Annotated in this window: 51 protein-coding genes and 2 pseudogenes (1 of these 53 only partly in view); 19 read left to right on the top strand and 34 right to left on the bottom strand. The window is 36.3% G+C overall.

The annotated features are described in order from the left end of the window. From A5844_RS04720 to A5844_RS04685, 8 genes are all read right to left on the bottom strand, one after another. Window positions 1-289, bottom strand: partial view of a potassium channel family protein gene (locus tag A5844_RS04720; protein WP_209437449.1) — the start only. 386 nt of this gene lie to the left of the window's left edge; 289 of the gene's 675 nt are visible here — the first part of the coding sequence; the start codon lies at window positions 287-289; its stop codon lies beyond the left edge, outside the window. Then, window positions 286-741 carry a potassium channel family protein gene (locus A5844_RS04715; protein WP_086284139.1) on the bottom strand — a complete coding sequence of 152 codons (456 nt, stop codon included), beginning with the start codon at window positions 739-741 and terminating at the stop codon, window positions 286-288. Before A5844_RS04715 ends, A5844_RS04720 begins: the two co-directional genes overlap by 4 nt. A 1-nt stretch (window position 742) precedes the next feature. After that, a complete protein-coding gene (locus tag A5844_RS04710; protein ID WP_086284138.1) occupies window positions 743-1,156 on the bottom strand; it encodes a hypothetical protein in 414 nt (137 codons plus the stop codon). A gap of 257 nt (window positions 1,157-1,413) precedes the next feature. Continuing rightward, a complete protein-coding gene (locus A5844_RS04705) occupies window positions 1,414-2,112 on the bottom strand; it encodes a response regulator (RefSeq protein WP_086284137.1) in 699 nt (232 codons plus the stop codon). Next, window positions 2,096-3,625 carry an ATP-binding protein gene (locus A5844_RS04700; RefSeq protein ID WP_086284136.1) on the bottom strand — a complete coding sequence of 510 codons (1,530 nt, stop codon included), beginning with the start codon at window positions 3,623-3,625 and terminating at the stop codon, window positions 2,096-2,098. The genes A5844_RS04705 and A5844_RS04700 overlap by 17 nt, the downstream gene beginning before the upstream one ends. A gap of 239 nt (window positions 3,626-3,864) precedes the next feature. Further along, the gene (locus A5844_RS04695) at window positions 3,865-4,122 is read right to left on the bottom strand and encodes a hypothetical protein (RefSeq protein ID WP_086284135.1); all 258 of its coding nucleotides are present in this window, start codon (window positions 4,120-4,122) and stop codon (window positions 3,865-3,867) included. Further along, window positions 4,119-5,342, bottom strand: a complete 1,224-nt coding sequence (locus A5844_RS04690) for a radical SAM/SPASM domain-containing protein (protein ID WP_256924524.1) — start codon at window positions 5,340-5,342, stop codon at window positions 4,119-4,121. The genes A5844_RS04695 and A5844_RS04690 overlap by 4 nt, the downstream gene beginning before the upstream one ends. 808 nt (window positions 5,343-6,150) lie before the next feature. Further along, window positions 6,151-6,990, bottom strand: coding sequence for a class I SAM-dependent methyltransferase (locus A5844_RS04685; protein ID WP_209437441.1), 840 nt, complete (start codon window positions 6,988-6,990; stop codon window positions 6,151-6,153). Window positions 6,991-7,752: 762 nt separating this feature from the next. On the opposite strand from A5844_RS04685, the gene A5844_RS04680 reads away from it, so the two are divergent. After that, window positions 7,753-8,202, top strand: a complete 450-nt coding sequence (locus A5844_RS04680; RefSeq protein ID WP_086284133.1) for a hypothetical protein — start codon at window positions 7,753-7,755, stop codon at window positions 8,200-8,202. A gap of 352 nt (window positions 8,203-8,554) precedes the next feature. Here the strand turns inward: A5844_RS04680 and A5844_RS14180 are convergent, their stop codons facing one another. Both A5844_RS14180 and A5844_RS04675 read right to left on the bottom strand, forming a co-directional pair. Continuing rightward, on the bottom strand, window positions 8,555-8,695 hold the full coding sequence (locus A5844_RS14180) for a hypothetical protein (protein WP_164498426.1): 141 nt from the start codon (window positions 8,693-8,695) through the stop codon (window positions 8,555-8,557). A gap of 85 nt (window positions 8,696-8,780) precedes the next feature. After that, the gene (locus tag A5844_RS04675) at window positions 8,781-9,359 is read right to left on the bottom strand and encodes a TMEM175 family protein (RefSeq protein WP_086284132.1); all 579 of its coding nucleotides are present in this window, start codon (window positions 9,357-9,359) and stop codon (window positions 8,781-8,783) included. A gap of 195 nt (window positions 9,360-9,554) precedes the next feature. Here A5844_RS04675 and A5844_RS04670 point away from each other — a divergent pair, with 195 nt between their 5' ends. Next, entirely contained in the window at window positions 9,555-9,752 is a 198-nt protein-coding gene (locus A5844_RS04670; RefSeq protein WP_086284131.1) for a hypothetical protein, read from the top strand. A 150-nt stretch (window positions 9,753-9,902) separates the two neighbouring features. Here the strand turns inward: A5844_RS04670 and A5844_RS04665 are convergent, their stop codons facing one another. After that, entirely contained in the window at window positions 9,903-10,721 is an 819-nt protein-coding gene (locus tag A5844_RS04665) for a ZIP family metal transporter (RefSeq protein WP_086284130.1), read from the bottom strand. A 155-nt stretch (window positions 10,722-10,876) separates the two neighbouring features. On the opposite strand from A5844_RS04665, the gene spxB reads away from it, so the two are divergent. Next, window positions 10,877-12,613 carry a pyruvate oxidase gene (gene spxB, locus A5844_RS04660; RefSeq protein WP_086284129.1) on the top strand — a complete coding sequence of 579 codons (1,737 nt, stop codon included), beginning with the start codon at window positions 10,877-10,879 and terminating at the stop codon, window positions 12,611-12,613. A gap of 127 nt (window positions 12,614-12,740) precedes the next feature. On the opposite strand, the gene A5844_RS04655 is transcribed toward spxB, so the two are convergent. Continuing rightward, a complete protein-coding gene (locus tag A5844_RS04655; protein ID WP_086284128.1) occupies window positions 12,741-13,262 on the bottom strand; it encodes an HdeD family acid-resistance protein in 522 nt (173 codons plus the stop codon). Window positions 13,263-13,497: 235 nt separating this feature from the next. Here A5844_RS04655 and A5844_RS04650 point away from each other — a divergent pair, with 235 nt between their 5' ends. Continuing rightward, window positions 13,498-15,120 carry an ABC-F family ATP-binding cassette domain-containing protein gene (locus tag A5844_RS04650; RefSeq protein ID WP_086284127.1) on the top strand — a complete coding sequence of 541 codons (1,623 nt, stop codon included), beginning with the start codon at window positions 13,498-13,500 and terminating at the stop codon, window positions 15,118-15,120. A 279-nt stretch (window positions 15,121-15,399) separates the two neighbouring features. Here A5844_RS04650 and A5844_RS04645 read toward each other — a convergent pair whose 3' ends face one another. Further along, complete coding sequence (locus A5844_RS04645) at window positions 15,400-16,263, bottom strand: DegV family protein (RefSeq protein WP_086284126.1); 864 nt, start codon at window positions 16,261-16,263, stop codon at window positions 15,400-15,402. A gap of 921 nt (window positions 16,264-17,184) precedes the next feature. Continuing rightward, window positions 17,185-17,541: a DUF7006 family protein gene (locus A5844_RS04640; RefSeq protein ID WP_086284125.1), complete on the bottom strand. Its 357-nt coding sequence runs from the start codon at window positions 17,539-17,541 to the stop codon at window positions 17,185-17,187. A 531-nt stretch (window positions 17,542-18,072) separates the two neighbouring features. Here A5844_RS04640 and A5844_RS04635 point away from each other — a divergent pair. Further along, entirely contained in the window at window positions 18,073-19,614 is a 1,542-nt protein-coding gene (locus A5844_RS04635) for a helix-turn-helix domain containing protein (protein ID WP_086284124.1), read from the top strand. A gap of 486 nt (window positions 19,615-20,100) precedes the next feature. Here the strand turns inward: A5844_RS04635 and A5844_RS04630 are convergent, their stop codons facing one another. From A5844_RS04630 to A5844_RS04610, 5 genes are all read right to left on the bottom strand, one after another. After that, complete coding sequence (locus A5844_RS04630) at window positions 20,101-20,685, bottom strand: hypothetical protein (RefSeq protein ID WP_086284123.1); 585 nt, start codon at window positions 20,683-20,685, stop codon at window positions 20,101-20,103. A gap of 45 nt (window positions 20,686-20,730) precedes the next feature. Continuing rightward, window positions 20,731-22,950 carry an L-type lectin family protein gene (locus A5844_RS04625; RefSeq protein WP_086284122.1) on the bottom strand — a complete coding sequence of 740 codons (2,220 nt, stop codon included), beginning with the start codon at window positions 22,948-22,950 and terminating at the stop codon, window positions 20,731-20,733. A 29-nt stretch (window positions 22,951-22,979) separates the two neighbouring features. Further along, the gene (locus A5844_RS04620; RefSeq protein WP_086284121.1) at window positions 22,980-23,999 is read right to left on the bottom strand and encodes a DUF916 domain-containing protein; all 1,020 of its coding nucleotides are present in this window, start codon (window positions 23,997-23,999) and stop codon (window positions 22,980-22,982) included. Further along, window positions 23,996-24,328: an LPXTG cell wall anchor domain-containing protein gene (locus A5844_RS04615; protein WP_086284120.1), complete on the bottom strand. Its 333-nt coding sequence runs from the start codon at window positions 24,326-24,328 to the stop codon at window positions 23,996-23,998. The genes A5844_RS04620 and A5844_RS04615 overlap by 4 nt, the downstream gene beginning before the upstream one ends. Window positions 24,329-25,169: 841 nt before the next feature. Continuing rightward, window positions 25,170-26,462 carry an adenylosuccinate synthase gene (locus A5844_RS04610; protein WP_086284119.1) on the bottom strand — a complete coding sequence of 431 codons (1,293 nt, stop codon included), beginning with the start codon at window positions 26,460-26,462 and terminating at the stop codon, window positions 25,170-25,172. Window positions 26,463-26,875: 413 nt separating this feature from the next. Here A5844_RS04610 and A5844_RS04605 point away from each other — a divergent pair, with 413 nt between their 5' ends. Together A5844_RS04605 and A5844_RS04600 are read left to right on the top strand one after the other, a co-directional pair. Beyond that, the gene (locus tag A5844_RS04605; protein ID WP_256924523.1) at window positions 26,876-28,060 is read left to right on the top strand and encodes an IS110 family RNA-guided transposase; all 1,185 of its coding nucleotides are present in this window, start codon (window positions 26,876-26,878) and stop codon (window positions 28,058-28,060) included. A gap of 67 nt (window positions 28,061-28,127) precedes the next feature. After that, window positions 28,128-29,459: pseudogene (locus A5844_RS04600) on the top strand (ISL3 family transposase). A gap of 585 nt (window positions 29,460-30,044) precedes the next feature. Here the strand turns inward: A5844_RS04600 and dnaB are convergent. The 12 genes from dnaB to dnaA form a co-directional block, all read right to left on the bottom strand. Beyond that, window positions 30,045-31,412: a replicative DNA helicase gene (gene dnaB / locus A5844_RS04595; RefSeq protein WP_086284118.1), complete on the bottom strand. Its 1,368-nt coding sequence runs from the start codon at window positions 31,410-31,412 to the stop codon at window positions 30,045-30,047. A 195-nt stretch (window positions 31,413-31,607) separates the two neighbouring features. Further along, window positions 31,608-32,060, bottom strand: a complete 453-nt coding sequence (gene rplI, locus A5844_RS04590; protein WP_086284117.1) for a 50S ribosomal protein L9 — start codon at window positions 32,058-32,060, stop codon at window positions 31,608-31,610. Between the two features lie 5 nt (window positions 32,061-32,065). Further along, window positions 32,066-34,039 (bottom strand): DHH family phosphoesterase, encoded by a 1,974-nt coding sequence (locus tag A5844_RS04585; protein WP_086284116.1) that lies wholly within the window; start codon window positions 34,037-34,039, stop codon window positions 32,066-32,068. A gap of 181 nt (window positions 34,040-34,220) precedes the next feature. Then, a complete protein-coding gene (gene rpsR, locus A5844_RS04580) occupies window positions 34,221-34,457 on the bottom strand; it encodes a 30S ribosomal protein S18 (protein WP_086284115.1) in 237 nt (78 codons plus the stop codon). A gap of 25 nt (window positions 34,458-34,482) precedes the next feature. Beyond that, on the bottom strand, window positions 34,483-34,995 hold the full coding sequence (gene ssb, locus A5844_RS04575; RefSeq protein ID WP_086284114.1) for a single-stranded DNA-binding protein: 513 nt from the start codon (window positions 34,993-34,995) through the stop codon (window positions 34,483-34,485). A 50-nt stretch (window positions 34,996-35,045) separates the two neighbouring features. Continuing rightward, window positions 35,046-35,345, bottom strand: a complete 300-nt coding sequence (gene rpsF, locus A5844_RS04570) for a 30S ribosomal protein S6 (RefSeq protein ID WP_086284113.1) — start codon at window positions 35,343-35,345, stop codon at window positions 35,046-35,048. A 267-nt stretch (window positions 35,346-35,612) separates the two neighbouring features. Beyond that, window positions 35,613-38,102, bottom strand: coding sequence for a DNA gyrase subunit A (gene gyrA / locus A5844_RS04565; RefSeq protein WP_086284112.1), 2,490 nt, complete (start codon window positions 38,100-38,102; stop codon window positions 35,613-35,615). A 19-nt stretch (window positions 38,103-38,121) separates the two neighbouring features. After that, the gene (gene gyrB / locus A5844_RS04560; RefSeq protein WP_086284111.1) at window positions 38,122-40,068 is read right to left on the bottom strand and encodes a DNA topoisomerase (ATP-hydrolyzing) subunit B; all 1,947 of its coding nucleotides are present in this window, start codon (window positions 40,066-40,068) and stop codon (window positions 38,122-38,124) included. Between the two features lie 6 nt (window positions 40,069-40,074). Further along, window positions 40,075-41,190: a DNA replication/repair protein RecF gene (gene recF, locus A5844_RS04555; protein ID WP_086284110.1), complete on the bottom strand. Its 1,116-nt coding sequence runs from the start codon at window positions 41,188-41,190 to the stop codon at window positions 40,075-40,077. Then, window positions 41,177-41,419 carry a S4 domain-containing protein YaaA gene (gene yaaA, locus A5844_RS04550; RefSeq protein WP_086284109.1) on the bottom strand — a complete coding sequence of 81 codons (243 nt, stop codon included), beginning with the start codon at window positions 41,417-41,419 and terminating at the stop codon, window positions 41,177-41,179. The genes recF and yaaA overlap by 14 nt, the downstream gene beginning before the upstream one ends. Window positions 41,420-41,626: 207 nt before the next feature. Then, window positions 41,627-42,757: a DNA polymerase III subunit beta gene (gene dnaN, locus A5844_RS04545; RefSeq protein WP_086284108.1), complete on the bottom strand. Its 1,131-nt coding sequence runs from the start codon at window positions 42,755-42,757 to the stop codon at window positions 41,627-41,629. A 194-nt stretch (window positions 42,758-42,951) separates the two neighbouring features. Continuing rightward, a complete protein-coding gene (dnaA, locus tag A5844_RS04540; protein WP_086284107.1) occupies window positions 42,952-44,286 on the bottom strand; it encodes a chromosomal replication initiator protein DnaA in 1,335 nt (444 codons plus the stop codon). A gap of 539 nt (window positions 44,287-44,825) precedes the next feature. Between dnaA and rpmH the strand changes: the two genes are divergently transcribed. The 4 genes from rpmH to jag all read left to right on the top strand — a co-directional run bounded on the left by rpmH (window position 44,826) and on the right by jag (window position 47,010). Further along, window positions 44,826-44,960 carry a 50S ribosomal protein L34 gene (rpmH, locus tag A5844_RS04535; protein WP_002293121.1) on the top strand — a complete coding sequence of 45 codons (135 nt, stop codon included), beginning with the start codon at window positions 44,826-44,828 and terminating at the stop codon, window positions 44,958-44,960. Between the two features lie 117 nt (window positions 44,961-45,077). Beyond that, window positions 45,078-45,434 carry a ribonuclease P protein component gene (gene rnpA, locus A5844_RS04530; RefSeq protein ID WP_086284106.1) on the top strand — a complete coding sequence of 119 codons (357 nt, stop codon included), beginning with the start codon at window positions 45,078-45,080 and terminating at the stop codon, window positions 45,432-45,434. Continuing rightward, entirely contained in the window at window positions 45,431-46,252 is an 822-nt protein-coding gene (locus A5844_RS04525; RefSeq protein WP_086284105.1) for a YidC/Oxa1 family membrane protein insertase, read from the top strand. Before rnpA ends, A5844_RS04525 begins: the two co-directional genes overlap by 4 nt. A 14-nt stretch (window positions 46,253-46,266) precedes the next feature. Beyond that, window positions 46,267-47,010 carry an RNA-binding cell elongation regulator Jag/EloR gene (jag, locus tag A5844_RS04520; protein WP_086284104.1) on the top strand — a complete coding sequence of 248 codons (744 nt, stop codon included), beginning with the start codon at window positions 46,267-46,269 and terminating at the stop codon, window positions 47,008-47,010. Window positions 47,011-47,178: 168 nt separating this feature from the next. Here jag and A5844_RS04515 read toward each other — a convergent pair whose 3' ends face one another. Further along, a complete protein-coding gene (locus A5844_RS04515) occupies window positions 47,179-47,517 on the bottom strand; it encodes a heavy metal-binding domain-containing protein (RefSeq protein WP_086284103.1) in 339 nt (112 codons plus the stop codon). Between the two features lie 346 nt (window positions 47,518-47,863). On the opposite strand from A5844_RS04515, the gene mnmE reads away from it, so the two are divergent. Both mnmE and mnmG read left to right on the top strand, forming a co-directional pair. After that, window positions 47,864-49,261 carry a tRNA uridine-5-carboxymethylaminomethyl(34) synthesis GTPase MnmE gene (gene mnmE, locus A5844_RS04510; RefSeq protein ID WP_086284102.1) on the top strand — a complete coding sequence of 466 codons (1,398 nt, stop codon included), beginning with the start codon at window positions 47,864-47,866 and terminating at the stop codon, window positions 49,259-49,261. A gap of 15 nt (window positions 49,262-49,276) precedes the next feature. Then, on the top strand, window positions 49,277-51,172 hold the full coding sequence (gene mnmG / locus A5844_RS04505; protein WP_086284101.1) for a tRNA uridine-5-carboxymethylaminomethyl(34) synthesis enzyme MnmG: 1,896 nt from the start codon (window positions 49,277-49,279) through the stop codon (window positions 51,170-51,172). A 76-nt stretch (window positions 51,173-51,248) separates the two neighbouring features. Here mnmG and A5844_RS04500 read toward each other — a convergent pair whose 3' ends face one another. After that, window positions 51,249-52,412: a site-specific integrase gene (locus tag A5844_RS04500; RefSeq protein WP_086284100.1), complete on the bottom strand. Its 1,164-nt coding sequence runs from the start codon at window positions 52,410-52,412 to the stop codon at window positions 51,249-51,251. A gap of 421 nt (window positions 52,413-52,833) precedes the next feature. On the opposite strand from A5844_RS04500, the gene A5844_RS04495 reads away from it, so the two are divergent. Beyond that, the gene (locus tag A5844_RS04495) at window positions 52,834-53,097 is read left to right on the top strand and encodes a helix-turn-helix domain-containing protein (RefSeq protein ID WP_226078770.1); all 264 of its coding nucleotides are present in this window, start codon (window positions 52,834-52,836) and stop codon (window positions 53,095-53,097) included. 85 nt (window positions 53,098-53,182) lie between these two features. Then, window positions 53,183-54,601, top strand: a complete 1,419-nt coding sequence (locus A5844_RS04490) for a TOTE conflict system archaeo-eukaryotic primase domain-containing protein (RefSeq protein ID WP_086284099.1) — start codon at window positions 53,183-53,185, stop codon at window positions 54,599-54,601. 161 nt (window positions 54,602-54,762) lie between these two features. Here the strand turns inward: A5844_RS04490 and A5844_RS04485 are convergent, their stop codons facing one another. Beyond that, entirely contained in the window at window positions 54,763-55,098 is a 336-nt protein-coding gene (locus A5844_RS04485; RefSeq protein ID WP_002376335.1) for a helix-turn-helix domain-containing protein, read from the bottom strand. A 130-nt stretch (window positions 55,099-55,228) separates the two neighbouring features. Here A5844_RS04485 and A5844_RS04480 point away from each other — a divergent pair, with 130 nt between their 5' ends. The 4 genes and pseudogenes from A5844_RS04480 (at window position 55,229) to A5844_RS04465 (ending at window position 57,176) form a co-directional block, all read left to right on the top strand. Further along, window positions 55,229-55,441 carry a helix-turn-helix transcriptional regulator gene (locus A5844_RS04480; RefSeq protein ID WP_086284098.1) on the top strand — a complete coding sequence of 71 codons (213 nt, stop codon included), beginning with the start codon at window positions 55,229-55,231 and terminating at the stop codon, window positions 55,439-55,441. A 40-nt stretch (window positions 55,442-55,481) separates the two neighbouring features. Then, a pseudogene (locus A5844_RS04475) lies at window positions 55,482-55,841 on the top strand (zinc-ribbon domain-containing protein). A 36-nt stretch (window positions 55,842-55,877) separates the two neighbouring features. Further along, a complete protein-coding gene (locus A5844_RS04470) occupies window positions 55,878-56,204 on the top strand; it encodes a hypothetical protein (RefSeq protein WP_029682094.1) in 327 nt (108 codons plus the stop codon). Between the two features lie 258 nt (window positions 56,205-56,462). Next, the gene (locus tag A5844_RS04465) at window positions 56,463-57,176 is read left to right on the top strand and encodes a hypothetical protein (protein WP_002376328.1); all 714 of its coding nucleotides are present in this window, start codon (window positions 56,463-56,465) and stop codon (window positions 57,174-57,176) included. Window positions 57,177-57,671: the final 495 nt, after the last annotated feature.

The raw sequence follows: 57,671 nt of genomic DNA, 5'->3' as shown, positions 1-57,671 counted from the left end.
CGTGGAATCTTTTCTTGCACAGTTCACTTATCACTAGATTATCTTCATCTCGGCGAGTGAGTGCAATGGCAAGGTCAGCATCTTGTATATTTGCATCATCTAAAATATACGGTCTTGACCCGTCACCACAGATCACATTCACTCCGACCAACTCTGTCAATTCGAGACAGGAAGCATAATCTTCATTGATGATTGTAATTTGAAATCCCTTTTTCGTAAGTGATTCTGCCAATGCCTGTGCTTTTTGATGGCCGCCTATTAAAAATGCTCGTTTCTTTGTTTTCATCATAGGTTGCCCTCCTTAGATCTCTTACCTAAAAGCAAATGATTGATTGCTTCAATAGCCAACACGGAAGGACAAATCGTTTCGATCCCTTGATCCTCATAAATACACGACTTTTCTGGATCGTGCAATCTAGTGATCACACGTTGTGCCGAAAATAGTTCTTTTACGAGTTGTGCTGTCATAATATTTGTATTCCCATCATCTGTCACACACGCAACTGTCGTATATTTATTGATTTGGGCTTCTCTTAGTACATCTAAACTTGTCGCATTCCCAATCACTGTCAACCCGCTAAAAGAAGGAGAAAGTTTTCGGAAGGAATCTTTGCTGATGTCAATGACTAACACATCCTCTCCAGTTTCCGATAACGAGGAGGCTAAGGTTGCGCCTAAGCGCCCACAACCAATCACGACTGTACGCCCCTGTTCTTTTTTTATTGTATTGAAAAAATTCATTTCATTTCCTCCCGAATATCAATTGTTCCTTTACGATACGGCCTATGCCATTCGTATCATAATGAATTTCATAATTCTCTTCCTCTTGCTCATCGGGACAATCGGATTCATCGTAAGCCCATTTCCCCCATGAATAAAAAGTCCCAAAATGTTTTAAGTTATATTGTGTCGGTACATAAGTCGCATCAAGCGCACAGGCTGCCCGAAAATGTTTCATTGCCGTTCGATGATCCCCTTGTGCTTCAAACAGTAATCCATATAAGTTATGGGGATGTGGCGCATGGGGATGTTTTTGCATCGCCATACATAATAACTTTTCGCATTTTTCATACTCATTTTTAGGTATTAATTCGCGAATTTGAGTGCATAGTTCCATTAATTCTCTTTGATCTTCTAGTTGGTTTCTATTCCTCATAATACTCACACCTCCTTGAAATAACGTTTCTCGTTACAGTTTCATGATAGAAGATTTCTTGTAAGGATAGTGTGAGAATCAGCTGAACAGTGTGAGAATCTTGTGAGAATTGAGTTTAATCGAAAATAAAAAGAGCATGAAACAAAAGTATGATTTACTCTTGTTTCACGCTCTAAATACGTATAAACGGCAGAATCAGAAGCAACTCCTTCTTATTTCTTGGAGTTAACCACTTCTGCTCTAACCTCTTTTTTTGATCATTCATCAGTTAGTCTATAACCGACACCAATCTCCGTTAAAAGATAACGTGGATTTGCAGGATTTTCTTCGATTTTACGACGAAGTCCCGCCATAAGGGAACGCAATGCTCGTGTATCATTGCCATAGTTTATTCCATAAATCTCTTTAAGAATCGTACCTGTAGTTAGTACTCTACCAATATTTTTGAAAAATAAAGAAAGTAAACTATATTCAAGAGGGGTCAAATGAATGACCTCGTCTCCCAGATAGCATAAACGTTTTTCAAAATCCATTTTCAACAAGCCGACAGAAGCGACTGGTCTACCGATACTACCCCTAAGTTTATTGGCATGGCGCAAAGCAACACGGATACGAGCCAACAATTCAGTCGCAGAAAACGGCTTCGTTAAGTAATCGTCTGCACCTGCATCTAACGCTGCTGCCTTTTCCTTATCTTGATCACGGGCAGATACTACGATAATCGGGATTTCTGACCATTCTCGGACTTTTTTTATCACTTCCATCCCGTCAAAATCGGGCAAACCCAAATCAAGTAGTACGACACTGAACTGATTGACAACAAGTTGTGACAACGCATCTTGTGCATTTACCACACTAACATAACCATAGCCCTCTGTTTCCAAGGAATAGGAAATAAATTTACGTATTTGTTTATCATCCTCAACTACAAGGATCGTTTCATTGTTTCTGTTCATTTTGATCCTCCATAGGTAATGTAAATATAAATTCCGCACCAGATCCATCTTTCTTATTTCGTGCGCTTATTTCGCCACCATGTGCTTTTACAATTGCTTCACAGATAGCAAGCCCAAGACCCACACCACTTTGTGCATCTGAAAGTTTTGTCCCTGTAGTGTAAAACATTCCGAAGATGTTCGGCAAATCTTCTTCACGGATGCCTGTTCCATTATCTGAAATGACAAAACGTACGCATTCATTCTCTTCAACGACAGTAACAAAAATACCTTTCTTATCTTCCGTATGTTTGACCGCATTGTCTAAGAGATTGATCAGTACCTGTGAAATCAAGCGTGCATCCATAGGAATGACTAGTAATTCATCAGGTACACTCACGTTCACTTGAAGCCCATTATAGCGTCGTCTCATATTCTCAACCGCAAAACCAATCACTTCCTCTACAGCTTCCAATTCTTTATGAGGAAGTAAATGCCCCTCTTGTAAACGTGTTAAATTCAAGATGTTTTCTACAAGAGCATGCAACCACTCTGCCTCTCTATAAATACCACCCACGAGATCATGGACTTCTTCATTTCCTGTCGTCATGTCCATCACGATTTCACTTGTACCTAAGATTCCAGCCAGAGGGGTCCGTAAATCGTGGGAGATAGATCGTAGAAGATTTCCACGATAGTGTTCTCTTTCTGTTTCCTCACGAAATTTCATGCGTTCCTGCACGCTGTAAAAGCGATCCATAGCAAGTGCTGTATTTTCAATCATAGACTGTAAAATTTGGATTTGCTTTTCATTAAACTTTTGAGCATATTCTATAGGGATCCTGATCGCTCCATGTATTCTCTCATGACCATAGATAGGAAAATCATAGAATTCATTATTTATGGCATAAGCCGTAGATAGATCCTCTAATTTCTTCTTTATCTCTGCACTGTCTTTGATTTTTCGACGTGTCAGCTTTCCTTGCATCGATTTTTGAAAAAATGTACTTTCCAGTATTCCTGTTTCGTCAAAATACAAGCAAGCTGCATGACAATCCATTACTTCACTGACAGTAAAAACGACAGTCTCTATGATATCTTCTATATTGTAGGCGCCTGTTAAACGATTAGTAAGCTTATAAAGTGCCCTGACTTCCGCTTCTTTTTCCTTTGCATCCAAAGCATTTTTCTTCGCTTTTGAGGTAAGCGTGCTTGTAATCATAGCCGTCACTGTCATAATGACAAAAGTAATGAGGTAACTAGGATCATTTACGGAAAAAGTGAAATAAGGCTCCGTAAAAAAATAATTAAAAGTAAAAGTAGCAGCTAGTGATGAAAGAACATCCAACATAAATAATGGCGTATAAACCGAATTAATGATCACGCTTAAGATGTAAACAATAACAATATTGGTCTCGGGGAAACCATAGTATCTGAATAAATAGCCTATCCCGGTTGCTACACTCAGGACTAAGATTAAAACGATAAGTGAACGTATAGTAGATTTGTAGGCTGTCGGTTGAACTCTTATCATTTTTTCACCACACTTTTTATATTCCTTATCCTCAGTTTTGAGACAACTCACTTTTGGCCCTATTTATCGAACTCTCAGTACTATAGAAACGGATCATTCTAATGACCATCCGACTATTTTTTCTGAAGAGTTTTAATTAAAAATCACATCAGCGTTTAAGCTTATGTCCCATTTAGTATGCTTCTTTTATAAGAAATAGGCAAGAAAAAAAAGAGGCTAATCCTTTGAATAAACAAGCGCTAATGGATGATATGGTTTTTCTGAAGAACAAATAGAAATTCATCAATGTATTCCTCTTTTTCTTCATCTGTGAATTCTTCAGTTGAAGGAAATTTTTCTCGGACTAATTGTTTTATCCCCTCAGGCGTCTGTTCAACTTTCAATAAATCGAATATGTAAATCGATACCTCGTTATCCAAAACAAAACTGTCGTCTTCGATGTTTAAGTACACTTCGTTTCCCATTTTTTCGTATATAACCTGTTCATTGATCTTCATTGTACTCCCCCTATTCCGTTCAAACAGCTTCGATACATTTGAAACTTCAGTGTTTCCTTTATCAACACACATTCTGAATCATCAACACCTTGCAGATCATTCGTTGCATAGTAATGATGTGCTCTACAGCCACCCCCACACAAGTATCTAAAAGAACAACGCTGACACTTGTTTAGATGCTTGACCGTTTGTGTGTTGATTCGTTTACGGTTCTCTCTGCCAAAAATATCTTTAAGAGACTGTTGCCGAATATTGCCTAGTTTATAATCATCCGTTTCCAAAAGCTTACAGGCAAACACATCTCCTACTGGATTGATCGCAAATTCCCCTACTCCAAGACCACAAGACTCTCTCACTGAAAAAGGTTTTAACAATGGAGATCGTTGTTCATTTTTTTCTTTTAATTCGATGATTTTTCTCTCTTCTTGTGTTAAAGAAATCTCTGCCATCTTTGCTCTACCTAACTCACTAAAGCCTCCTAATTTGTAATTGATATGGTTGGTTTTAAAGAACTGGATCGTCTCATCTACCTGGTCAAAATTATTGTTCGTGATAGTTGCATTTACTGAAATATTCTTATACTTCAAATCTAGAAGATGTTGAATAGCTCTCATAGCTAGTTTGTAGCAACCATTCCCTCTATTTTTATCATTTGCTACTGGATCAATGGAGTCCAAACTGATTGTGAGAGAATCACACCTTTCAGCTAAAAATTCAGCATCCTTTTTATTTCTCAATAATGTCCCATTGGTGATCAATCCGACTGTTAAGTCAAGTTGTTTGGCATAATCGATTAGGGTCAATGTATCTCTGCTTAAACCAATTTCTCCACCAGTAAAAACGATTTTTTCTACCCCTTCATCTTTCAATTGATTCAGGATAGTTAACCATTCTTTCAAATTCAAACGATCCTCGTAGTCTTTCTCAGGACTAGCTTCAGCGTAACAATAAACACATTTTAAATTACATTTATGGGTGATTACCAAATAAGCCGTTTTAGGGATCGTAAGTGTATCACGTTGGATTTCCAAAGGAGTATCTATAAGGATTTGAAAAATCTTCAATTTATTTTTTGTGCTTGTAGATAACCTGCTGAAGTTTTCTTTCTTGATATGTTCTAACTCTTCTTCATCAACCATGATCCATGTACTTCGTAAAACATTATGTAAAATAAATTGCTTATCAAATGGATAAGCATACAGATTTTCTTTTATTTTCAATGAACTATCCTCCTATTTATTTTCAATATATGAACCGATTACTAATAACTTCTTATCTAATTACGCTAAAGCATTATGATAAACATTTTTCCTACGAGAAAATAAGCGGAGAAATCTCGAAAATAGGAAAAACTATTTTCGGATTCTTCCGCTTATTTCTTGGAGCTAAACACACCGTTATAATCTCCTATTTTATGGCTGTAGTTTTTTACGATCCTTGACCAGTAAATAGGCCACATGAACATGGTGCAAGATAAGCACCCACTATTTTTTTCAATTCAGGTTTTTTAAACATGACCGTTCCTCCTTAATAATAAAATCATTCAACTAACTGACAAAATGATAAAAAAGATAAATCCACTCTCTATGTAAATATTTTTTATAGCAGATCTCCCCTCTCTACCTGCTAGGAAAAAATTTATTTTTCCTACGCGAAGTATAATACGGCCTGTAAATAGCTGTCAATATGCCCCAATTAACAGATAGATTAAACCTAAGAATAACATAATAAAAGCGATGGAATAAACGTTATCTCACTGTCATCAACTTTTAATATGGATTAGATTTTTTTACTAAGTTAATCTATTTTTACCTTCATTCATTTTATGCCTTCTTAATTATTTCAGTTATTTTCCTAAACAAGAAAATAGCAAAGAACAGGTTTTTATTTTTATAGAAATAAATACCTATCCTTCAAAATATGAATTAAATCACTTTTTTATAAACGCTAATTGATGCTCTATAAGAAACCGCCCTTCAATCATCCATCAGAAAAGCACTTTTTATACAGAAATAAATACTACATAAATTAACCATTAGATTCACTTTGCTTTTCTAATACTATCGCCAACGTAGGAGAGTCTTTCTTATACAAGCTTCCTTTTACATCACCAAAAACATCCACAACACTAAACCCAGCTTCACACACTTCTTTCATCAATGTTTCTTGAGTGAAATAGGTTGTCCATAGATAATAATCGATCAATTTATTTTCGGTTAAAATAGAAGTTTGTTCTAAAGTAACATTGTTGTTGTACTTGAGGTAGTTATTTAAAGCAATATGTGGTTCCGCTGTCCAAAAACCACCTTTCGGGTTACTCTCCCATGTTTGTTTTTCTTCAAAATCCATGAATTTTGTTAGTGAAAACACATCAAATAATACTTTCCCCTTGGGTTTTAAATGATGAAAAATTTTATCGAGGAGGATTTTTCTATTTTCTTCTGATAAGGCACCATAATCACAATAAATCATAGTGATCAAATCAAATTTTTTCTGAAGATCCATCACTAGATAATTTTCATAACGATAATCGATTTCTAGCTGTTTCTTCTTAGCCGAATCTTGTCCATAGTTAATGGAACGCTTTGAAAAATCAAGCCCTGTCACTTTATATCCTGATTGAGTAAATTTCTCACTATAGATTCCCGGACCACAGCCAAGATCTAGTAAGGTGGGATATTTTGATGATGGGAAAAGCGTACTGATCCATTGAGCTGATTGATCAATGAAATCAGCTTTTCTACTCGCACCTTCAAACTCTGGGTCAAGATGTGCGTTTAACATTTGTTTGGAAATGTGTGGGTCATCCCAAAAAGCACCTTCTGTTTGCTTATAAATTGTCGGTGTTTCTAAAAGTGTTGTAATCATTTGTTTCATCTCCTATTCTTTTTTTAAAATCAAGCAAAAGAAAAAGCCGTAGATTTTACTCTACGGCCTTCCATAAAGAGAAGTTACGTAAAGAGTAAAATAAAACCAAAAATAGGTATACTAAATAAAGCCATCAAACAGCTAATTTTTTTACCTATTGAATTGATTTTATTCACTCTTTTCCAGTCCTACCCATGTTATTGATTGACAAACATCTGATAGGCCGGATACTTCACCTTTTTCCTCAATTTTATAAACTTGATTGTAACCCGAACCGATTATTTTTGTCAACGATGCAAATATACTATTTTACTTCAATTGAACGTATAGATGAAATGAGGTAAAACGCTCCTACTAAAGTAAGGACCCAACGTAAAAATAAGTATATAATACAAGAGGACTAATAATAACAAATATTTATTTTAATATGTAATAGGACCTGTCTCTTATACACATCTAGATGTGTATAAGAGACAGACTATGTATAGTTCTTTATATAACACGTAGAATTTATTCCATAATTAAAATAACGATAGATATTTATAGAAAACAAAGAGATTTTCACCTCAAATATTAGAAGGTTTTCATTTGAATAAAAGTATTTTCAAAATGGTCTTTATTTTTTTTTACAAAGAATTTATACTGGGGGAGAAATTACTTTTTAATAACAAAAATAAAGTTTTGCTTATTATTACATAGCATTGTTTACACATCATATATTACATTAGAATTGATATTAAATTAATAGAAAGGAATAAAAACATGAAAAAAATCATTCTTTTTATCAGTAGTTGTTTGTTCTTAAGTTGTTTGTTGGCATTCGGTAGTTTTTTTCTTTTTCCAGTTAAGGATGTTACATCAAAAGCTATAATGGATCAACCTGCTGAAACAAAGATGGAGTATGTACCAACAAAAAAGGAACTATTAAAATCTATGGATGAACAACTTCTCTTTTTAGGTATTTACCAAGTGACTGAGATCAACTTCAACAAGGATCCTTATATCATCTTAACAAAAGATGAAAAAAATGAGTTATCCTTTGAAATTGACATTTTAGATATCAAAGAACAACGCTTTTCAATCCCTGGACTTAAATTTTCACCACAAAATCTACATATCGCTGATACTTTTGGTATCGCAAGAAAAGATAATCAATATTTTGCTTATAAAAGTAATAGCTATTCAGAATTTACGCCTAATCCAACAAGTTAATCCAAATATTTAGTCGACCTCCGTATACCTCCGCAGGGTATGTGGAGGTCTTCTTATTTACCAGTCTTTTTCTTTATTTAACTAGTGTATTTTTCGATTCTTTATGATTCTTTCATTCCAAAGCGGAGTGACTCTTTTTTCTACTGAAAAACACTCCTTCTTCATTGTTATTTAAAATAACGGCGCATACAAGTTTAATTCTTTATTTTATGAAACTTCGTTGTAGATGCTCAAAGAGAATAACAGTTATCCACAGTGGACAACTTATACTTCCCGCTCCTCACTTTTCCACAAAAAAAAGTTTTGATGCCTTTTGCTTTGTACTAAGTACGCATCAGTGCATCAAAACTATTTAGCCTTTAATCATTGTGACCAACGTACACAAAATAGATATTCCCACAACAAGACCGCTACATTTCGTTTGATCGATGTATATAAGTATGGTGATCACGCTGGCAATTAAACCGATATAGAAATTTTTTCGATTCCTCATAAACATCCCTCTTTAAGCAACATTATCCCTTAAATAATCGATTTTTTTCTTATATTTTATTTACAATTTTCTTAAATACAACGATCTAATGAAAATACGCCTCGATTTTTCGACTTGGAATCAGCCATGCTACTAAAATAAAAAGATTAACGATCAATACTGCTATAGGTGCCAGCCAAAACCCTAATAGAATCCCTAACACATTTAAACCCATGGATAAATACGATTTTTTGTAGTTACCTAATAACGTTTTGATAAAATTTTTATTGTCCTTATCTGTTTCTACCAAGGTTCTCATCAATAAATAATAGGCTACGTTTGCACCTAATGTGACGAACCCATAAGTGACTTCAGGGGCCAAACTATTAACATACTCACTGATCCACGAAGTAGCGAATGGAAAAAGTGATAACGCAAAAAGAAAAAAGCTATTCGCCCATAGCGTACGCCCATTGATTTTGTGTATGGCCTGAAATAAATGATGGTGATTGTTCCAATAAATCCCTAAAGTAAAGAAGCTGACAATATAAATCACTATTCGAAATCCTAACGCAGTTAATGCTTGAAACGTATCTGATTGCGGCACGTGCAACTCTAACACAAGAATCGTCATAATAATAGCAATTACCGCATCAGTAAAAGCTTCTAATCGGTTTTTTGGCATACTCATTTCATCCCCTTTCCTCATTTTAATAGGATCAAGAGAATTAAAGCAACTGATTCACACCAAAGTTGCAAAGATAAATCAGCCTACAGATGGATGTTTTATCATAGTATCCTTGATATAGTTTCTTCATAGGGAACAGGAAGAAAAAATGTAAAGTTGTAATGAACATTCAACTAGAAAGAGGCGATTGTTATGCGTCAAAGAAACACATTTGTTACGATAGGTTTATTGATTGTAGGATTGATCGTAGCCAGTTTCATCCTTAGCCTTTTTGTAGGGATTATCTCTAGCCTATTATGGTTAGGTATCAAACTATTAATCCCAGCAGCTATTGCTATCTGGTTAGTCCGTTGGATCACTCATGCATCACAACGTAGAAAGTACTACTAAAATGGGGAAATAAATAAAAAAAGAGAGATGAAATTTACGATTTTCACCCCTCTTTTTTATTTTCCACAAATTTTAAAAAAAGATATATAGTTGTTATATCATTTTCCTGTTTATTTAGAAATCCGCAAACGGATAAATGATATATCTTTTTCACCCTAATGCTACGTCTAAAATCATCATGATGATAAATCCAAGCATGACGCCAAAAACTGCAAAGTGACGTTTACTTGATAATGTCTGTTGTGCTTCAGGAATCAATTCTTCCACCACGACATAAATCATTGCACCAGCAGCAAAGGCTAAAGCATATGGTAACAAAACAGATACTTTAGTCACTAAAACAGCACCGATAACTCCTGCTATTGGTTCTACGATACCAGAGGCTTGACCATAGACAAATGCTTTTGTACGGCTTAGTCCTTCTTGGCGTAATGGGATCGATACTGCAGCCCCTTCTGGGAAATTTTGGATCCCAATCCCTAATGCTACCGACACCGCAGCTAAGACAGCCGCAGTAGGGTTATCTGAAGCTGAAGCTGCACCGAAAGCAACTCCGACAGCTAACCCTTCTGGAATATTATGCAGTGTAATCGAAAAGACAAGTAAGATCGTTCGTTTTAAATGAGTTGGTAGTCCTTCTTTTTCATGTTGTGGTCCAAAATGCATATGCGGTAATGTTTTATCTGCAATATAGAGAAACAAACCACCTAAACCAAAACCAATACTAACGACTAGCCAAGCAATATCACCATTTTCTTCAGCTTTAGTGATTGCTGGATCTAATAAGGACCAAAAACTTGCCGCAATCATCACACCTGAAGCAAACCCTAACATCAGATTTAAAACTTCTTTCTTAATTTCTTTAAAGAAAAATACTAACCCTGCTCCAAGTGCCGTCATAAAATAAGTAAAGGCGGTCCCAGCTAGTGCTTGTTGCCATGGTTCTAGCCCTAACAGCCATTCAATCATACAAATCCCCTTTCAATCATTTATTTACTACTCTAGCATATTGCAAAAAATGTGACTACTATTTTTATGAAAAGCGATTTAGTTGGGCTTTTATCCAGTAAGCTTTATACTTTAACTAAATTCAACATCATCTTTTTTTAGAGGAGTGTGCGACTATGTCAACGATTAATGCTGGTATTGCCATGGTGAAAGTACTTGAAAGTTGGGAGATCGATCATATTTATGGTATTCCCGGCGGATCATTCAATTCCATTATGGATGCGTTATATCATGAAAGAGAGAACATTCACTACATTCAAGTTCGTCATGAAGAAGTCGGTGCATTAGCTGCGGCAGCTGATGCGAAGTTAACTGGTAAAGTTGGTGCAGTATTCGGTTCAGCTGGACCTGGCGCGACTCATTTGATCAATGGCCTTTACGATGCTCAAATGGATCATGTACCTGTAGTTGCTCTTTTAGGGCAAGTCCCTTCCACTTCCATGAATTACAATGCCTTTCAAGAATTAAATGAAAATCCAATTTTTGCAGATGTCAGCGTATATAATCGAACCGTCATGACCCCAGAAAGTTTGCCACATGTCGTTGATGAAGCAATCAAAGCTGCATATGCCTACAAAGGGGTAGCCATCGTGACGATTCCTGTTGATTTTGGCTTTGAAGAAATTGATATTCAAGAATTTTCAACTGCTAAAAACTATAAAACAGGAGTTGTCTTGCCTGAGAAAAAGGATATTTTAACGGCTTTGCCTCTTATCGAACAAGCGAAGAAACCAGTATTGTTTATTGGCCAAGGAATACGCCATGGTTTTGCACAAATTGAACACTTTACGAAACACTTTTCGATGCCAGTCGTGGCTTCTGTGTTAGCAAAAGGAATTATTCCTGATACTTACGAAAATTTCCTTGGCTTTGCCGGACGTGTGGCTACTAAACCAGCAAACGAAGCTTTAGCACAAGCGGATTTGATTTTATTCGTAGGGAGTGATTTTCCTTTTGGACGGGCTTTCTTCAATCCAGAAGCCGCATTTATTCAAGTCGATATTGATGCTTCAAAATTTGGTCGCCGACACCCAACAGATGTGTCGATTTTAGGGGATGCCGCAGTGACATTGCAACAACTGGTAGAATTAGGCTCTTCACGTAAGGCAGATGCTTGGTATTCCGCAAATCAGGAAAATGTTCGCAAGTGGCATAAGTGGCTACATTCCTTTGCAGACCGTAAAGACCAACCACTACGTCCAGAAGCAGTCTATAAAGAAATCAATCGTGTTGCAAAAGAAGATGCAATCTTTGTTACTGATGTTGGAAATACAACCATTCATTCGATTCGCCTACTTGAGATGAACGGTCAGCAACAGCATACGACCTCTGGTTGGTTTGCTACTATGGGGAATGGCGTTCCTGGTGGAATTGCTGCACAATTAAGTTTTCCAGAAAGGCAAGTATTTACTTTGAGTGGTGATGGTGGCTTTGCCATGGTCATGCAAGATATCTTGACCCAAGTTGCTTATCAATTACCAATTATCAACGTTGTTTTCTCCAACAATTCTTTTGGATTTATTGAAGCCGAACAAGAAGATACCGAACAAAAGAAATTTGGCGTTTTTATTGAAGAAGCCGATTTTGGAAAAGCGTGCGAGGCTTTAGGTGCCGATGGTTTCACAATTACTAGATACGAACAGTTACGCCCAGCATTTGATGCTGCTGTCACTGCAAAGCGTCCTGTTGTCATTGATGTAAAAATTGAAAACAAACGTCCTTTACCGGTTGAGGATCTTCATCTAGATCCAATGTATTATTCAGCTGAAGAAATTGCACATTTTAAAGAAAAGTATGAAGTTCATGATCTACCTGTCTTAAATGAATTATACGAAAAGGAACGAGCAAAATAGATTCTTTCTTTTATTGATCATAGAAACCTAAAAAAAGCCGTTGGATTCGAGTAACTTGCTCGAACCAGCGGCTTTTTAACTATGGTGTTTTTTCATTTTCTAGAAGCGTACTATTTTAATTTGTTGATTATCTAAACGCGTAAACGATATGGGTGATTCCAAAAAGCATGAAGTAGAAACCAACCAAAAAGCTTAGTGTCAATGCTGAAGATAATGGATTGAATAATAGAATAATACCAAGTAAGATTCCTAAAATATTGACAATGATCGTAAACCAGTAGTAGCCTTCGCTTAGTCCTTTTGCAAGATCAGCAGTAAATAATGCTAAGACTGAATCCATAATAAACCAGATTGCGAATACATAAGGTAAAGCAACTACCCCAGCGCCAATGTTGAATAGAAAGAAGATTCCGATCAAAATATCAATAATCCCTATCAATAATGGCATTTTTCCTTTGTAACCAGTCAATTCCTTCACACGATTACGGACGAACAATTCAAAAATCCCTTTTAGAAAAGCAAAAACTGCAAATACAATAACGATAGCCACAAGATTACCAACTGGATCTTGGAATGATAATAGAGATACAATTACAAAGAGTATTCCTAAAATCAATGAGCCCCAGTCCACTTTTCTTCTTTTTCCCATTTTTTATCCTTCCTTTCATTTGATTTGTATTTATCTTACGCCCCTCGTTAAATAACGTCAAAAAATTTGCTGTTTTGAAAATGCTTTTATTTTAAAAAAAAATTAAAAAATTTTTTCCTTCTTGTGTTTCACGTGAAACATAAAGAATTTCTGATTTCCTTGAAACTTTCAACATTCCCCTATATAATTCTAGAAGGCTTGTCAAAATATTATAAAGATAAAGTGAGGAAAAAAATTGATTACTGTAAATGATGTAAGTTTGCACTTTTCAGATCGCAAACTATTTGATGATGTTAATATAAAATTCACACCCGGCAATTGCTACGGCTTAATAGGTGCAAATGGTGCAGGTAAATCAACATTCCTTAAAGTATTATCTGGTGATTTACAACCATCGACTGGCACAGTTTCATTAGGTCCAGATGAACGTATGGCTGTTTTGAAACAAAATCATTATGATTACGAAGAATATACAGTGTTAGAAACTGTTATTATGGGGCATAAACGTTTATACGAAGTAATGAAAGAAAAAGATGCCATTTATATGAAAGAAGAATTCACAGACGAAGACGGTATTCGTGCGGCTGAACTAGAAGGCGAATTTGCTGAATTAAACGGTTGGGAAGCGGAACCTGAAGCAGCTGTTTTACTTCAAGGCTTGAATATCCCTGAAGAATTACATCATCAGTTGATGAGCGAGTTAACTGGTGGTCAAAAAGTTAAAGTCTTACTAGCGCAAACATTATTTGGTAAACCTGATGTATTGCTTCTTGATGAACCCACAAACGGTTTAGACATTCAATCAATCAATTGGTTGGAAGAATTTTTGATCAACTTTGAAAATACAGTCATCGTCGTTTCCCATGACCGTCATTTCTTAAACAAAGTATGTACACATATGGCCGATTTAGATTTTGGTAAAATCAAGCTATATGTTGGAAACTATGATTTTTGGTTAGAATCCAGTCAACTAGCAACAAAATTACAAGCAAACGCAAATGCAAAAAAAGAAGAACAAATCAAAGAATTACAAGAATTTATTGCTCGTTTCAGTGCGAATGCTTCTAAATCAAAACAAGCAACTTCTCGTAAAAAAATGTTAGAAAAAATTACGCTAGATGATATTCAACCTTCTTCTAGACGTTATCCTTTCGTTGGCTTCAAACCAGAACGAGAAATCGGGAATGACTTGCTACAAGTCGAAAATGTAAGTGTAACGATCGATGGTAAGAAGATTTTAGATGATATATCATTTACTTTGAACAAAGAAGATAAAGTTGCTTTTGTAGCTGAAAATGATATTACAACGACCACTTTGTTTAAAGTTATCATGGGCGAACTTACTCCAGATACTGGTACTGTCCGTTGGGGTGTGACTACAAGCCATTCTTATCTACCAAAAGATACGACAAAAGAATTCGATACAGATTTAACGATTCTTGATTGGTTGCGCCAATATGCAAGTAAAGAAGAAGATGACAATACATTTTTACGAAGCTTCTTAGGACGTATGTTATTTTCAGGTGAAGAAGTTCTAAAACCTGTCAATGTTCTTTCTGGTGGAGAAAAAGTTCGCTGTATGCTTTCTAAATTGATGCTTTCTAAGGCAAATGTTTTAGTCTTAGATGATCCGACAAACCATTTAGACTTGGAGTCAATTACTGCTTTAAACGATGGCTTAATGGCTTTCACCGGTTCGATTTTATTTGCTTCTCATGACCATCAATTTATCCAAACATTAGCAAACCGAATTATCGCTGTGTCCGATAAAGGCGTCATCGATCGTGCAGATACCACTTATGATGAATTCTTGGAAAATAAAGATATTCAAAAACAATTAGAACAACTGTGGGCATAGAATACAGTCATAACAAGTGACTACAACTTCTAGATAAATTTATATAAACCTACAGATTCTAGAGCAACTCTGCGCCTGATCGCTTAAAGCCCAAGAATCCGAAAATATGAAAAACTATTTTCGGATTCTTGGGCTTATTTATTATAATTAAATACAGATTACATCTCTTTTATAAAGGTTGAATTTAGCTGTCATCAACTTGAATTATTCATTGATTTATAAGACGTACCTCTATCTAGTTAAACTACCCATAAATGCTGAGTAGTTTACTTGACTGTCCTAACGAGTAGTTCCCATTGAAAATATCGCAATACATCCATAACCAGTATGACTTGCGACTGTTGGGCCTAATGGATAGAGTTTTACTTCTTTCATCTTGATATTTTCTTCCAATAATTTTTTGGCTTTTTCTGCACTTTCCAAATCACCAGCATAGGCGATATAGACCGTTTGTTCTAATGGAGCAACAATGGTTCTGATTGTTTCATCGACAACTTTTTGAATCGATTTATTCCTACCACGTACCTTATCTACATTGATTAAATGACCGCCAGGATCCACTGTGATGATGGGTTTCACACTTAAAATACTTCCTATTGTTGCACTGGCTTTTGAAATACGACCACCACGTTCTAAATATTTCAAATCATCGACAGTTACCCAAGAATGAACTTTTAAATAGTTGTTTTCTAACCATTGGATTGTTTCTTCAAGGGAATAACCTTCTTTTTTCCGTCTAGCTGCTGCTAATACTAAAATTCCTTCACCAATACTGGCAGCTTTCGTATCAAATACATAGATTTGAGGATCTTCATAGGATTCTTTGAGTAACTCTATCGCCTGTAAAGCACTATTGTAAGAACCGCTTAATCCGCTGGAAAATGCTACATACAATACTGGTATTTGTTTTTCGACATATCCCCGGAAAAACTCGAGATAACGACCTACATTGATTTGTGAGGTCGTTGGCATTGCGCCATCCCGTAATTGATTAATAAAACTCTCATAATTAAACGTTTTACCAAGATCATCCACTAGTACTTGCTCACCTAACTGGATCTCCATGGATAAAAAATCAACATTTGCTTCTGCTAAAACTTGGTATGGCAAGTCACAGCATGAATCTGTTACTATTTGGTACACTTGTTCCAACTCCTTCATTGTACACTTTACCCTCATTATCTATTATAGCAAACTACGCCTAATTAAAATATATTCAGCCCTTCAACTAGTTATAAAAATTCACATTTATAAGTATCTGTATTTATTGGCTGATGGCCCAAAGCTTGCAGTGATAGAAGATTTCATCACAGTCAAACTAAATAGTCGTATATTGTTCATTTCGTAGTTTGTAAGGAATATTGAGATGCTACAAGAAAAAGAAAATCCTATTTTGGCGGAGCACTATGTCAATTGAAATCCTTGTATGAACTGCTATTCAGAAAATCACTTAGGTTACATTGCATAAAAAAAAATGGTGCAATTTTTTATGGGTACTACTTTACTGAAACGGATGTTATAAATCAATAACTATCGATTTAAACTGAAAACCACTTAACTCTATAAACAAAAAGTGCTGGTTACTTATCATGAGAAAATCTAGGATAACTTTTTTCTGCTGTTCCTGAAATACCTTAAAAAGACCTTCTTCGAATATGAAAAAGGAATTCGACTGGCTTCTTTAAAAAGCTTTTTTATTAAGACGAGCGTGGGATAAAAGTATTATTTACTCTTCGCTCTAAATACGTATAAACGGCGGAATCAGAAGCAACTCCTTCGATAATAGGCTGAGATTCACAAAAATTTGAAAAGCAATTTTCGTGAATCCCTTCTTATTTCTCGAAGTTAACCACTTCTGTTCCAGCCTCTTATCTGCGCTACTTTATGTTTTTACTATGTATACTATTATCAACAGTCTGTTTTTTCTCATCTTATAAAAATCAATACACATACCAATTATCAGATCATCACTATATGATCTAGCTGAAATCTATTGAGCTTCCATCTTGATTAATCATGCGATCAAAGTTAGTTTCTAGACTTCATAGGTTCTTCAAAAGATATTCAGGCAATTACTAATAAAGAAAATGGCGTTCGATGATTCGATTCAATATCCCAATTCAATGATTCAATATAAAATTTTTTATACTCCGTTTCAATTAAATCAATAATCTCTTTTTCTGACATTTGGAGTTTTAGGTCTTTCATATAAGAACAGTAGCAATCAAGCAATTGCAATTTAGCATCTAAAGCTACTATTTCAGTAAAAGCTAACATAGTATTTTGATGGTGACAATTCGTATATGATAATAAATTTTTTATCAAATTCTCTCCATACTGAACTAATAACTTAAACTCATTATTAACCTCTAATAAACTTTGATAGTAAAAAATATATCTTTCAAAAGTCAACTTATCCATTTATCAATCTATACCCTCCATATTTTCACTTTCATCAACCATATTTTTCATAATTAAGAAATAGCCTCTTTCCATATATATGCACCTGTATTTTTTCTATTCCTTTCAATACATCCCCTCTCAGCATTAGCATTCATTATAGCGAGTGGCAAAATGAGCATCTATTAAAATGATCTATGACTCATTCTTAGCCACTTCAGTACCTTTTCCATCATCATGACTGATTTAATGATGGGACTTTGTTCATAATTAAGTATAGTACTAATTAATACTATATCAGATGACCACTCGTATAATTTCTAATTTTTTATTCTTTTCTAAATTATAGATTTTTATTAGTTACTAGCTCAAAGATATTAAAATAACATATATATTTTTAAAAAACTAAATTTAATAACCAAATTAATATTAAAAAATAAATATAAATTTATTTTGATTTTGCCATTTTAATCTTATTCCTTTATAATTGTTCTTATAATGAAAAAAATTTAATTCAGTCGATAAGTTGATTTTTTAAAGGGGGAGATTACGATGTTAAACAATCTAGCGATCAATTTACACCGTGATAAGATGTTCTCACGACAAGTTAAGATACTCGAGATTTTAAATGCATCACAAAGAAATCTTAGCGTACAGGAACTTGCAAAATCACTTGGCGTTTCTTCGCCTACTCTTACAAAAGAATTAGCTTTATTAAAAATAACATTACCAAGTGATTTATTTGAAATCCAAATCAAAGCAAACTTAATTTCAATAACTTATGCGCCAAACGTGTCTATCAATTCAGCAATTCAGCACTTAGCAATGTCTACTTTAGAATTTCGAATCATGTGGAGTATTATTGAGAACAAAAAATATTCCATTCAACGCGCATGTTTGGAATTCCATTGTTCTCGAAGTCATCTCTTCCGTACGATCAAACATATGAATATTTCTCTTAAAACATATTCCGTATCAATTTCAACAAACACAATTGAACTAACTGGACGTGAAGTGGATATACGTTTTAGCCTTTTTGTTTTCTTCTCTGCTTTTGGAGACAGTCTGATTTTAGATTCAGATAGTAGCCAAGATGCTAGTCTCTTATTAGAATGGGCTGCAAGTCTAGAGACTTCAAAACTTCATTATAGCCACTTCAGGTTGACCTTATGGTTAAGTATCGTCAAGAAAAGATGGCGTTACTCATACTTTGTTGATTTACCAGAGATACTTGAAACACAAATCATAGCAAAAAACAGATACCTTTCTTTCTCAAAGGTGCTACACGATTTATATTTCTTTAAACATCGGATCGTACATCTGCCAGAAAAAGAAATTTTATGGGCCTTTATTGTCTCACTTCATTGCGTTTCTTATGAAAATAATAGTTCTTACTTTGGAAACGATAAAGAAAAGTTTTCTACTCTTCGAAGAGATGAAAACCCTACAATTGTAGAAGAAGCACAGAGCTTTATACGAAATTTTTATCCCCCTTCTACTTTTACAGATTCCTCCGTAGAAAAGTTAGTCAGCTATTTAATCAATGTTCGGCTATTATCTATGATCACTCCTTGCTTTGAATTAGTTGATCCTCAAATCAAGACATTCGTAGAGACTACATTTAAGTCAGACTATCTTTTATGGAATGAGCGCTTAGAAAATTTTAATTCGAAAAGTAGGCATTTTTCATTTATGCATATTGATCATTTATCAGTCACGTTAACTTTATTAAGTCACACTGTACAAGCCAATCATTTGAAAAAAAAGCTAAAAATTGCTTGTGTTTTCCAAGGTGGAGCTGGCTTAGATGCTTTTTTAGTATCTTCAACAGAACTATTTCGAGGAACAAATGTCGAAATACTTTATTATTTTGAATTTCCCCCTACTCAGAAATATATTATTAATAATAATATTGATTTAGTAGTAAGTAATTATGATATAAATGTAAAAGATGATCCAAATTTTTCATTAATCCGTTTATCTAATATCCCCACTCTTTCTGACTGGACTGTCCTTAAAGAAACGATTGATAGGCTTAGACAAACGGATTATTCGACTAAATACACTCAAGATAAAGAGATAATGAATCAGTAAGAGCCCCCTCATAAAAAGACCTGTGCTTCCTAGTTTAGACCAAAAAATCGATCTTCATAATGATCCTACAGTAATTAATATGGGTGGAAAATTTATGGATCAATTGCTTAATATTTTGAAAAAGTTACACTTAGCAATTTTAAAGTCTAATCATAAAAGAAGAACTAAAGGAAATGAGATCTCCATGAATATGAACGCTCTTATTTTGAACAGGTAAAAGTTATCTTTTCATATGTAAAATTTTTTGACAAATCAGTCGTATGTTGAATCATTTATGTGTCAAAACGATGAAGACAAAAAATAGCTAAAACGCCTTTAAACCAGCTAGGTAGCTTACCTAACTGGTTTGACTAGATTTTCAATTGTTTCTACCTCTACCAAAACTAAATGTTAAAACTCCCAAAATTTTTCAATTTATTATATTGGGAGTTTTTTGATACCTAAAAAGGCAGAAAACATACTTATTATTTCAGTTTATCTTAATAATTATTGTGCATCAGGTGTGTTGAATAGCTGATAATGAACCGTGCCAGTCAATACATCACCGGCTTTCAAATCCATATTGGCATTATTGAATTCAATTTGTAATCCTGCATCAGACACTGGTTTTGAAATTTGACCTGTATTATTTATTACATCTGGTGCGACATTTGATCGATGTACAATACCTGTTGCAGATGCACCCATTAAATCAACGCCATCAATTTGGAAAGCTGTAACTGTTGCTGCTTTGCTATTTCCTAAAAGTTGATCATTCACAATTGAAGCTTTTACAGACCATTCTTGCGTAGATTTATCGTTAAAAACAGTAATATTTCGGTCATTTTCTACAATTCCTCCAGTGATTGAATACGTCCCTGAAGCATCTAATTTCGTTTCAAATTTGTATACATCTGGTACATGGATCAATTTCAACACTGCATCTGGATCAGTGCTGTCAGTGAATGACACTTCAGTATTCGAATCTTTTTCTTCATTTGGTACAGTTGCTGCGTTTGCAGCAACCCCAATTAAACTAGTTCCCACTACACTTACAGCCATTAATACGATACTTGATTTTAAAAATTTCATTTTTTTTCCTCCTGAATATTGAATTAATATTATTTATAATCCGTTTTAGTTTGGTGTCGGAACGCTTTGTAGACTCCAAGTTATGGTGCCGTTATAGCTTCCGATTTTTTGTTCTGAGGATGGGATTTCAAGAAAAAGTCCCTTATCCGCATTTTTCCATTCATCGGAAATAATCTCTTCTGTTGGTTTTTCTGGTCTATTGCGTTCAATGATGTTAAATTGATCATTAACCTCGATTACATCACCTCCTCTATTAACGTAACTAAGAGTGATACCATTATTGATAAGTGATTGATTTTGTTTTGCGCTTAATACCCAACCATTGTTCTGGCTCCCTTGGCGAGTATCAGTCACTATAAAAGCAGTATCATGGACTGCTTTTACTCGTAAATCCGATAATGACAACTTGTGTGATCCAAAGTTCAATTGATTTGGCACAGAAGAAAATGTCAAGAATTCTTTAAATTTCAACTTGATCAAAAAATCATTTCCTGTAGCTAAAAAATAAGGGTTATTCGCTGCTACATCTTCAATAGTAGGATAGCTTACTCCATCAGGTGCTGTGATCGATAATATTTCATAATTTTTTGGTAAAGCAACAATTATTTGATCTTTAGGATATTCTAGTACGCCACCAGTAACCCCTGTAACAGTGAGTAATTGAGGCAGAGGTGGAGCAGATGGATCACTTGGTTCATAGACAAAATTAAAATTTGCGATTTGAGGAGCCGCTTCGACGAGTACAACAATATTATTCAATCCCGAAACGAAAGTGGCATTGATATTTTGTAACTGTTCGATAGCATCTGTCCCAACAAATTCTTGTACATTTGTTTGGTTTCCTGAAAAGAAACGCACTTTGCTTACTTGATAACCGATTGGAACATCATTCGACTGAGTAGGTATAGTGATAACATCACCTGAAAATCCTCTAAACGTTCTTTTTAGCGGTAGACTCGTATCTGCGTTTCCTTGTACAAAGGTTCCATTACTCTGATCCCCTGGAATAGCTACTTCTGTTTGTTCCTCAGCTGTTTGGATCGTTGATGTTCCAGGTGTACCTGGCAGATAGTGATAACTAAGTAAGGCCGTTTCCTCTTGTGGCTGATAATAGATGTTCAATTGATTGGGATTCGCTGTGCCCACTTTGAAGTTTTCAACTGTCAACGGACCATCCGCATGATCAAATGCATAGCCACTCGGTGCTGCTGGAGCTTCAAAAATATAATCTGCGTTAGAATTCCCTGCTTGATTAATACCTATCGTATCAGAGATATTTGCAGTGATTGTTGTTTTATCCATTCCAACTATTTTTTGATTGGTGCGGCTATTTATATAATTTACCTCTACTGTTGAAGTTCCTTTAGTACCAGATACAATCGTGTCTCTTACATCCCCATACATCTCACTCGCACCTCCAGCAGTGGCAGAAACGATCCCAAAACTCATATTACTTTGAAGTTCTAACTCTTGCTCATACTTTAAAACCGTATTTCTGAAAAAAGCAGTTAAAGAACCTTTGATTGTTTGGTTGTTGGTGTTGGTTTGACCACTTGGTTCCCATAGAATAGTAATCATATCCCCTGAACCAGAGGTGACTATACTTTCTGACCCAATTGGACGAATACCGGTGGTTGCCGTACCGGACAACAATATCTCCCCATTTTCATTTGTTTCAGCAATTCGTACCTGATTTGGATAATACCTATTTATATCTCCGTAACTGGCCCCATTATAATAAAAGTCTCTGCCGACAAACACCGAATACGGCAACCCTCTAATCCCTAACCCTGCGCCTGCACCACCATTTTTGATATTCGACACTGAAACTGGTGAAAAGATAAATCCTAGTGAGTCACCTGGGTTGCTAGATTTTAGTGTTCTTAAATACATATTGATCTTAAATTCTTTGGTAAAGTCTATTCCCCCATCATAAATACCCCAAGAAGCACTCCCGTTCGTTGCATCGGTTCTCCCATTTTGCAGTCTGAAATAGGTAGTTCCTGAAATCCATCCAGCATCGCTGGCCCCGACCCCTCTGCCACTAAAAATCCATCTATTTGGATCTTTAAAGTCTTCTGTCACTAAATCATGTTCCCCAGTATCATGATTTTGCCCTGGGACCAAAACTTCAATAGCAGCTGGAGTAATTTCTGTTGCATGAGCGTGAATTGCTTTTGCAATCAAATGATTCCACACAGTTATTGAAAATAATCCTAATAGGATCGTGACGAAAATTTTTTGATAAGTAAACTTTCTTCTCATAGTCTCTCCCCATATGTTTTCAAATCCACCTATTCTTCTATCTGCTTTTTATTTCTCCTTTTCATCATTATGATATAAATCAACAAAAGAAGAATAATGACAATAAAAATGATTATCAAGACCCATAGCAAGTAACTGGAATCTTCTTGCGGTTGGATCGCTGCTTCAGAAACTGCCTTTACTTCTTTTTCAGATAGTTCAAATGCCTCATTGAATTCCCAGCGATTCCCTTGCACATCGCTAATGACTACATTTAGCTCATATTTTCCCGGCACATAATCTTTTTTATCTACCTTTAAGCTATATGGATAGACCGAGTCAGGTGCAATTTCACGATCTGTATACGTCTCTTTTGCAACTTCTTTTCCCTCTCTTTTTAATACAGAATCAACCTGTAATTTCCCCATAGATACAGATCGATCGTTCGTGATTGGCCACTCAATACCAGTACCTCCAAAAACAACAGTCGGTGATATATCTCCTGCAACAAGATTTCGTTCTGGATTTTCCTCTCGTTCTCTCATTCTCAAGCCGATCACATAGGAAAATTGATTGGTGATTTGACTTGCCTTCTTTTCTGGTAAATCTTTCGTCACATTAATGCCACCTAATACTTCCCCAGTAAAAGAATTTTTCGGTATGTTGATCTTAATCGGAACTGTTTTAGATTCTCCAGCAGGCACTTTCACACTGACTTCAAAAGAGGCTTGTTCGCTGATTATGAAAGGAACTGTTTTAGCTAATGTGCCCTTCATGTTGGAATAATCGATCACACCATTTTTATTGGTGCTTGCTTGCGCAATTTGAATCTCATAACTGCTTTCTTCAGTACTTTGATTTGTGATTATCACTCCGATCTCTTGAACACTGTCTGGGACTACCGTTAAATCAAAAAAATTACTCTCTTTATTTTGTGCTTCATTGAAAATAGGTGAAACAGAAAAACCAACAGAATCATTTTCTTCTGCTTCTACCTCTTTTCCAATAATTAAGCTAGGTAAGACTAAAAAAAGTGCAATACCTGTCAAACAAATAGTTTTTAAATTCATTTATGATCCCTTTCTTTTTTTCCTTGCCATAGACGACAGACAATACCTATCAAAACGAATACAATTAAAAGGCTACCTACAATTGACAAAACTACTGATGATTGAGTGCTACCCGTCTTAGGTAATCCGCCAGTATCGGGTTGCTTTTCATTAATTTCAAAACTAGGTGGCATGGTTTCTGCCGGAGATACTATTTCTAAACTTTCCAATATGGTGACTTGAATCCCTGTATTATCATTTGAAATATTTTCAGATGCGGAAACTAAAATAGTTGTCAAACTTGAAAGTAAGAAAATAGAGGTAATAAATGTAACAATATTTTTTTTCATTTTTTCTTTTTATATTCACACTGATTTTGAATATATATTCTCCTTTACAAATTTAAACACCAGTAAAATAAACTTTACATAAATTAACAATAGATCCCCCTTTATCTTTGGTTTCAAAAAGGTTTTCATGATTCAACGTTTATAATTGCTTTTCTTCTCACTTTGAATCTATTACTCCTTTGTTAATTTTGAGTGCTTCCTCGTAATTCCAATTACTCCAAAAATATATATAAATCATTAATTAAGAATATATGGGCATCCCATTTTCTGCATGTCTGTTTTTTTACCTCCAGAAAAATATTAGAACTATCCTTTTTGAAATAACCTGCTATATGCACATAACATCACACTGTATTAAAAATATATTGATTAAAAAAAACACCTTAAAATTCTTATGAATTAATCAACCAATCCATAAGAATTTTAAGATGTCTAGATTCAGCATATCAAGATTACCCCAAGCTAACTCTCGGATACTACCTCCATCAACCTTTACTCTATGTAAATCAAAAAACGTAAAATTTAAATGTAAAAAAAATTTGAACTAAGAAAAAACGATGCTTCCTAAGGTTTACGAACTGACCCTAAGAACATTCAAAAAGTCTCTTCCACAAAATGATAATACTTTTCACAATTCCCCCTTATAGCACAGAAAAATGATTTATCCAGTCTTCCTCTCTAAAGACAGAAGAAACGATATTTACTTTTTTTAATCACAAAGATAGAGGGTAAAACGATTCATTCACCGTTTTACCCTCTATCCAATTTATGACGTGTTCCAGCTTCTTCGCTCATCCATAAGAAACAGGATGTTCCTGTTAGCAAAAGTTCACTGAAAGGCCTAGATTTGCGCCCACACGCTTTCTAGGATATTTGTTTGGTTTCGGTCAGGTCCAACTGAAAAAGTGGAAATACGGACGCCTACGAGCTCAGAGATGCGTCTTACATAATTACGTGCATTTTCGGGTAACTCTGCCAATGTATGGCAGTTTGTGATGTCTTCTGACCACCCTGGTAGCTCTTCATAAATAGGTTTGCAACGCTTTAACTCTTTTAAACTCGCTGGATAGTGATAAATCAATTCACCATCTAGCTCATAGGCTGTACAGATTTTCACTGTTTCTAACCCACTTAATACGTCAATCGAGTTCAAGGATAGATTCGTGATACCGGAAACACGTTTTGAGTGTCGCATGACTACACTATCAAACCATCCAACACGTCGTGGACGACCTGTTGTAGTTCCATATTCGCGTCCTACTTCACGTATTTTTTGTCCTGTTTCATCAAATAATTCAGTTGGGAATGGGCCATCTCCAACTCGTGATGTATAAGCTTTACATACACCTACCACTTTATTGATTTTAGACGGTCCAACTCCGCTACCGATTGTCACGCCACCAGCTACTGGATTAGAAGAAGTCACGAATGGATATGTTCCTTGATCAATGTCTAGCATCACACCTTGTGCCCCTTCAAACAACACACGTTTTCCTGCATCCAAAGCGTCATTTAAAATGACTGAAGTATCAGTTACGTATTGCTTGATTTGTTGTCCGTATTCATAATACTCTTCAAAAATATCTTCGAAATCAATTGGTTCAGAATCAAACATCTTTACAAATTGGCGATTTTTATCTTCTAAATTCATACGCAAACGTTCTTCAAAGATCTCTTTATCTAATAAATCTGCGATACGAATACCGACACGAGCTGCTTTATCCATGTAAGCAGGTCCGATTCCTTTAATTGTTGTCCCGATTTTATTTTCCCCTTTTGAATCTTCTTGTAGCTGATCCAATTGGATATGGTAAGGTAAAATCACGTGTGCACGATCAGAGATCCGCAGATTATCGGTGGTCACTCCTTTTTCATGAAGATAGGCCAATTCTTTGACTAAGGATTTAGGATTGACTACTACTCCATTACCAATCACGCTAATTTTATCTTTATAAAAAATCCCAGAAGGAATTAAATGCAGTTTATACGTAACACCGTCGAATTTAATTGTGTGCCCTGCATTGTCGCCACCTTGGTACCGTGCAATCACTTCAGCGTTTTCACTAAGAAAGTCAGTAATTTTTCCTTTCCCTTCGTCGCCCCATTGTGTACCTACTACTACTACGGATGACATTTGAACACCTCATTTAATATTATTTAATCCTGAATTATTGTATCAATACTCAGACGTTTATTCAACTAAAATCGAATAATATTTAAAATAAATTTATAAAAACGCTTAAAAAACGAACGATCTAACAAATTAGAATAACATAAAAAAATGAGGTACTAAAACATCACAAAAGCGACTAGGAAAAAATACTGAAGATAAGAAAAAATTTATATAAAACATACTAAGAATAGTGGGAGTGAAAGGAAGCTCGCACATACGCTCATGGACCTTGAGTCCGAATCAAAAAACGAGCTCCCTCACTGTCATTCTAGAATCTGTTTTAAGTATGTTGGGACTTCGAGTCCGTGTAAAGGAAAGTCGAATCGGAATGAATCAGTGAAGGACTTTCAATCAAATAATCAAGGAGAAGTCGCATGTCATTTATTTTTGCTTTTGACGTATCTAAAGGTGAAAGTTACAAAGTACTTTACCATAATCAACACTGTCTATCAGAAGGGAAAGTCTCTCACAATCAAGAAGGGTTCCGCCAGTTACTTGAAGAAATCACCGCATTTCCAGAAACACCTGAAATTGTTTTTGAAGCAACCGGTGTCTACTCTCGTCCATTAGAAAAATTCTGCCAAGATAACCGATTAGCCTACTGTCTTTTAAACCCTTTGGAGGCAAAAAAACAACTGGAAGAGGGGACACTGCGTAGTTGGAAAACAGATAAAATCGACGCACATAGATTGGCGCAAACTCATTGGAAAAATACCCGTTTGCCAAAAATACATCAGGCAGAAGTATTTCAGGAACTACGGGATCTTGCGCGTTTTTATCAAGAACTCGAAGATAAAATTTCTCGCGTGCGCATGGATCTTCATCAGGCACTTCAATTAACCTTTCCTGAGTTAGAAAACTTCTTTTCCAGTCGTGTTACTCCTTACGCATTGTCGTTAATCGAGGCATTCCCTCACCCCATGTTCGTGCTTGCCTCTACTCGAACAAAAATCAAAAATCGCTTGGTAAAAAGCACCCGAAAACATATTTCTGATAACAGAGCGTGGCAGAAGGCGGATCAACTTTTCGCTTATGCACAAACTTCTTATCCTGTGGTAGATTCCTCCAGTATTCATTGTCAGAAAACGTGTTACTATGCGCGTCTCCTTCAAGATTTACTCGAACAAAAAGAACGCTTGATGGCGCAAATGATTCAATCTGCTCAAGCACTTGAAGAATTTGAAATCTATCAGTCCATACCTGGCATTGGTGCGCCCACTGCGGCTCTTTTAATTGGTGAATTGGGCGATATCAGACGGTTTCCTACCGCAAATCAGCTCAATGCATTCGTCGGTATTGATATTCGTCGTTTTCAATCTGGGAACTATGTTGGAAAAGATCACATCAATAAACGAGGCAATCCAAAAGGAAGAAAAATTCTCTATTTCGCGATTCGCAATATGATCCGACAACAACACGCTGCACCGAATCATCTCGTTGATTACTATTACAAACTAAAAAAGCAACCCGTCCCTAAAAAGGAAGGTTCTATAATATCTAGTGTTGGTGGAAAACAATTTTGTTTTCTACTAACACTATTTTTTTGTAAAAAAAGATAGAAAAAGAGATATCCAAATTGATAGAATTAAGTCGCCTAAAACAAACTCATCAAGAAAGGATATCTCCATGGACTATCATACTAAAAAATTACTCGGTTTAACAGATGAAAATATCATTTTCCCTACAAATTGGCTTTCTGAAAAGAAAGAAGGAGGCATTACCTCCTACGTGATTCATGGACGCTTAGATTACACTCCCACTTGTTGTACAAAATGTGGGGTTAAAAACGAAGGACAAGTGATTAAATATGGGACCCACCAAACCACCATTCAATTACTACCGATCCATTCACGTAAAACAATCTTAAAACTCAAAAAAACTCGATTCCTATGTAAAGAGTGTGGCGCAACTTTCTCGGCTGAAACTTCTTTAGTCGATAGAAATTGTTCGATTTCTGTCGACTTGAAACGAAAAATCATGGCAGAATTAGCGACCAACTCCAGTAGAAAAGACATTGCCTTTCGTTATTTCGTATCGGATGTCACGATTTTACGAATCATGAAAGCGGCTGTGAAGAACGTTAAAGTACGTTTGGACTACTTGCCCTCCGTTCTTTGCTTTGATGAATTTAAAGCAATGAAATCCTGTGTGGGTAAAATGAGTTTTATTTTCATGGATGGTCAAACGAATCAAATTCTTGGTCTTCTTGAAAGTCGTAAACTAGCTTATTTACGTACCTATTTCTCTCGCTATACCCGTCAAGCTAGAGAGAATGTCCAATATATCGTCATGGATATGAACGCTCCTTATTTTGAATTAGCAAAAAGTATTTTTCCCCAGGCACAAATTGTCACGGATCGTTTTCATATTATCCAACATATTCACCGGGCGTTGAACCATTTACGGATTCAAATCATGAACACTTATCGTAAGAACGATCGTCTGAAGTATAAACGATTCAAACGTTACTGGAAGTTATTCCTAAAGGATTCTTATCTATTAGATAGCTCACGCTATCGCTATGATTATTCCTTTAAGCGTCCGATGACTGAAAAAGCGATCGTCGATGAATGACTCAGCTATGATTCCACATTGAAGTTGGCTTATGATACTTGTCAACTCCTTCTCTATCACTATAAACAAAAAGAGACGAATGACTTTTTCGAAGTGGTGAATACCTTAGATACCCAGCTTCCTGAGTGGTTTCGCAAGAAACTCACTTTCTTCAATAAATACAGAAAAGGAATCAAGAATGCCTTCCTAACACCCTACAGTAACGGGGCCTTGGAAGGGACAAACAATAAAATCAAGGTCATCAAACGAGTCGCTTATGGTTACCGTAATTTCCTCCATTTTCGTGACCGTATTTACTTGATTCAGGGCTTGGTTTTCCAAGATCAATCCAAAACAAAAAAGAATCAATCGAAGCGTATTTCTGCTTCGATTGATTCTCGATGAAATTCTTTCAATTTGAACTCACCAACACTACTTGTCGAAGAGCCAAAAGGAAAAGGTTGCCACAGTCGCCTGTATGAACAAGCTTCTGAAGTGTATGCATTCCATGGTCAGGAATCATACAATGTACGCTTATGCGTATACGGCCTCTAACGACCAATAAGGGATTAACCTTATAGACTCATTATAGCACAGACCAAGTAAAAAAATTTTCTTATTCCTTGGTTTATTTCGTATACCTTCATTTTCTTCTTCTGATTCTAGATCAAAAATAAATCATTTGATTTATAAATTTCTCTTGACTAATCGTAGGAAAGAGCGTGAAACAAAAGTATGATTTACTCTTGTTTCACGCTCTAAATACATATAAACGGTGGAATCAGAAGCAACTCCTTCCAATTTCTCGGAATTAACCACTTCTGTCACAGCTTCTATCTTCATGTAAAATTTTTTCTATTTATCATTAACTCTTATTTCTAAAATGAAAGAATCAAAATACCACTAACTATACTTTAGTCCTCTGTCATAAAGCATCCATTTGCATGTGTCTATTCTCTTAAATCAACATGCTATATATACAGCTTCTTCTTAGTATTCTTCTCTTGGCGATAAAGAGGAAAATTTGTTGTATTCTTTGATGAACAATAACTCAACGGTTCCCCTTGCTCCACTTCGGTTTTTTTCGATAATTACTTCAATGACATTGTCGTTTTTAGGCTCTTGGTTATCATTATCCTCGCCGCCTTCTCTTTCGTAATAATCATCACGATATAAGAAAGCAACGATATCTGCATCTTGCTCGATCGATCCAGATTCTCGGATATCACTCAATACAGGACGTTTATCTTGTCGTTGTTCAACACCCCGAGACAGCTGAGAAAGGGCAATAACAGGGACTTTTAACTCTTTGGCTAGTTTCTTCAGCTGACGGGAAATATCTGATACTTCTTGTTGGCGGTTTTCTTTTCCATTTCCTTCAATCAACTGTAAGTAGTCGATCAATATCAAGCCTAAATTTCCTTTTTCTTGGGCAAGCTTACGGCATTTTGCACGAATTTCAGAGATCTTGATCCCTGGGGTATCATCAATGAAAATGTTGGCACGAGACAAACTCCCCATTGCCACAATCAAATTTGACCATTCTTCTTCTGAAAGTTGTCCTGTACGTAAGTGACTTGCTTCTATGGAACCTTCTGCACACAACATCCGATTGACCAAAGATTCTGCCCCCATCTCTAAGCTGAAAATCGCTACAGAACGATCTGTTTTGGTTCCAACATTTTGGGCAATATTCAATGCAAAAGCTGTCTTACCTACCGCAGGCCGAGCAGCGAGAATGATCAGCTCTTCTGGTTGAAAACCAGCAGTCATCTTATCTAATCCCTGATACCCTGTTGGTAATCCGGTAATTTCCTCATTGTTTTGTGCTAACTGGTCAATATTTTCAATCGTAGAATTCAATACTTCTGCAATTGATAAAAAGCCACTGCGATTTCGTTTTTCTGAGACTTCTAAGATGCTTCTTTCTGCATCATCTAGAATGGACTGAACCTCTTCACCTTGCTCAAATCCTCGTGTCACAATACTAGTTGCTGTTTGGATCAAATTTCGAAGCAATGATTTTTCTTCAACGATCTTTGCATAATACACAATATTTGCTGCTGTGGGTACTGCTAAAGCTAAGTCAGAAAGATAACTAACGCCACCCGCATCTTCTAACAAATTTGCTTGTTCTAAACGATCTTTCACTGTTACAACATCGATCGCTTCATTACGGTCATTTAATTCGATCATGATTTCAAAAATTATTTGATGTCCCCGACGATAAAAATCTTTCGGTTCTATGTATTCCATGGCATCAATGATCGTTTCAGCGTCTAGAAAAACAGAGCCTAGAACCGCTTGTTCAGCTTCAATATTTTGCGGTGGAATTCGATCCTGCCACACTTCACTCATACGTATCGCTCCTTGTCTTCAATTGCTCCATTTTACAAGAAAATGGCAGAAAAGTCACCCTTAGTTTTATGAGATACACTATTGCAATTTGTTTGAAATCAAGAAATAATGTCAAAAAAACTTTGATCACAACCTTTTTGAGTATGAAGGACTGAGGCGCTGTCTGTTCAACGAATGCCTCAGTCCTTTCTCCGCTTATTCTGATACTACATGTACTTTGATTGTCGCTGTTACTTCATGGTGTAATTTGACTGGCACGTTTGTATAGCCTAATGTTCGAATTGGATTGTTTAATTCAATTTTACGTTTGTCCAATTTGATTTTGTATTGTTTGTTCAAGCCTTCAGCAATCTGTTTTGAAGGGATTGAACCAAATAGACGACTATCTTCGCCAGCTTTTGCTTTAAGTTCTACCACTGTTTCTTCTTTTTCTAAAAATTCCTTGAGTTTTTTTGCTTCTTCAAGGATTTCTGCTTCTTGTTTTTCCTGAGCCTTTTTCTGTCCTTCTAATTGACTGATCGTACTTTTATTGGCTTCTTTCGCCAAATTATTTTTAATCAAGTAATTTTGCGCATAGCCTGTCGGTACTTCTTTTACATCGCCTTTTTTTCCTTTACCTTTTACATCTTGTAAGAAAATGACTTTCATATCGACTACTCCTTATCATATAATTCTTTCATATTTTCTTTGATGGCAACGAGTAATTGCTGTTTTGCCTCTTCAACGGAAATATCTTCCATTTGAGTCGCAGCATTGGTGAAATGACCGCCGCCACCTAATGATTCCATAATTAATTGAACATTGATTGTTCCACTACTTCGCGCACTGATCCCTACTAATCCATCCGTTCGCTTAGTGATTACGAATGCTCCATTGATATTGACCATAGATAATAACGTATCCGCTGTTTTCGCTGCGATAACACTATTATACGCTTTTTCGTCCGTTCCTGCTGCCACTACGATATCATCTGTCACATATTCACTTTGGGAAATCAAATGACTGATATCCAAATATGTTGCTAAATCCGAACTCAATAAATATTGTACTAAGGATGCGTCCGCACTACAAGTCTTTAAATAGCTCGCTACATCAAAAGTGCGGGCAGTCGTTCGAACATTAAAATTATTTGTATCCACTGTCATCCCAGACAACAATAAAGTTGCTTCAAATCGACTAATACGATTCGTTCGACTACTTTGATACTGGATCAATTCTGTTACTAATTCAGAAGCAGAGGAAGCTGAAGATTCAATATAGGTCAATAATGGCTTACTTGGAAACTCTTCTCCTCGCCGATGGTGATCGATAATGACGATCTTATCAAATTGCTCATAGACCCCCTGAGAGATCGATAGCGACGGTTTATGGTAATCGACCATCACGAGCAAGTCGTTTTCTTTTTTTAACTCTATCGCACGTTCTGGTGTAATTAATTGAGATTCTATATCAGGGTGTTTATGGATTTCTTCCAAACAGCGTTCTACATCTGGAATGATCTCATTTTCATCAATAACGATAAAGGCTTTTTTTTGATTGAAACGTGCTAAGCAACTGACCCCAATTGCTGAACCAATAGCATCCATATCAGGAAAACGATGACCCATGATGAACACATCACCTGTCTCGTCAAAAATTTTTCGTAGTGCTGTACTCATTGCACGAGAACGTACCCGTGTACGTTTGATGGTGGTGGCTGATTTTCCACCGTAATACGCAGGTTTAGCCCCTTCGCGCATTTCTTTTACCACTACTTGGTCACCACCACGGACTAGTGCAATATCTAAGTTATTTTGTGCTTCACTACCAATTTCATCTAATGAATGCGAGCCATAGGCAATACCCATACTAATGGTCAATGGATGGTTTTGTTTTTCGGCTTCTGCTCGCAAACGATCCAATAAATCAAATTTTTTATCCATCATTTTCTTCAAATCAATCATTTGTGCAAAAAAGAAAAATCGCTCTGAATTGATTCTTTTGAAAAAGACGTGATATTCATTCATCCAATCTGAAATCAATGTAGTGATGAATGAATTCAAATAAGAGACCTCTTTATCATCTAATTTGTCTACAGCTTCTGTATAATTATCGATAGATAAAATTCCAATTACAGGCTGGCTGTTCACTTGATGGAGCTTTAGCAATTGATTTTGTGTTACATCACTAAAATATACAACACCTTTTACTGTATCTAATTCAAATTGAAACGTTTTATCTGCTAAATAGAGTTGATTTTTCTTTTTTTCTTTTGCTATAAAAAAAGCATCCAAAAAATCTTCTTCTGATAAAGCGCTTTTGTCTTTGATTCCTAAAGCAAATGGATTCAACCACTCAATTTTTTGTGTGGTTGGTTGATAAGAAATAATACCTACAGGCATGATTTCTGAAACATAGGATAAATTTGATTCGGCTACCGTAGAAGCTTTTTGAATTTTCTCGCGGTTTTGTAACGTTAGCCATCGTTTCATTTTTAGCCCATATTGAATACAAAAAATATTTATTCCAAGTATGATCAATGCACTAATCAATCGAAATGGGTTCACTAAGACAACGAACACTTCAATAATGATCAACAGAAGAATGAAGAGAGGCCTAGGTCGTAAGTTCATTTTTTCTTTATCCATGATTTTCCTCCCATAAATGATTAGTCTAATTTTACCATAACTTATGTCATTCAAGCGATTAATCAAAAAAATTCATTTTCACGACAAAAAAGAAGTTATGACATGTCATAACTTCTTTTTTGTTAATAATATGAAAAGGAGTGGCTTACTCAAAAGTTTCCACTATTTCCTTTACAGGTTACTATTCTTCACCAACGAATGGTAGTAATCCCATGATACGTGCGCGTTTGATTGCAACAGTAATTTTACGTTGGTTTTTAGCGCCAGTACCTGTTACACGACGTGGCAAGATTTTACCACGTTCTGAGATAAATCTTTTTAGTAATTCGACATCTTTATAATCGATATATTCAATATGGTTAGCAGCAATATAGTCTACTTTACGACGTTTACGTCCGCCTCTTCTTTGTTGTGCCATTCTATTTCCCTCCTATCAAATTCGTTTAGAATGGTAAATCATCGTCTGAAATGTCAATCGTTGAACTTGATCCAAATGGATCAGAAGAATCACGATCAAAATCAGGCATACCGTTGGATGATTGAGATGTTTGATTATAGTTATTGTTTCCGCCAAAATTATTTGTCGATTGTTCAGTGCTTTGGTATCCACCGCTTTGTTGACGGTTTTCAGATGCCGCACGGCTTTCCAATAATTGGAAGTTTTCAGCAACTACTTCTGTCACGTATACACGCTGTCCTTGTTGATTATCGTAAGAACGAGTTTGAATACGGCCTGTCACACCTAAAAGGGTACCTTTATGGGCATAGTTTGCTAATGTTTCTGCTGATTTTCGCCAAATCACACAATTAATAAAATCCGCCTCCCGGTTGCCGTTTTGGCTCGTGAAGTTACGATTAACAGCTAAAGTGAACGTTGCTACTGCAGTGCCACTTGATGTATATCGTAAATCTGGATCTTTAGTCAGACGTCCAACTAGTACAACGTTATTAATCAAAATGGTCATCTCCTCTCATCGTTGTGTTACTGTTTCACGTGAAACAATAATTAAGCTTCTTCTTTAACAATCATGTGACGAATGATGTCGTCGTTGATTTTAGCAAGACGATCAAATTCATTGATTGCCTCTGCTGATGATGGAGAAGATACTTTAACGATGTGATAGATACCTTCACGGTAACCGTTCATTTCATACGCTAAACGGCGTTTTTCCCAATCTTTTGATTCGATAACTTCAGCTCCGTTATCTTTTAAGATTGCATTGAAACGTTCGATTAAAGCAGTTTTTGCTTCTTCATCAATGTTAGGACGAATAATGTACATGATTTCATATTTCGTGTTTTCCATTGATTTTCACCTCCCTATGGACTTTCGGCTCTCAGCTTTCCAAGAGCAAGGAGAGTTTTCTAATAAATTAGACTACTCACAATCTTTAATTATACACGTGTTTCAATAGAAAAGCAAGCTTCTGTAACATCAATTTCTAGAAAATAAAAAAGGTGTGACACACAGAGCATGATCCGAGGTAGAAGGTAAAAAATCACAAAGTTTGAGAAACTTTTTTGCATTTTTTATCTTACTCCTCAGATCAAGACACTGTTGCCACAACCATTCTTATTCTTCTGAGTTTTTTTCTCCTGTTGTATCTTGTTCAACAGTTGGTTCTTCCGTTGGTTCTGGATCCACTGTAGCCATCGTGACTACTTTGGTTTCAGCTTCCATTTTGATTAAACGTACACCAAGCGTTGCCCGTCCAGTTTGAGAAACAGAAGATACGTTAAAACGGATGATCACACCTTTGTCAGTAATCAACATGATATCTTCGTCACCTGCAACCGTGGCTAATCCAGCTAGAGAGCCGTTCTTCTCTGTGATATTGGCTGTCTTGATCCCTTTACCTCCACGGCCTTTGACTGGGTACTCAGAAACTTTTGTTCGTTTTCCATAGCCTTTTTCTGTGATGACTAACACTTCATAGTCTTTATTCATCAAAGCAGCACCGACAACATAGTCATCTTCTCGTAGACGAATTCCTCTAACCCCAGAAGCGGTACGTCCCATATCTCGAACAGCTTCTTCTGCAAAAGTGACAGAATAACCGTCATGGGTCCCAATGATGATATTTGATTTTCCGTCTGTTAATAAGACATTGACTAATTCATCATCTTCTTTTAAGCCAATAGCAATCAAACCATTACTGCGGATATTCGAGAATGCTGTGACAGTCGTGCGTTTGACTGTTCCTCGACGAGTCGTAAAGAACAAGTAATGCCCTTCTGCCGCTTCTCCTGTTACCGCAATGATTGCTTGGATTTTCTCACTGGAATCAATACCCAATAAGTTAATGATCGGGATACCCTTCGCAGTCCGTCCATATTCTGGGATTTCGTATCCTTTTGCGCGATAGACTTTCCCGTTGTTTGTAAAGAACAGTAATGTATCATGGGTTGAACAAGACACGAGATTCTTCACAAAGTCATCATTGTGAACACCCATTCCCTGAACACCACGTCCGCCACGGCGTTGTGCACGGAATTCATTATTTGCTAATCGTTTGATATAGCCATTATTGGTCAAAGTGATGACGATTTCTTCTTCTTCGATTAAATCTTCATCTTCTAGACTTAATACTTCACCGACCAATAATTCTGTACGGCGTTTATCACCAAAACGTTGGTTTAGTTCTGTAAGTTCTGTTTGGATGATTTCTGTCACACGTTCAGGTCTAGCCAGAATATCTTTCAAATCTTCAATCAGTTTCAATAACTCTTGATATTCATTTTCAATTTTTTCGCGTTCCAAACCTGTTAAACGGCGTAAACGCATATCTAAGATAGCTTGTGATTGACGATCGGACAAATCAAAACGTTCCATCATGGTACTTTTTGCTTCGTCATCCGATTTTGATCCTCGAATTATGGCGATGATTTCATCAATATGATCAAGCGCAATTCTTAATCCTTCTAAGATGTGGGCACGTGCTTCTGCTTTTTCTTTTTCGAAAATCGTACGACGTGTGATAACTTCACGTTGATGCTCCACATAGTTTTCAAGGATCTGTTTTAAACTTAATACTTTAGGCACACCTTTTTCAATTGCCAACATATTAAAGCCAAATGAATTTTGTAAAGAAGTCAATTTGTATAGATTGTTCAAAATAACTGAAGCACTTGCATCTCGACGGACGTCAATGACGATACGCATACCTTCACGAGAAGATTCATCACGCAAGTCAGTGATTCCTTCGATCCGTTTGTCACGATGTAATTCTGAAATCCGTTCGATCAATTTGGCTTTGTTTACCATGTAAGGAAGTTCAGTAACGAGGATGCGTTCTTTTCCATTTGGCATTTCCGTAATTTCCACTTTGGCACGAACGGTAATTGAACCTTTTCCTGTTTCATAAGCACGGCGGATGCCGGATTTGCCCATGACCAATCCCCCAGTAGGGAAATCTGGTCCTGGTAGTACTTCCATCAACTCGCTAGTCGTAACATCTGGATTATCCATCAACAGATCAATCGCTGCTACAACCTCTGATAAATTATGAGGTGGGATATTTGTTGCCATACCAACAGCGATCCCAGTTGTCCCGTTGACTAATAAATTCGGGAATCTGGCTGGTAAGACGACTGGTTCTCTTTCTGTATCGTCATAATTGCTTTGGAAGTCAACCGTATTTTTATTGATGTCTCGCAACATTTCTGTCGCAATTTTACTCATTCGTGCTTCTGTATAACGCATCGCAGCGGCTCCATCACCATCGACAGAACCAAAGTTTCCATGACCATCCACTAACATATAGCGATAGCTGAAAGGCTGTGCCATCCGCACCATCGATTCATAAATGGCGCTGTCACCGTGAGGATGGTATTTACCCATAACGTCCCCTACGATTCTGGCAGATTTCTTGTGGGCTTTATCTGGTGTCACACCCAATTCATTCATGCCATATAAAATCCGGCGGTGAACAGGTTTCAATCCATCTCGAACATCTGGTAGTGCCCGAGCGACAATTACGCTCATGGCATAATCGATGAAGGAGTCTTTCATTTCGCTAGTTAGATTGACATCATGGATGTTTTCTCTGAATTCTTCACTCATCTTTTTTCCTCCTTCATGATTAGATATCTAAGTTTTTCACGTAGTGTGCATTTTCTTCAATAAACGCTCGACGCGGTTCGACACGATCACCCATCAGCATTTCAAATACTTCATCGGCAGCAATCGCATCATCGACACTGACGCGCGCCATCATACGGTTGCTTGGATCCATCGTAGTTTCCCATAATTGATGATCATCCATTTCTCCTAGACCTTTATAACGCTGAACACTTGGTTTAGGAGTTGCAGGTAAGGCTGCTACGACTTCTTTCAACTCATCCTCTGCATTCTTTCCTGGTTGAACGTAAGTGATCTTCTTGCCTTGTTTCACACCATAAAGCGGTGGTTGTGCAATGTAGACATACCCAGCTTCAACGATTGGACGCATATAACGATAGAAAAGCGTAAGAAGTAGTGTTCGAATATGAGCCCCATCGACATCGGCATCAGTCATGATTACTAATTTATGATAACGTGCTTTTGACACATCGAAATCTTCGCCAAATCCTGTCCCCATAGCAGTAAACAATGAACGAATTTCTTCATTGGCTAAGATTTTGTCCATGCTCGCTTTTTCAACGTTCAAGATCTTTCCACGAATCGGTAAGATTGCTTGAAATTCACGATTTCGTCCTTGTTTTGCTGAACCGCCGGCAGAATCTCCTTCGACAATAAATAATTCGCATTTTTCAGGATCATTACTTGAGCAGTCAGCCAACTTCCCTGGTAAGTTACTGATCTCTAGAGCGCCTTTTCTTCTTGTCACTTCACGAGCACGTTTCGCTGCTAAGCGAGCTCTGGAAGCCAATAAACCTTTTTCAACAATTTGACGACCTACGCTAGGGTTTTCCAATAAAAATTTCATAAAATGTTCGCTAAATAAACGGTCAGTTACCGTACGAACTTCTGAATTTCCTAATTTTGTTTTTGTTTGTCCTTCAAACTGTGGGTCGGGATGTTTGATGGAGATGACTGCGGTCAGCCCTTCTCGAACATCTTCTCCAGTCAAATTATCATCTGATTCTTTCATCAGTTTTTGTTTACGTGCATAATCATTGATTACCCGAGTCAGTGCTGTCTTGAATCCTGATTCGTGGGTACCGCCTTCATAGGTATGAATGTTATTTGCAAAACTCATGATATTGGAATGGTATCCGTCTGTATACTGCATGGAAACTTCCACCGTAATATCTTGTTGTTCCCCTTCTAAGTAAACTGGTTCAGGGAAAAGAACCGTTTTGCTAGCATTCAAGTATTCAACATAGCTCTTGATCCCACCGTCATAGTGATATTCTTTCACTATTGGTTGCTCTTCACGACGATCTTCAATCGAAATCTTCATGCCACGGTTTAAGAAAGCTAACTCGCGTACACGCGTAGCTAATTTATTGAAATCAAAATCAGTCGTTTCCGTGAAAATTTCTGGGTCGGGTATGAAATGAACTGTTGTACCATGTCGATCTGTTTGTTCAATGATTTTTAAATCATTTACCACTGCTCCACGACGATACTCTTGGTAATACACATTGCCATCTTTGTAGACTTTTACATCAAGAAGGACGGACAACGCATTAACAACAGAAGAACCCACGCCATGGAGTCCACCAGATACTTTATAGCCGCCTCCGCCAAATTTACCTCCTGCATGCAAAACGGTAAAAACAGTCTCAACTGCCGGACGTCCAGTTTTTGCTTGAATATCAACAGGGATCCCACGTCCATCATCAATCACAGTGATGCTATTGTCTTTTTCAATAATGACTTCGATTTTTGTCGCAAAACCTGCTAACACCTCATCAATAGAGTTATCAACGATTTCCCATACTAAGTGGTGGAGTCCTTCAGAACTAGTTGACCCAATATACATGCCGGGACGTTTCCGAACCGCTTCAAGACCTTCGAGCACTTGGATCTGACTGGCGTCGTATTCTTTTGCGCGCTCGACTAAACTTCTTTCTTCTGTCATTTATGTTTATTCTCCTTTTATTTCTCCCTGTTGAACATAAAAAATCTCTGGTTCAACAGTCATTTTATTTTTTACGTGATCAAGTGTGGTCGTCGTTAAGAAGGTTTGTACTTTTCCTTCAATAGTTTCCAGTAAATGCAACTGTCGCTGATCATCTAATTCACTCATCACATCATCAAGCAAAAGAATCGGATATTCGTTTGTTTCTTCTTTGATCAAATCAATTTCTGCTAGCTTCACACTCAAAGCTGTCGTCCGCTGTTGACCTTGAGAACCAAAATTCTGTACATTTTTCTGATTGACAAAAAAAGAAAGGTCATCTCGATGAGGTCCGACAGTTGTTGTCCCTCGAAAGAGATCCTTCTTTTTATTTTGTTCTAATAAAGCGAGAAATTGTTCTTGGATCTCCGCTTGTGCTTTTGTATCTAAAGAAGAAATAGCTGTCACATATTCAATGGCCAACTGCTCTTTCTGATGTGTAATTTGTTGATGCAAGGAATTAGCCCAATATTCTAAACGTTTGATGAATTTTGCTCTAGCTTGTAGCACTTTACTGCCAAATTCAGCTAATTGTTCAGATAAAATATCAAGATAGAGTAAATCTGTCTGTTTTTTTTCATTCAATTGTTTCAAATACTGATTTCTTTGCTTTAAAATCGCCTGATATTGAACAAGATCATAGAGATAAATCGGATTGATTTGTCCAAGTTCCATATCTAGAAATTTTCGTCTAACTTGCGGACTTCCCTTCACCAAAGATAGATCTTCTGGTGCAAATAAAATCACGTTCATCTGGCCGACATAACTACTCAATTTCTTTTGTTCGATATGATTGATTTTCGTTCTGCGACCTTTTTTAGAAAGTAAAATCTCTAAAGGGATTTTTGATGGGCCTTTCGTGATTTCTCCTTGAATCATCGCTTGCTCATCGTTCCAACCGATCAATTCTTGTTCGCTGCTGGTACGATGGCTTCTAGTCATTGCAAGCACATAAATACTTTCCAATAAATTCGTTTTTCCTTGTGCATTTTCGCCCAAAAAGATCACGAGATTTTTGGAAAAATCAATTTGTAATTCTTTGTAGTTTCGGTAATTTTTAAGGTGTAGCTTATTCAGCCTCATTATCTTGGTTCCCTTTTTTTACCATAAAAAAAGTTCCTACTTCTGGAACTTCAATCATCATACCGGGATAAAGCTTGCGTCCACGACGATTTTCTGGCTCGCCATCAACCAAAACCGTGTTTTCTGCTAAGTACCATTTTGCTTGACCGCCACTACCGATGACAGTGACTTCTTTCAGCATTTGACCCAGTGTCATAAACTCAGTTTTTAGAATGACTTGTTGTTTCACTCTTCATCCCTCATTTTCATTATTAAAAGTATACTCTATTATACCCTTTTTTTAGCAATAAAACAAATTAATCCATATATTTTTACATATGAGCCGATTTAGCGTAAAAAAGGTGTTTTGAACAAAAATAAACAGAAAGCCTTAAAATTGATTTTAGGGCCTTCTGTTTAAAAATGTCTATTTTAATTTATTTTCAAACTATTTTTCTTAGTTCGTTCGTACAGGAGTGATCAATTGAATGAATTGAACGCCATCCTCAGTTGGTTCTAAAGTAAACGGACGAATAGCAGAAATGAATTTTACTTTGATACTCATATCCCCGAATGCACGTAGAGCAGCTTTCATGTAGTCAGGGTTAAATGAGATTTCTAATGGATCCCCAGTACTTGTTGTATAGTTTAGACTTTCTTCGACTTTCCCGATTTCTGGCGAATTTCCATATAAAACAACTGCGTCTGAAGTAATCGATAAACGTACAATGTTGTTGCGTCCTTCATGAGAAAGAAGTGAAGCACGTTCGATTGCTGCTAAGAAACTTGGAACTGAAAACTCTACTTCCGTATTAAAGCTTGAAGGAATCAAACGATTCGTATCAGGATAGTTTCCTTCTAACAGACGTGAATAAAAATACATATTTTCAGTTTTGAATAACACTTGGTTTTCCATAATACTGATTTCTACGATTTCTTCTTCGTTAGTTAATGAGCGTGAAAGTTCAGTCAGACTTTTTCCTGGGATCACGATATCAAATTGATCCGCACTTTGCTCAACTGGGATCACTCGTTGACTAAGTCGATGGGAGTCAGTGGCAACAGCAAGTAATGAGTTGTCTTTCAAAATAAAGTGAACCCCAGTTAAAATTGGACGACTTTCATGTTGAGAAACAGCAAAAACTGTTTCATTAATTAATTTCGTCAAGACATGGACAGGTAATTTCATTTGATTATGACTTTCTACTACTGGCAGATGTGGATAGTTGTCTGCATCAAGGCCGTTGACAAGAAAGTGCGCTTTTCCAGAAGTAATGGCTACTTGTTTATTTTCTAGTACTTCTAGCGTAAATGTATCTTCAGGTAATCGGCGAATGATTTCGCTAAAGAAGCGAGCTTGCAAAACAATCGCTCCAGTGGCTTCGATGTGCATTTGTGCTTTTTCATTATCTACGGATAAGAATGTTTCAATTGATATATCAGCGTTACTACCAGTCAGGGTCAGTCCTTCTTGATTCAACGTGATTTTTACCCCAGTTAGGATTGGAATGGTTGTTTTACTTGAAATCGCACGCTGAACTGTTTGTAATTCTTGCATAAACGTTGCGCGGTTTAATGTGACTTTCATTGAGAGTCTCCTTTGTTTAGATATTTATTTTATTATTAGTAAATAAAGTAATAAAAGTAATAGGTACTGTTGATACTGTGGAAAACTATAAAAACACTAGAAGATAAAAGAAAAAAAGGTTGTGGAAACAATGTGTATAACTTTTGAACAAGTTCTAACTTTATCCACAGCAGTTTTTTCTTTCGATCAAGTATTTAATTTAATAAGAAATTTTTGATTTCTGAGACTTCATTTTGCATGCTGACACTTGAATCGACTAATTGTTGAATTTTCTCATGGGCATGGATCACTGTTGTATGATCTTTTCCGCCAAATTCAGCGCCGATTTTAGGTAATGAACTATCTGTCAATTCTCTAGCTAGGTACATAGCGATTTGACGAGGAACAACAATTGATTTTACGCGTTTTTTCCCTTTTAGATCTTTTAGTTGGATATGGTAGTATTTTGCGACTTCTTCTTGGATCTGTAGGATTGAAAGTTGCGGATGCCCTTTTCCTGATTTTAGTGTTTTCAAGGCATCAGCTGCTAGACTAGTCGTGATGTCTTCACTATTCATTGTGGCGAATGCTTGAACACGTACAAGTGCGCCTTCTAATTCACGAATGTTTGAGTCGATCTGTCCTGCAATATAGCTTAACGTATCATCTGGAATCTCTAACCGTTCAGCTGCAGCTTTCTTTCTTAAAATGGCTGTTCTTGTCTCTAGATCTGGAGGTGTGATGTCGACAGAAAGCCCCCATGCAAAGCGAGAAACAAGTCTTTCTTGCAATTTCGGGATCTCATTTGGTAGACGATCACTTGTCAAAACGATTTGTTTGCCTTCATTGTATAGAGCATTGAAGGTATGGAAAAATTCTTCTTGGGTCGCTTCTTTTTCGGCAAAAAATTGAATGTCATCTACTAATAATAGATCAACATTCCTGTATTCTTGTCGAAACTCTTCAGCTGTTTTATTTTGAATCGAATTGATGAAATCATTGGCAAATGTTTCACTGCTAACATATTTCACTTTGGCATTTGGTTGGCTTAATAGCATTTGATGACCGATTGCGTGCATCAAATGGGTTTTACCAAGCCCTACTCCTCCATAGAAGAACAAAGGATTATAGATCGATCCTGGATCCTCTGCGACGACTAGTGCAGCAGCATGTGCCATCTGGTTGCCTTTACCAATCACGAACGTGTCAAAGGTATATTTAGGATTCAACATGGCTTTTTTGATTGGATTTGCCACTGGCACTTTTAAATTTTTGATTTCTTCCACGGTTTCTTGTTCAGCTTCATCACCTGTTACAAAGCGTGGAATAATCTCTTTTCCGGTCAACATATAGCCAACCTCTACGATTTTTGTTGCGAGATTTTTTTCCCAATATTCCTTATGGATTTTACTCGGTACAGCTACTACTAATTGACTCTGGTCAAGTGATTTTGGTTTCGCTGTTTCAATCCAAGTATTGTAGCTTGCTGGTGATAGCTCTTTTTGATAGGTCGTCTTTAATTCTGTCCATAAAGCATCGAGGGATACCATACAAGGCCTCCTCCTTTATTAAAAGTAAATAACTAGTACTAATTTAGCATTTTTTACGATAGTTTTCCACAGAAACAAAAGAAAAAAATTTTTTATAACAATTATCCACAAAATCCAGAAGAGTAAAAAAAAGAAAATCACAGTTGAGAAAAAAAGATATCCACAACACTAATTAACAGGTGGATAACTGTGTATAAAGAGAAGATTTCCAATAGTCGCTGTGGATAACAAAATCATATTTAACAATGCTTATAGAGGTTAATACACAGAAATTATGGCGAATGTGGATATCTTTTTTACAGGTGTTTATTCTGTGTAAAAATCAGGATTTTTTTATTGTGGAAAACTCCTGTGCATAACTTTTTCCACAGTGGAAACACAAGGATAAAAATATTCTTGTGGAAAAGTTCTGTAAAAAAATCGCAGATAAATCTCTTATTTTATATTGACAAAACACCTCATCCCTCGTTATACTATCAAAGTATGTCTGTGTTTAATTTCATGTACATGTAGATAAGAAATTCTGGAGGTGGAACAAGATGAAAAGAACATACCAACCAAATAAACGTAAACGTCAAAAAGTTCACGGATTCCGTAAACGTATGAGCACAAAAAATGGACGTCGTGTTTTAGCTAGCCGTCGTCGTAAAGGAAGAAAAGTTCTTTCAGCTTAGACCACTGGGGTTACAGTGGTTTTTTTTATGTCCTTTTTTAGGGAATAGATGAAAGAACAACAGGAAATATGGTATGATTGGTGACGTAAGTGAAAGATAGAAAAGGAAAGAAAACGAATGAGAAAAGCGTATCGAGTGAAAAAAGAACGAGAGTTTCAAACCGTGTTTCAAACAGGATCTTCCTTTGCTAACCGTAAGTTTGTCGTGTACCGCTTAGAAAAGAAAGAGCAACCGCATTTTCGCGTTGGCTTATCTGTGGGCAAGAAGGTGGGAAATGCTGTATGTCGCAATGAAGTAAAACGTAAAATTCGTGCAGCAATCTATTCATTAAAAGAAGAGATTGATCCCGAATTGGATTTTATAGTGATTGCTAGACCAAGCACTAAAGGACTGACTTACGATGAGATGCGTTCCAATCTAGTTCATGTCTTAAAGCTTGCAAAAATAATCGATAGAGAGGAAAAGAGTAAGTGAAGAAATACAAACGTTTACTTTTGATGGCTGGACTGATCAGTCTAATCATCGTCTTATCCGGTTGTGGAACTGGAGAAGTCAGCGCACAAAGTACAGGAATTTGGGATCGCTACATCGTTTATTATTTTGCTGAAGCGATTAAAGCATTATCATTTGGAAATGTAGGGATTGGGATTATCATATTCACGATCATTATCCGTGTGATTTTACTTCCATTGATGCATTTTCAAACAAAGAGTATGCGAAAAACACAAGAACTTCAACCTAAGCTTAAGGCGCTCCAACAAAAATATAGTTCGAAAGACCCTGAAACACAAAGTAAATTACGAGAAGAACAACAACGGTTATATGCAGAAAACAATGTCAATCCTTATGCCGGCTGTCTTCCATTATTAGTTCAAATGCCGATCCTGATGGCTTTATGGCAATCAATCTCGCGGGTACCTGAATTAAAACTTGGACATTTCTTATGGTTGAATCTAGGAAATCCGGATCCAACATTTATTTTACCGATTTTGGCAGCGCTCTTTACATTTGCCAGCACGTATCTATCTAGTATGAGCCAACTGGAATCAAATGCATCACTTAAAATCATGAATTTTGCGATGCCTGTGATGATCTTAGTCATGGGGGTCAACTTAGCTAGTGGGCTATCTTTATACTGGGTGGTTTCTAATGCGTTCCAAGTTGTCCAAACATTATTGATTAATAATCCATTTAAAATCAGAAAAGAACGAGAAGAAGAAGCAAGAAGAATCCGCGAAAAAGAGCGGGCATTGAAACGGGCACAAAATCCTAAGAAAAAACGTAAAAAATAAGGGAGGGAATGCTAATGCCGATTTATGAAGCTGCAACTATAGATGAAGCTGTTCAAATTGGACTGAAAGATTTAGGACTAGCAAAAGAGCAAGTCACAATCGAGATACTTGATGAAGGTAAAAAAGGATTTATTGGAATAGGAAAAAGAAATGCTAAACTTTCGATTGAGCCGTCGATTAGCGAAAGAGTTTCTGAAACGATTGAAGAAACCGTTGAACAAGTATTAGAAGAAACACCTGTAACAACAGAAGTGATCATTGAAAGTGAACCTGAAGAACAGACTGAAGTGAAGAGTGAATCAGAAGACGAAGCAGCTTTAACGGAGTTAGCAATCTATCTTACAGCAATTTCCAAACAACTGAATGCACCAGCTTCCGTTAAAATGGAACGTCAATCCAATATGATCATTTTCCATTTAGAAACGGAAAAACAAGGTATTTTGATTGGTAAACATGGAAAAACATTAAATGCTTTACAATATCTGGCTCAAGTTTTTCTTCACCGTGTATCTGATAGTAAATTGTCTGTCGTGGTTAATGTTGGAAATTATCGGGAAAAACGTCAGGAAATCATCCAACGTTTAGCTGAACGGACCGCAGAAAAAGTTATTCGTACAGGCCAACCGGCATTTTTAGACCCGATGCCAGCATTTGAACGCAAGCAGATCCATGCAGCACTAAGTAAAAATGAACATGTTCAAACTCACTCAGAAGGGGACGAACCTTATCGCTACTTAGTAGTAGAACTAGTAAGATAAGGATAGAAAATATGAGTAGTTGATCGTGAGAATTCAGGAAATCACATTGACAAACTTTTTCAAACAAAGTATATTTTATTAGAAATCATTCTTATCGAAGTATACGATGATAAAGTAGTCTTACTTTGATAAAAAAAGAGTGCAGAGCCGAAGCTCTACACTCTTTTTTTATCCTATCGTTGTTTGAACAAATTGAATAACTGTTCCGTAAGCAAAAAGCTCTATCACCTGTTTACCATCTCGTGATTTTTGTTGGTATTCAAAGTGACAGTTGATGACGGCATTCGCGCCATAATCCAAGACTTTCTTTTTCAATTTTTGTTTAGTTGTCGAAAACATCTCATCTGTGTTGAAGTCAGGATCAAATAAATCTGCTTCTATGCATTCCACTACAAAGACAATGTCTCGTACAATATATTTTTGATTGATATTTCCGGTGGATAAAACGACTTCGTTAATTCGTGGGTCGTCTTCTCCGTCAAATGAAGACGGTTGGAATTGGGCCATAAATTTTGCTCCTCTCGGTAAAGATAAAGTATGTAGATAGCGTTACCATTTAAGTGTATCGTTTTTCAGAGGAAAGATAAAGTTATTTGAAACATTCATGAAGTTATTATAGTAATCATAAAAGAATTTCAGAGAATTCGATTTTTTCTCGGACTAAGATAAGCCTATCTAAGAATTGGAATTTTTTTAAGAAGAATGAAAAAAACTTGATTCCTAGAAATAGGTGTGATAATCTATGACCAGAATTTAAGCGAGAACAAGCAGTCAAAGTGCGAAGTTCACCATTTGAGTCAAAGGGTGAAGTGGGCACTTTTTTTGTGCGTAAAAATAAAAAGGAAGTGAAAACATGGCTGAAATAACCTTAGAATTTGATACGATTGCGGCAATTTCGACACCACCTGGTGAAGGAGCAATCAGTATTGTTCGTCTAAGTGGAGATCAAGCAGTAACATTAGCAGATCGTGTTTATCAATGTGGGAATAAATGCTTATTAGATGTTCCAAGTCATACGATTCATTACGGTCATATTGTTGATCCGAAGAGTCATCAAGTCATTGATGAAGTGATGGTCTCAGTAATGTTAGCACCGAAAACATTTACTCGAGAAGATGTGGTAGAGATTAATTGTCACGGTGGTATCGTTGTTGTGAATCAAATTTTACAATTGTTACTAAGAGAGGGCGCACGATTAGCCGAGCCGGGAGAATTTACAAAACGGGCTTTCTTAAACGGGCGTGTCGATCTTTCTCAAGCGGAAGCTGTAATGGATTTGATTCGTGCAAAAACCGATAAGGCCATGGGTGTGGCTTTAAATCAATTAGATGGAAACCTTTCGACATTGATCCGTTCTTTACGACAAGAAATACTCGAAACATTGGCACAGGTAGAAGTAAATATCGATTATCCAGAATATGATGACGTGGAAGAGTTGACCACAAAATTATTACTAGAAAAAGCCTATATGATCCAAGCAAGAATCCAAGCACTTTTAGCTACTTCCCAACAAGGGAAAGTTTTGCGTGAAGGGTTGAGTACAGCAATCATTGGCCGACCTAATGTTGGAAAATCGAGTCTACTCAACCATTTGTTGCGAGAAGAAAAAGCAATCGTGACGGATATTGCAGGAACAACGAGAGATGTGATCGAAGAATACGTCAATGTTCGTGGTGTGCCATTGAAATTGATTGATACAGCAGGAATTCGTGAAACAGAAGATCTAGTGGAACAAATCGGTGTTGCTCGTAGCCGTAAAGCCTTGGCAGAATCTGAATTGATTTTGCTTGTATTAAACCAAAGTGAGCCACTAACACTAGAAGATGAACAATTGTTGGAAGCAACTAAAGGATTAAAACGCATCATTCTTTTAAATAAGACTGATCTACCTAAGCAATTAGAGGAAGAAAAATTAGCACCATTCATTGAAAATGATCCAGTTTTTGCAGTTTCTGTTGCTAAAAATGATGGACTAGATCGTCTGGAAAATGCCATTTCTGAATTGTTTTTCGGTGGTCAAACAGGTGAAAAAGATGCAACCTATGTGTCCAATACACGACACATTGCGTTACTTGAAAAAGCAGCTCTTTCTTTGCAAGAAGTAATTGCTGGGATCGATGCAGGAATGCCTGTGGACTTGGTACAGATGGATATGACACGTTGTTGGGATTATCTTGGAGAAGTTGTGGGTGACAGTGTCCAAGATGAATTAATCACGCAATTATTTAGTCAATTTTGTTTAGGAAAATAAAGGAGGAAAAAGTACTTGAATTATTATCAAGCAGAAGCGTACGATGTCATTGTCGTAGGCGCAGGACATGCCGGCTCAGAAGCAGCACTTGCTGCGGCACGGATGGGTTCAAAAACATTGTTACTAACAATCAACTTAGATATGGTTGCGTTCATGCCATGTAACCCTTCTGTAGGTGGACCTGCAAAAGGTGTAGTGGTTCGTGAGATTGATGCCTTAGGTGGAGAGATGGGCAAAAACATCGATAAGACGTACATTCAAATGAGAATGTTGAATACAGGTAAAGGACCAGCTGTTCGTGCATTACGTGCTCAAGCAGATAAACATGCTTACGCCAATGAAATGAAACATACGATTGAAAAAGAACCCAATCTAACATTAAGACAAGGAATCGTGGAAGAATTGATCGTGGAAGATGGTGTGTGTCGTGGTGTCATCACTTCAACAGGTGCGAGTTATCAAGCAAAAGCAGTAGTTATTACAGCAGGAACAGCTTTACGTGGAGAAATCATTATCGGGGAATTGAAATATTCTTCAGGCCCGAATAATTCTCAACCTTCCATCGGTTTAGCCAATAACCTAAAGGAACTAGGATTTGCAATTGACCGCTTTAAAACAGGCACACCTCCTCGGGTGAAATCAAGTACAATTGATTACTCCGTGACGGAAGAACAGCCTGGAGATAAAGAACCTAATCATTTTAGTTTCAGTACCCCTGATAGTGCCTATCGTCTCGATCAAGAACCTTGCTGGTTGACTTATACAGGTGAAACTACCCATCAAATCATCCGTGACAATCTCCATCGTGCACCAATGTTCACGGGTATCGTAGAAGGCGTGGGCGCGCGTTATTGCCCTTCAATTGAAGACAAAATCGTACGCTTTGCCGATAAACCTCGCCATCAGTTATTTTTAGAACCAGAAGGGTTAAATACTGAAGAAGTTTATGTCCAAGGGTTATCGACATCGTTACCAGAAGATGTTCAAGTAGATGTTTTACATTCTATTGCTGGACTAGAAAAAGTTGAGATGATGCGTACAGGTTATGCTATTGAATACGATGTCGTAGAACCACATCAATTACGTCCAACATTAGAAACGAAAGTAGTTGAAAATCTATATACAGCCGGACAAACCAATGGTACAAGTGGCTATGAAGAAGCAGCTGGCCAAGGTTTGGTTGCAGGGATCAATGCAGCCTTAAAAGTACAAGGAAAAGAACCATTTGTGCTTAAACGTAGTGATGGCTATATTGGTGTTATGATTGATGATCTAGTGACCAAAGGAACGAATGAACCCTATCGCTTGTTAACTTCACGTGCAGAATATCGTCTGCTTTTACGTCATGATAATGCAGATTTACGTTTGACCGAAATGGGTCATCAAATTGGCTTAGTAGAAGAAGAACAATATGCCGCTTATTTGAAAAAGAAAGCCGCTGTTGAAGCAGAAATTAAACGCTTGATGAATGTACGAATCAAACCAACGGAAGAAGTTCAAGCATTCCTAGCAGAACTCAATGCAGCTCCACTAAAAGACGGTGTGCTAGCGAGTGACTTTTTAAGACGACCAGAAATCACTTACACTGACTTATTACGTTTTATTCCAGAAAATACTGAACTAAATGCTAAAGAAATCGAACAAGTTGAAATTCAATTAAAATATGAAGGTTACATCAAAAAAGCTTTAGAAAAAGTAGAGAAACTTAAACGAATGGAAGCAAAAAGAATTCCAGAAAATATTGATTACACAGCAATCAATGGTTTGGCAACGGAAGCTAAACAAAAATTGCAAAAAATCCGTCCAGAAACAATCGCCCAAGCCAGCCGTATCAGCGGAGTTAATCCAGCTGATTTAAGTATCTTAATGGTCTATATCGAACAAGGGAAGATTGCGAAAGTCGAAGTGTAAAGTATTGATACGAACGGATTTGTGAGAATAAATGAGTCCTTATCGTATCGACTGACTCCGTTTTTGACTCCGTATATCACGCATTCATGTAGGAGTCGAACAATTCAACTGTTTCTTCTTGTCGATTTTTTGATACTTGGATATAGATATCCATGGTTGTCTTAGATGAAGAATGCCCTAATCTATCTTGCACGTCTTTTACTTGAGCACCTGCTTCAAAAAGCAATGTAGCGTGGGTCTTTCTAAAGCCATGGACTTTGATTATTTTCATATCAGGGAACTTCCTAGCTACTTTACTCATTACATGATTAGGGTAGCCCTTATACAGGAAGTCCCTTTTTTTATTTGCTTTAATAGTACTGATAACAGGTACATCATCCATATTATCGATTCTGATACCTCTAGAGAGATTCTTTTTTATGACGGTACGTTTCCACTTCTTAAGTATGGTCAAAGTCCCGTCGTCTATTGTAATTGTTCTCTTAGATGACTCTGTCTTTGTAGGATTGATACATAGAGAGCCATCAGATAGCTCTACTAGCGTTTTATTGAATGGCACAGTCTTTTTATCAAAGTCGATGTCTTTCCACGTCAGGCCCAGTATTTCCCCCTTCCTAGCTCCTGTATAAGCAGCTAGTCTAAAAAATGCTAGAGCACGATCATCTTCTAGCTCTTGCAAGCAATCAAAGAATTGTCGAAGCTCTTCTTTCGTGTAAAACTCCGCTTCGATCTCAGCAGAGTCATGATTAGACTTAGGTGTAATGGTACGTTCCATGGGATTGGTCTTGATCACGCCAATCAATATACCGTAGTTGAATACCTGTGAAGTGTAACTTTTTATTTTCTGGTAAGAATGATACTTTATTGACCATTCAGTTAGTATTTTTTGACATGTAGCAGGAGTGATAGCCTCTAACTTCATTTTTCCAAAAGAGGGAAGGATTTGGTTCGTGAAGTGATTCTTGATCCGTTGTTCTGTTGTGTTTCGAATATTTTTAACGTGTTGGCTCATCCATAGATCATATAACTCACTGAACGTCTTGATAGAGTGTTGACTTATTCCATTAGATTCGATTTCTAACTGGAATCGAGCCAAGTCTAAAGAGGCTTCTTTTTTTGTTTTGAATCCTCTACGTGTCGTCCGTTTTTCTTTACCTGTCATCGGGTCTTTGCCCATGTAAACTTTGTAAAGCCAAGCTGTGGTGCCATCGCTTTTTTTGTATTGTTGTATAGTTGCCATAGTGATTTCCTCCTTGAAGAAGCCATAGAAGCCCGCTGAGAGCTTGTCAGCTATAAAGGAATCACCTCCTTTCATTTCTTAGTAAAAATGATTTTTTTCAAGAGGAGTATATCTTTTAAAGTAAAAAAAGTAAATCTTGTTTTTGATTAATTCAGTAATTAATGTTGATTATTGTTATTTTTTAATGTAAAATAAAAACGAAAAAGTGATTTTTCTGTTTTCCTCACATATTTTATTGACAAAAAACAATATTTTTAAAATGTTGATATAAAGCTATTGTTTTTTGTCAATAAAGAAAAAATGCCAAAAAATATCGAATAAGTTTTATCTAATTAGACTTGAGATATCGAAAAACACCTTGTAGAATTCTTGTACAAAGGTGTTTTTTTATTGCCTGGATATCAAAAAATGAAGGAGTCGAGTGACGGTGGAATTAAAAATAGAGTTTGATGATTTCATGCAAGATTTAGAACAGCTGATTGAAGAGACAGTGCAAAACGTGAATCATAATTCTTACACAAAGGAATATTTTAGCACTAAGGAAGTTCAAGAATACATGGGAGGAATATCAAAAGGAACACTTGCTAAGATGGTTAATCTAGGATTGAAGAAAATAGTCATAGACAGGATATGTTTATACAAAAAAGCAGACGTTGATGATTTTCTCGAGGAATATAGGAGATAGAGAATATAGTCACATAATAATCAGTATTTGTTTTATTACAAGAAAATAATATAAACAAATAAAAAAACATAAGGAGAGAACGTAGATGAATAAATTAGATTTTGAATTATACAGGGAATCAATTATAAAGAAGATAAATGAATTGTTCATTACTTATAGAAAGACTTACTTGCTGCAATATGAATTGAATCAAGGAGACTGTAAGTATAGGGAAGTTAAACATTATTTAACAGATACAATTATTGACAAGCACTTAGCTAATCAGCTCACTGTAGGTATAAAGCTAGGAGCCGGAGGGTTAACTAAGTTCTTTACTTTTGATGTCGATATAAAAGATAACAAATATGAATGTCAAGATGTTACTCGCAAACTTGTTAATCTACTGATTGATCATTATGGAATCCCCAAAAATGATATACATGTTTCAACCAGTGGACAAAAAGGATATCATGTAGACTTGTATTTTACGGATGTCATTCCAGAATCTAAATTGATACCTTTTTATGAGGAGGTTTTACGTAACTTAAACGAAACACCTAGGAGAATAGAGCGTAGACCAACAACTGGTCAAGGTGTAAAACTACCTTTAGGGATGCATAAGGCAACAAATCAAATTTGTCATTATGTGGATAATCAAACATTTGAAGAATTGAATATAGAATATTTTCTCAATATTCAACCCATGAATAGAGATGAATTTTGTCAAGATATTCTAAGTCAATGCTCAGTTACAAAAACTACTAAGAATAAACCTAAAATCAATGTAGAGTATCATCCCGATGGAATGTCCAAAGAAGAACTAAAAATAATATTTGAAGAGAACCATTTATTATGTGGTGGTACACGAAATAATTTCACATTATATGGGGCAATGCTTCTTAAAGAGCAAGGTTATTCTGAACAAGATACATGTAAAAAAATACTTAGTGTATTAGAAAACACGCTATCATCAGAAAAAACATCTCAATATATACGAAGTGTTTCAAAGGATGATTTAAGAAAAGAAACAGCGCGGGTTATACAGACTGTTTATGATCGTGATTATAAATTAGCACGAAGCCCCCATAATACTAAAATAGACTTTTGTTATGAAGAGATTCAACTCCTTATATCTATAGGGAATGTTGCGTTAATTAGATTAGCATTTGTTCTATTAGTACATGCAAAGAGGTACGCAAATGATGAGGGAATATTTTTTTGTACTTACGAGCAACTAAGTAAGCACGGAGTTGATAAAAATAGAGGACGTGTTTTGAAAAGACTCAAACAGTTAGCTTCCTTTGGTTTTCTAGTTATTATTAGCCAAGGTAAATATTCAGAGGTCACAAAGAAAAAATCCCCTAATTTGTATAGAATTAATAATGATTTTAGTGACAGGGATGGAAAAAAATACTTTGCTTGTGAAGGAATAGTAAGTTTGACAGAGATTGCTATGAATTTTTCTTTAACAGATGAGGAAATACGCATTTTACGTAAAGTGGATGCTAAGTATTTGGTGGAGTAACTCTGTTTATGACAAGGTATAAAAAAGCATTTTTAATGCTTTTTTATTTTGCAAGCGTGACAGCATCCTAGAGCATCTTTAAGTTTCTAATTATAGTTTTTTCTAGGAACATAATTAAAACCTTGTCAGGGGGACTATACGGGTCTTACATTTAACACCTATTAATAAGTAAAAAAGTTATTACGTTCGGACTCTTGCTTTTTGAGTAATTTCATATAATCAATCGTTCTCTCTCTATCATGGGGGCTGAGTGATCGATACAAGGTCAAAAAGTCTTCCTCCGCTTCAACCATCTCTTCATCTAAAAAATGGCTTACAGGGACCCCAAGTGCTTTTGAAAGAGCGGTTAGGCTTTCTAGATTAGGTTCTGTTACAGAATTCTCCCATCTTGCTACAGCTTGCTGTGTAGAGAAGATTTTTTCAGCTAGTTCTTTTTGTGTCCACCCTAGAGCTTTTCGTTTTTCTCTGATGATTTTTGCATATTGTTTCTGTTTCAATAATTACACCCCCTTTCTCAGTAGGGTACAACAACTTGTTGTATTTGTAATGATATATAAATTTTTTATGTATTTTATGAGTTGAAATACATCATATCGTTGTATATAATAAAAAACAGGGTGTGAGGATATGAAAAAAACAAGTAATCTCAGCCGATACAGAGAAGAAAGAGGACTTTCTCAAACTGAGTTAGCAAGAAAGATGAACGTTACACAACAATGTATAAGTTCATGGCAAACAGGGAGAACAATTCCTAAACCCTATCAAATGAAAACGATTTCTGAAATATTAAGTGTACCAATAAATGAGTTATTTTCTGAGGTGTTTAATAAAGCAATGTAGTTTGGTAATAAGAAACTACACGATTTTAGGAGGGAAAGACATGTATTGTAGGAAGTGTGGTAAAGAAATAGCAGATGAAAGTAAGTATTGTTAGTTTTGCGGGTCATCACAAGAAACAGTTGAGGTAACCGGAATAGTAAAGAAAAGTACTGAGCAGACACTCAGTGAAATGAAGGAACAAATCGCACATGGACAAGAGACAGGGAAGCTGTATTTGATTATTGGTTGGGTTTCTATGGTGGTATCGTTGGTATTCGTTCCTGTTGCGTTTGGTGCCGTAGCTGTTATTATGGGGTACTTATATCGAGATAAAGATGAAAAAATGGGTACGGTTTTGATGATAGCAGGGGTATCCGGAGCAATCTTGGGTGTACTTTTAGGGATGTCAATGAGTTACTGATGAGAGAAAATTATTTTGGAGATAGGAGATAAAAAGTTGGATAAAGTAAATATGAATAAGAAGTTTGTCATTATAGGTATCGTTGTATTGGCTATTATAGGTATAATTTTTTCAAGAATGACGGGTTCATCTGGACTAGAGAAGTCATCTGAACCATTGGTAACTCAGATTTTACAAGAACAGTATAACTTAAATCGGTCATGTGATGATGTGACGATCACTCATGATAATGGTGATAACACGTACCGGGCTAAAGCTACGTTAGACAATGGAAGTGCTATCAATATAAATGTCGAGTACTATCCAAAAAAAGACCGTGTATATGTAGAGATACCATATACTGAGGTGTTAATGTTGAATTGAACCCCACCCCGTTGGTGATTGACCGTATATTGCATGGAAACCTTGGGAAGCATAAGCTAACTAGGGGTTCCTTTTTCTTTTCTTTTTTTTGGAATCTACTTAAGTGAAATGTATCTGAAATGAAATGGGAGTAAGTGTTATAATATTTGCTACATAAGCTTTTTACTTTATTTCGGAGTGTAATAGTAGTAAAGAGTTTTCCAGGATATTACTGCAGTTATCCTATTGAATAACACTAGAGAAAGAAGAGAAGAAAAAATGAAAAAGGTATTACTTACAGTTAGTTTGTTGGCTAACGTAGCGCTGGTTGGAGCACTGATTTATACCAATACAGAAATACAGAAGCTTGATGATCAACGGGAGAGCCTTACAATAGCCAATGATCAATACAAAAGAAAGTTAGATGGCGCGGAGACACAAGAATCTGAGATAGGTTCTACGAGCGATTCAAATGTCTCGATGAATAATGATTCTGTCGAAAGTATTCCAGAGAGTAGTACATCGTCAGCAGATAATTCAAGCGACAGCATAGAGTTGCATAACCACCTGTACCATTTTGATGATTTTAGTGGTACTATTGAAGAAACTGGAGAACCTGCTCACATGTCGGAACACTTTACTAGGAGTTCTGTAACAATATCCGATAGTAATGGTACCTATAATGCTACTTTATTTGATAATAACGATGGTACAGCACAGATTACAGATTTAGATGGTAATATTTTGTACAGTGGAAGCTGGAAGCCTACCAAAGCATTTGAGATTCTATCACTGAAAAGTTCACTCCAAAATTCCACAAGAAATGATTTAGTGGCTTCTTTTGCTCAAAGATCATGGAATGATCCAGAAATTGCAAGACTGGCTCAAACGGCTTTAGAAAATGCCAGTGCTCAGAACATATCAAATGAGCAATGGCAACAAATTTCCAATGATATTATTAAGCAATTAGAAACTATGGAGAATGGTAACTAATTATACTTAAATATTGGAACAGGTGATTGGATTATTAAGCATGTCTTGTATTAGAGTTAATTGTCCTACCCCGTTAATAACTGACCGTGTCTTAGGAAATACCTTCAGGTAGTAAAAGCTATCTGGAGGTTCTTTTTTTTCGGTTTATGGTATCCGCTTATATAAATCGTATCTGAAATGAAACAAGATATACTTGTATAAGCATTGATATAAACACGTTTCTGTTATTTCAGATAGTGATAATTAAGATACGTACATTATCTAAAAATAAATTTTAAATTACTGTTTAGTGTGTTTTTTATTGTAATACCTAATGGAAATATTTATATGTATATGAGATGATAAAAGTCAGAAAAACATTTAAAAGTAACATTTCCAAATCATAAGTGTTTCGATATGTATAGTTACAAATAAGGTTGTATTTTTCCTAATACATGTCTAAAGTCAATATTAAGAAAAGGAGAATCTTATGATAAAAATTCATGGAAACAGCCA

This window comes from Candidatus Enterococcus wittei (assembly GCF_002140175.1).
GTDB classification, from domain to species: Bacteria; Bacillota; Bacilli; order Lactobacillales; family Enterococcaceae; genus Enterococcus_B; species Enterococcus_B wittei.
The sequence above is the reverse complement of the archived record's forward strand: the minus strand, read 5'-3'. Positions and strand labels throughout refer to the sequence as shown.

Coding starts and splice junctions, on each gene's coding strand:
- A5844_RS04635 (WP_086284124.1), top strand. CDS start 18,073: ATGTTAAACAATCTAGCGATCAATTTACACCGTGATAAGATGTTCTCA.
- A5844_RS04665 (WP_086284130.1), bottom strand. CDS start 10,721: ATGATTGAATGGCTGTTAGGGCTAGAACCATGGCAACAAGCACTAGCT.
- mnmE (WP_086284102.1), top strand. CDS start 47,864: ATGGCTGAAATAACCTTAGAATTTGATACGATTGCGGCAATTTCGACA.
- dnaB (WP_086284118.1), bottom strand. CDS start 31,412: ATGAGTGAAGTGTGGCAGGATCGAATTCCACCGCAAAATATTGAAGCT.
- A5844_RS04700 (WP_086284136.1), bottom strand. CDS start 3,625: ATGATAAGAGTTCAACCGACAGCCTACAAATCTACTATACGTTCACTT.
- rpmH (WP_002293121.1), top strand. CDS start 44,826: ATGAAAAGAACATACCAACCAAATAAACGTAAACGTCAAAAAGTTCAC.
- rpsF (WP_086284113.1), bottom strand. CDS start 35,345: ATGGAAAACACGAAATATGAAATCATGTACATTATTCGTCCTAACATT.
- A5844_RS04640 (WP_086284125.1), bottom strand. CDS start 17,541: ATGGATAAGTTGACTTTTGAAAGATATATTTTTTACTATCAAAGTTTA.
- A5844_RS04610 (WP_086284119.1), bottom strand. CDS start 26,462: ATGTCATCCGTAGTAGTAGTAGGTACACAATGGGGCGACGAAGGGAAA.
- A5844_RS04680 (WP_086284133.1), top strand. CDS start 7,753: ATGAAAAAAATCATTCTTTTTATCAGTAGTTGTTTGTTCTTAAGTTGT.
- recF (WP_086284110.1), bottom strand. CDS start 41,190: ATGAGGCTGAATAAGCTACACCTTAAAAATTACCGAAACTACAAAGAA.
- A5844_RS04585 (WP_086284116.1), bottom strand. CDS start 34,039: ATGGATAAAGAAAAAATGAACTTACGACCTAGGCCTCTCTTCATTCTT.
- gyrA (WP_086284112.1), bottom strand. CDS start 38,102: ATGAGTGAAGAATTCAGAGAAAACATCCATGATGTCAATCTAACTAGC.
- rpsR (WP_086284115.1), bottom strand. CDS start 34,457: ATGGCACAACAAAGAAGAGGCGGACGTAAACGTCGTAAAGTAGACTAT.
- jag (WP_086284104.1), top strand. CDS start 46,267: ATGCCGATTTATGAAGCTGCAACTATAGATGAAGCTGTTCAAATTGGA.
- A5844_RS04715 (WP_086284139.1), bottom strand. CDS start 741: ATGAATTTTTTCAATACAATAAAAAAAGAACAGGGGCGTACAGTCGTG.
- A5844_RS04620 (WP_086284121.1), bottom strand. CDS start 23,999: ATGAATTTAAAAACTATTTGTTTGACAGGTATTGCACTTTTTTTAGTC.
- A5844_RS04675 (WP_086284132.1), bottom strand. CDS start 9,359: ATGCCAAAAAACCGATTAGAAGCTTTTACTGATGCGGTAATTGCTATT.
- rplI (WP_086284117.1), bottom strand. CDS start 32,060: ATGAAAGTCATTTTCTTACAAGATGTAAAAGGTAAAGGAAAAAAAGGC.
- A5844_RS04605 (WP_256924523.1), top strand. CDS start 26,876: ATGTCATTTATTTTTGCTTTTGACGTATCTAAAGGTGAAAGTTACAAA.
- A5844_RS04500 (WP_086284100.1), bottom strand. CDS start 52,412: ATGGCAACTATACAACAATACAAAAAAAGCGATGGCACCACAGCTTGG.
- A5844_RS04630 (WP_086284123.1), bottom strand. CDS start 20,685: ATGAAATTTTTAAAATCAAGTATCGTATTAATGGCTGTAAGTGTAGTG.
- A5844_RS04705 (WP_086284137.1), bottom strand. CDS start 2,112: ATGAACAGAAACAATGAAACGATCCTTGTAGTTGAGGATGATAAACAA.
- A5844_RS04625 (WP_086284122.1), bottom strand. CDS start 22,950: ATGAGAAGAAAGTTTACTTATCAAAAAATTTTCGTCACGATCCTATTA.
- spxB (WP_086284129.1), top strand. CDS start 10,877: ATGTCAACGATTAATGCTGGTATTGCCATGGTGAAAGTACTTGAAAGT.
- A5844_RS04685 (WP_209437441.1), bottom strand. CDS start 6,990: ATGATTACAACACTTTTAGAAACACCGACAATTTATAAGCAAACAGAA.
- A5844_RS04515 (WP_086284103.1), bottom strand. CDS start 47,517: ATGGCCCAATTCCAACCGTCTTCATTTGACGGAGAAGACGACCCACGA.
- rnpA (WP_086284106.1), top strand. CDS start 45,078: ATGAGAAAAGCGTATCGAGTGAAAAAAGAACGAGAGTTTCAAACCGTG.
- A5844_RS04490 (WP_086284099.1), top strand. CDS start 53,183: ATGAATAAATTAGATTTTGAATTATACAGGGAATCAATTATAAAGAAG.
- A5844_RS04615 (WP_086284120.1), bottom strand. CDS start 24,328: ATGAAAAAAAATATTGTTACATTTATTACCTCTATTTTCTTACTTTCA.
- dnaA (WP_086284107.1), bottom strand. CDS start 44,286: ATGGTATCCCTCGATGCTTTATGGACAGAATTAAAGACGACCTATCAA.
- A5844_RS04655 (WP_086284128.1), bottom strand. CDS start 13,262: ATGGGAAAAAGAAGAAAAGTGGACTGGGGCTCATTGATTTTAGGAATA.
- A5844_RS04670 (WP_086284131.1), top strand. CDS start 9,555: ATGCGTCAAAGAAACACATTTGTTACGATAGGTTTATTGATTGTAGGA.
- A5844_RS04695 (WP_086284135.1), bottom strand. CDS start 4,122: ATGAAGATCAATGAACAGGTTATATACGAAAAAATGGGAAACGAAGTG.
- gyrB (WP_086284111.1), bottom strand. CDS start 40,068: ATGACAGAAGAAAGAAGTTTAGTCGAGCGCGCAAAAGAATACGACGCC.
- A5844_RS14180 (WP_164498426.1), bottom strand. CDS start 8,695: ATGAGGAATCGAAAAAATTTCTATATCGGTTTAATTGCCAGCGTGATC.
- dnaN (WP_086284108.1), bottom strand. CDS start 42,757: ATGAAAGTCACATTAAACCGCGCAACGTTTATGCAAGAATTACAAACA.
- A5844_RS04480 (WP_086284098.1), top strand. CDS start 55,229: ATGAAAAAAACAAGTAATCTCAGCCGATACAGAGAAGAAAGAGGACTT.
- A5844_RS04710 (WP_086284138.1), bottom strand. CDS start 1,156: ATGAGGAATAGAAACCAACTAGAAGATCAAAGAGAATTAATGGAACTA.
- A5844_RS04465 (WP_002376328.1), top strand. CDS start 56,463: ATGAAAAAGGTATTACTTACAGTTAGTTTGTTGGCTAACGTAGCGCTG.